The organism is Flavobacterium lacus (assembly GCF_003268815.1).
GTDB lineage: Bacteria > Bacteroidota > Bacteroidia > Flavobacteriales > Flavobacteriaceae > Flavobacterium > Flavobacterium lacus.
Genome location: NZ_QLSV01000010.1, coordinates 1 through 57,671 on the forward strand (window position 1 = coordinate 1; position 57,671 = coordinate 57,671).

The 57,671-nt window shown below is 35.0% G+C and carries 41 protein-coding genes (1 of these 41 running past the window's edge); all 41 read right to left on the reverse strand.

What is annotated here, in order from left to right:
- A partial coding sequence (locus B0I10_RS10565; RefSeq protein ID WP_220086204.1) for an Ig-like domain-containing protein occupies positions 1-1,772 on the reverse strand: 1,772 nt, incomplete at its 3' end.
- Between the two features lie 70 nt (positions 1,773-1,842).
- Positions 1,843-3,675: a transcriptional regulator gene (locus B0I10_RS10570; RefSeq protein WP_112086486.1), complete on the reverse strand. Its 1,833-nt coding sequence runs from the start codon at positions 3,673-3,675 to the stop codon at positions 1,843-1,845.
- Between the two features lie 613 nt (positions 3,676-4,288).
- Positions 4,289-4,873: a sugar transferase gene (locus tag B0I10_RS10575; RefSeq protein WP_112086487.1), complete on the reverse strand. Its 585-nt coding sequence runs from the start codon at positions 4,871-4,873 to the stop codon at positions 4,289-4,291.
- Positions 4,874-5,328: 455 nt separating this feature from the next.
- Positions 5,329-5,556, reverse strand: a complete 228-nt coding sequence (locus B0I10_RS10580) for a hypothetical protein (protein WP_112086488.1) — start codon at positions 5,554-5,556, stop codon at positions 5,329-5,331.
- Positions 5,557-5,572: 16 nt separating this feature from the next.
- Complete coding sequence (locus B0I10_RS10585) at positions 5,573-10,792, reverse strand: YDG domain-containing protein (RefSeq protein ID WP_112086489.1); 5,220 nt, start codon at positions 10,790-10,792, stop codon at positions 5,573-5,575.
- A 728-nt stretch (positions 10,793-11,520) separates the two neighbouring features.
- Positions 11,521-11,748, reverse strand: coding sequence for a hypothetical protein (locus B0I10_RS10590; protein ID WP_112086490.1), 228 nt, complete (start codon positions 11,746-11,748; stop codon positions 11,521-11,523).
- 16 nt (positions 11,749-11,764) lie between these two features.
- Positions 11,765-15,373: an ice-binding family protein gene (locus tag B0I10_RS10595; RefSeq protein ID WP_112086491.1), complete on the reverse strand. Its 3,609-nt coding sequence runs from the start codon at positions 15,371-15,373 to the stop codon at positions 11,765-11,767.
- 616 nt (positions 15,374-15,989) lie between these two features.
- The gene (locus B0I10_RS10600) at positions 15,990-16,217 is read right to left on the reverse strand and encodes a hypothetical protein (RefSeq protein ID WP_112086492.1); all 228 of its coding nucleotides are present in this window, start codon (positions 16,215-16,217) and stop codon (positions 15,990-15,992) included.
- Positions 16,218-16,233: 16 nt separating this feature from the next.
- Positions 16,234-20,751, reverse strand: a complete 4,518-nt coding sequence (locus tag B0I10_RS10605; protein ID WP_112086493.1) for a T9SS type A sorting domain-containing protein — start codon at positions 20,749-20,751, stop codon at positions 16,234-16,236.
- A 979-nt stretch (positions 20,752-21,730) separates the two neighbouring features.
- Entirely contained in the window at positions 21,731-23,704 is a 1,974-nt protein-coding gene (locus B0I10_RS10610) for a polysaccharide biosynthesis protein (protein WP_112086494.1), read from the reverse strand.
- Positions 23,705-23,746: 42 nt separating this feature from the next.
- Positions 23,747-24,886: a DegT/DnrJ/EryC1/StrS family aminotransferase gene (locus B0I10_RS10615; RefSeq protein ID WP_112086495.1), complete on the reverse strand. Its 1,140-nt coding sequence runs from the start codon at positions 24,884-24,886 to the stop codon at positions 23,747-23,749.
- Positions 24,887-25,008: 122 nt separating this feature from the next.
- On the reverse strand, positions 25,009-25,635 hold the full coding sequence (locus tag B0I10_RS10620) for a YdcF family protein (RefSeq protein ID WP_181456938.1): 627 nt from the start codon (positions 25,633-25,635) through the stop codon (positions 25,009-25,011).
- Positions 25,636-25,910: 275 nt separating this feature from the next.
- Positions 25,911-26,552 carry an MBL fold metallo-hydrolase gene (locus B0I10_RS10625; protein ID WP_112086497.1) on the reverse strand — a complete coding sequence of 214 codons (642 nt, stop codon included), beginning with the start codon at positions 26,550-26,552 and terminating at the stop codon, positions 25,911-25,913.
- Between the two features lie 4 nt (positions 26,553-26,556).
- Positions 26,557-27,216 carry an acetyltransferase gene (locus B0I10_RS10630; RefSeq protein ID WP_112086498.1) on the reverse strand — a complete coding sequence of 220 codons (660 nt, stop codon included), beginning with the start codon at positions 27,214-27,216 and terminating at the stop codon, positions 26,557-26,559.
- 6 nt (positions 27,217-27,222) lie between these two features.
- A complete protein-coding gene (locus tag B0I10_RS10635; RefSeq protein WP_112086499.1) occupies positions 27,223-27,984 on the reverse strand; it encodes an SDR family NAD(P)-dependent oxidoreductase in 762 nt (253 codons plus the stop codon).
- The gene (locus B0I10_RS10640; RefSeq protein ID WP_112086500.1) at positions 27,984-29,042 is read right to left on the reverse strand and encodes a 3-oxoacyl-ACP synthase III family protein; all 1,059 of its coding nucleotides are present in this window, start codon (positions 29,040-29,042) and stop codon (positions 27,984-27,986) included. The genes B0I10_RS10635 and B0I10_RS10640 overlap by 1 nt, the downstream gene beginning before the upstream one ends.
- Before the next feature lie 10 nt (positions 29,043-29,052).
- Entirely contained in the window at positions 29,053-29,289 is a 237-nt protein-coding gene (locus B0I10_RS10645) for an acyl carrier protein (RefSeq protein ID WP_112086501.1), read from the reverse strand.
- A gap of 605 nt (positions 29,290-29,894) precedes the next feature.
- Positions 29,895-30,506, reverse strand: coding sequence for a sugar transferase (locus B0I10_RS10650; protein ID WP_112086502.1), 612 nt, complete (start codon positions 30,504-30,506; stop codon positions 29,895-29,897).
- Entirely contained in the window at positions 30,506-31,639 is a 1,134-nt protein-coding gene (locus B0I10_RS10655) for a glycosyltransferase family 4 protein (protein ID WP_112086503.1), read from the reverse strand. The genes B0I10_RS10650 and B0I10_RS10655 overlap by 1 nt, the downstream gene beginning before the upstream one ends.
- Positions 31,640-32,665 carry an NAD-dependent epimerase/dehydratase family protein gene (locus tag B0I10_RS10660; protein WP_112086504.1) on the reverse strand — a complete coding sequence of 342 codons (1,026 nt, stop codon included), beginning with the start codon at positions 32,663-32,665 and terminating at the stop codon, positions 31,640-31,642.
- 25 nt (positions 32,666-32,690) lie between these two features.
- Positions 32,691-33,032, reverse strand: a complete 342-nt coding sequence (locus B0I10_RS10665) for a phosphomannose isomerase type II C-terminal cupin domain (protein WP_112086505.1) — start codon at positions 33,030-33,032, stop codon at positions 32,691-32,693.
- A 1-nt stretch (position 33,033) separates the two neighbouring features.
- On the reverse strand, positions 33,034-34,035 hold the full coding sequence (locus tag B0I10_RS10670) for a mannose-1-phosphate guanylyltransferase (RefSeq protein ID WP_181456939.1): 1,002 nt from the start codon (positions 34,033-34,035) through the stop codon (positions 33,034-33,036).
- A 173-nt stretch (positions 34,036-34,208) separates the two neighbouring features.
- Positions 34,209-35,162, reverse strand: a complete 954-nt coding sequence (locus B0I10_RS10675; protein ID WP_112086507.1) for a GDP-L-fucose synthase family protein — start codon at positions 35,160-35,162, stop codon at positions 34,209-34,211.
- A gap of 106 nt (positions 35,163-35,268) precedes the next feature.
- Entirely contained in the window at positions 35,269-36,204 is a 936-nt protein-coding gene (locus B0I10_RS10680) for a UDP-glucuronic acid decarboxylase family protein (RefSeq protein WP_112086508.1), read from the reverse strand.
- 13 nt (positions 36,205-36,217) lie between these two features.
- Positions 36,218-37,261: a UDP-glucose 4-epimerase GalE gene (galE, locus tag B0I10_RS10685; protein ID WP_112086509.1), complete on the reverse strand. Its 1,044-nt coding sequence runs from the start codon at positions 37,259-37,261 to the stop codon at positions 36,218-36,220.
- A 63-nt stretch (positions 37,262-37,324) separates the two neighbouring features.
- A complete protein-coding gene (locus tag B0I10_RS10690) occupies positions 37,325-38,536 on the reverse strand; it encodes a glycosyltransferase (protein WP_112086510.1) in 1,212 nt (403 codons plus the stop codon).
- Positions 38,537-38,750: 214 nt separating this feature from the next.
- Entirely contained in the window at positions 38,751-39,893 is a 1,143-nt protein-coding gene (locus tag B0I10_RS10695; protein ID WP_112086511.1) for a glycosyltransferase, read from the reverse strand.
- The gene (locus tag B0I10_RS10700) at positions 39,886-41,019 is read right to left on the reverse strand and encodes a hypothetical protein (protein ID WP_112086512.1); all 1,134 of its coding nucleotides are present in this window, start codon (positions 41,017-41,019) and stop codon (positions 39,886-39,888) included. The genes B0I10_RS10695 and B0I10_RS10700 overlap by 8 nt, the downstream gene beginning before the upstream one ends.
- The gene (locus B0I10_RS10705; RefSeq protein ID WP_112086513.1) at positions 41,016-42,131 is read right to left on the reverse strand and encodes a polysaccharide (de)acetylase; all 1,116 of its coding nucleotides are present in this window, start codon (positions 42,129-42,131) and stop codon (positions 41,016-41,018) included. The genes B0I10_RS10700 and B0I10_RS10705 overlap by 4 nt, the downstream gene beginning before the upstream one ends.
- A 5-nt stretch (positions 42,132-42,136) precedes the next feature.
- On the reverse strand, positions 42,137-43,318 hold the full coding sequence (locus tag B0I10_RS10710) for a glycosyltransferase (RefSeq protein ID WP_112086514.1): 1,182 nt from the start codon (positions 43,316-43,318) through the stop codon (positions 42,137-42,139).
- An 8-nt stretch (positions 43,319-43,326) separates the two neighbouring features.
- On the reverse strand, positions 43,327-44,601 hold the full coding sequence (locus B0I10_RS10715; protein WP_146740342.1) for a hypothetical protein: 1,275 nt from the start codon (positions 44,599-44,601) through the stop codon (positions 43,327-43,329).
- Between the two features lie 39 nt (positions 44,602-44,640).
- Entirely contained in the window at positions 44,641-45,528 is an 888-nt protein-coding gene (locus tag B0I10_RS10720; RefSeq protein WP_112086516.1) for a glycosyltransferase, read from the reverse strand.
- A gap of 1,024 nt (positions 45,529-46,552) precedes the next feature.
- Positions 46,553-48,349, reverse strand: coding sequence for an ABC transporter ATP-binding protein (locus B0I10_RS10725; protein ID WP_245942983.1), 1,797 nt, complete (start codon positions 48,347-48,349; stop codon positions 46,553-46,555).
- Positions 48,350-48,584: 235 nt separating this feature from the next.
- On the reverse strand, positions 48,585-49,625 hold the full coding sequence (locus B0I10_RS10730; protein ID WP_112086517.1) for an alpha-2,8-polysialyltransferase family protein: 1,041 nt from the start codon (positions 49,623-49,625) through the stop codon (positions 48,585-48,587).
- Between the two features lie 15 nt (positions 49,626-49,640).
- Complete coding sequence (locus B0I10_RS10735) at positions 49,641-50,243, reverse strand: HAD family hydrolase (protein ID WP_112086587.1); 603 nt, start codon at positions 50,241-50,243, stop codon at positions 49,641-49,643.
- Positions 50,244-50,253: 10 nt separating this feature from the next.
- On the reverse strand, positions 50,254-51,171 hold the full coding sequence (locus tag B0I10_RS10740) for an NAD-dependent epimerase/dehydratase family protein (protein WP_112086518.1): 918 nt from the start codon (positions 51,169-51,171) through the stop codon (positions 50,254-50,256).
- A complete protein-coding gene (locus tag B0I10_RS10745; RefSeq protein ID WP_112086519.1) occupies positions 51,168-51,878 on the reverse strand; it encodes an acylneuraminate cytidylyltransferase family protein in 711 nt (236 codons plus the stop codon). Before B0I10_RS10745 ends, B0I10_RS10740 begins: the two co-directional genes overlap by 4 nt.
- Positions 51,869-52,585 (reverse strand): HpcH/HpaI aldolase family protein, encoded by a 717-nt coding sequence (locus B0I10_RS10750; RefSeq protein ID WP_112086520.1) that lies wholly within the window; start codon positions 52,583-52,585, stop codon positions 51,869-51,871. The genes B0I10_RS10745 and B0I10_RS10750 overlap by 10 nt, the downstream gene beginning before the upstream one ends.
- Positions 52,586-54,124 carry an aldolase catalytic domain-containing protein gene (locus B0I10_RS10755; protein ID WP_112086521.1) on the reverse strand — a complete coding sequence of 513 codons (1,539 nt, stop codon included), beginning with the start codon at positions 54,122-54,124 and terminating at the stop codon, positions 52,586-52,588.
- Positions 54,125-54,255: 131 nt separating this feature from the next.
- The gene (locus B0I10_RS10760) at positions 54,256-55,536 is read right to left on the reverse strand and encodes a nucleotide sugar dehydrogenase (protein ID WP_112086522.1); all 1,281 of its coding nucleotides are present in this window, start codon (positions 55,534-55,536) and stop codon (positions 54,256-54,258) included.
- A gap of 1,145 nt (positions 55,537-56,681) precedes the next feature.
- Positions 56,682-57,671 carry the 3' portion of a nucleotide sugar dehydrogenase gene (locus B0I10_RS10765; RefSeq protein WP_112086523.1) on the reverse strand. 399 nt of this gene lie beyond the right edge of the window, so the window shows 990 of its 1,389 coding nt (coding positions 400-1,389); its start codon lies beyond the right edge, outside the window — the gene reads right to left on this strand; it ends in the stop codon at positions 56,682-56,684.

Below are 57,671 nucleotides of genomic sequence, written 5' to 3' on the forward strand. Positions count from 1 at the left end.
TAACTCGTAGCTCCACTTACAGCAGTAACCGAATAAGTAGCTACGGTAGATTCAGCCGATAATACAGAAGGACCCGAAATCCAACTGATGTTGCCAACAGTTGAAAGTACTGTTTGACTTACAATGTTACTATCCAATGTCGCACAATCACCAAATGTAATTCTAGCAAAATAATATACCGTGCCGGCATTACTATTAGGCAAAGTATAACTAGTCGAAGTAGCACCATTAATTAAAGTAGCACCAGTTATGCTGTCAGAACTGTTCTGGAACCATTGAAAAGCAGTAGCACCATTTGCAGTTATTGAAAGGGTCTGTGGTGTAGAATTTCTACATACAGTTTGATTTGTGACTGTAGGTTGAGAATTAATACTAGTCGAAAGAACTACACCATTGAGTGCTATGGAACGACCTAAGGCATTTGTTGCACTTAAAGTTAAAATACCATTCGAGGATGAATTACTGTTCAAAAATTTCACATAGACAGTAGTGGTATTTACTTGTCCTGAAACAGAATTAATTGTTAAAGTAGATGAAAAGTTATTGTTATCCAAGGAATATGAAAAACCATTTACTCCACTTAAACTTATATTTGAACCAATCCCGGTTGCCGAAACAGTAAACGTTTTAACTAATTCACTGCTATCTGGGCACAAGTTAAAGTCCAAATTTGAGGTAGTAGTAAAAATCTCACCCTCTTGTGTGGGAACAATCACAATGCGTTCTGTTCCATAACTTACACCATTTGCATTAATAGCATAAGCTCGTAAATAATAAGTACCGGGTGCTAAATTATTAATCGTTCCATTAAAAGAACCTAAACCGCTTCCGTAAGCTATTTTGTTATCCGAAACAGTCGGAGTGCCGCTTGTGTTCCAAACAAAACCTTTCTCGGTTACTGTAATTCCTCTATCATCAGTAACATTGCCTTCAATATCAATGGAGTTATTTAAAATTGGACTCAAAACGGCTGTACCATTAACAACTACCGGAGCTCCTGCGTCAATAACTGTAGAACCTTGAAGATTTAAAGCATAATTATCAAAATTAGAAACCCTGTAACCACCAAAACCAAAATAAGAATATAATACCGTTGAATTTCCAATATTGTTATTTTGATAAGTTCTGGTATGTATCGCAGATGCGGTTGAATGCAACAAAACGCCATTTGCATTGGAAGGCCATATTTCTACTTGTAAATGATAATTATTATTAGCTTGTGCCGTAATTTTTAGAATAATTTTGTACCATTTATCAGGTGACCCATTATTAAGTAAATCATTAACACTCGCATTTACAATACCCCCGGATGTCCAATTTCCGAAACTTGAGGTTGAGTTGTTATAGAAGATAAAACCACCACCATGTACCGATACACCTAAACAAATGGAGGGATTACCATTAGTGGCGTGCGGCTGATTAGGTAAAGAAGTGAAACCAATAGCGCTATAACCGGAATTAAATTCACTTTTAATAAAAGTACTAAACTCATAAACAGAACCAACTCCTCCGTTTGAATACCCTTGTTTGGTCGTATAAACTTCATTAGCTGCCTGATTTCCGATAAATACAGCACCGCTACCTCCGATACCGGTATTGGGTGACTGTGTAATTAGTGTAGGACTCGTATTTCCTCTTGTAAAATACGTTGTTAAATCCCCAGGGGTATTAAAATTATAAAAAGTAGTAGTTTGTGCAAATGCAGCAAAGCAACTGAAGAAGGCAAGAAAAAACAACATTTTCTTGAACTGAATTAAAATACTTTTTTTCATAGGTTTAATTATAAATTTTTGTAAAATTATATCAAAAGTTTAGTTGCGAGATATAGAAAAAATATAGAATTTATAATGCATCTAAAAACACAACCAACTCATTATCAGTAATAAAATCCATTTTCTTTCGGAGTAGGTATCTTTTACTAATCACACTTTCATACGATATACTAATCAATGTCGCTATTTCTTTGTTGCTTAAATTTAACTTAATTAGAATTAAAAAGTCAATATCTTTTTTTGTTAGTAGTGGGAAATTTGAGCGAATCAAACCGATGAAAGTTGGGTGCATACTGGTAAATCGTAATTCAAATTCGCGCCAGTAATCTTCGTTCTCAAAAAATGATTCTACCTTGCAAACTACTTTTGCGGCTACTTTAGTTTCCAATTTTAAATCATTTGATTGCAAAAAGGCTGTCACTTTCGATTTGATTTGAAAAACTTTTAATTGTAAAGCGGTTAATTCTCGCTCTTTTGCTTTTTTTAAATCTAGCTCTAAGTGTAATTGAATATCTTTAAGTTCATTGTTCCGTTGCATCAAATCCTTCTCTTGCGTTAATTGAAATACCGATAGCTCATGGATTTTGGTCTTCCTTTTATGCTTGTCGATTAAAAAAATAACAGCCAAAATCAAAAAAAGAGCGGAAATAATTACAATCGTATTTTGAAGTTTTAAAGTAAATAATTTTAATTCTAAATTTTTATTCTTCGCTATTTCATTAGCTACATTAAACTGATTTAACTTTTTCTGTAATTCTTCAAAGGTGTTGTCTTTCTCTCTTTCAGCGTAAAGGTTTTGTAAAATCTTTAAATAACGATATTCAGCTGTTTTGTCACGAACCTTTTCACTTAAAAGCACTAGCGTTTCATAATAAAAAATTTTCTCTTGTACGTTTGAATTAGATAACATCACATGCACGTCCAGTTGAAGCAATGCCTTGCTCTTATCCACTTCATTAAGTTGAAGTAATGTACGCATGTAAAAAGAAAAAATTTCTGTTGAAAAGTAAGATTGATTAGCATACATGAATTCAAACGAACTTCTTAAATAGGGCAATGCTTTTGAATAGTTTTTTTGTCGGTTATAAAATTTGCCAATCCTACTTAAGCATATGTTTTCATTCCTTGAATCGGCCATTTCTTTAAAACCAACCAAAGCCTGTTCAAAATTAGATAAGGCGGCAGCATTATTGAGTTCGCTGTAACATTCACCGATATTCATCAGAGCAACGTACCGATTTTGAATATTGTTTTCGATGTCCTTACTAAAATAAGGTAGTGTTTTTTTATATTCTAGGATAGCCTGATCAAAATCGCCTACATTAAATAAAATATTGGCATAGCGCAAACGTTGGATATTAATTAATCGCTCGTCACCAAAATCCTCCAATTTATCGATTAATTCAACGGAAATAGACAATGCATTTTGAAAATCATATTTACTGTAGTAAACTGAACTCAATTCGCTGTCAACTTTAAAAATATTTTTTTTATCTTCTAAAAGTGTATAGATTGTTTTGGCCTGGTTATAATTCTGCAGTGCAAAATCAAATTTACCTTGCATTTTTTGCGTATTGGCAATATTACAAAGGATGTTAGCCTGAACCACTTTCAAAATTTTTTTATCAAACGTGAGTGCCTTTTTAAAATACACAATAGCTTCAGGATAGTCACCTATTACCGCATGATAAATACCCAAATTGTTATACGTTTTGGCAGTTAAACTATCAGCAAGTTTTGGAAGTACTAAAATGGAATCTAAGTATTTTTTTGATCGATGGGGATCCGAAAATTGAACTTTTTCAAATTTTTGGTAATAAGTTTCATAAACCAAACTATTCTGACCGTATAAGGAGGCCAAATGAGAAAACAGAATAAGAAGGACACCTTTTTTAAACATCATACCTTAATTAAAAAACGCTTCCAGATGTAGAAACAAAATCATAAATTATACAATCTTTAGCATTATCACCCAATAACAATTATTGAGGTTACGTTATACCTTCCGAAATCGTTGTAAAAATCTCAAATCAACCCATAAAAAAAGGCCGTTACAAGTTAGCATGAACGAATGCCCCACATCCCTCAAAAACTGCAACGGCCGAAAAAAAATGTGCTAAAAAAAATTAAGTAAGATTTAATTTAAAATTATGACTAAAAAATTAAGCTTACTTAACAGTTTCTTTTTTGAGTCTAAATTGTTTTTAAAACCACCAGTAATCATGCATAAATAAACATTGATAAGCTGGTGGTAGTGTTAAAATCAAAAAACTGCCGACGGCAGAACAATAAAAAAAACCGATGCGAAACTAGTTTATATGCTTTTTTAACAGAAAAAGTTGCCTTATTGTAAAAAAAATCGATTACATAATTAAAATAAAAGCACTAATTGTGATAACAAGCTATTGATCAAGTAGATTTTTACTTTATGTAAAGTCAGAAATAAATGAATAAAAAAGAATATAAATTTTTAATGTACTTAAATTGCAGTCGAAAATGAGTGAAAAATAAATAAACTATATGCTTTTGCTATTCCTATACTTATCCACATCAAAATCAATCGGTAAAAGGGTATAAAAAATTATTTCTAAATCCATTTTTAACGTTTTGTTTTTTACATACCAGTTATTCAATTGCACTTTATCCGGCCATATAACCTCGTCATTATATTGTTTGGGGTCTGTTTGTTTGGCTAAAAGAGCTTCTTCATTTTTATACTTTAAAGAAGCTAATCCAGTCACACCGGGCCGCACAGACAATAGAAGGCAATCTGAACCCGTTAATTGATCCGCATAGCCCGCCACATCCGGCCTCGGCCCAACAAAAGACATGTCGCCTTTGATAATATTTATTAACTGTGGTAGCTCATCTATTTTAGTTTTGCGCAACCAAGTGCCAAAGATCGATTTATGACCGGTTTTTGCATGCATGGTCATTAGTTTATAAACCGTAAAAGGCTTTCCGTATCTCCCTATTCGTTTTTGAAAAAACAAACCGTTAGATTGCGTATCGACTGCAGCCAAGAGTAAGCATAGAAGCAATAAAAAAGAAAGCAGTAAAAGCAATAAAACGGCAAAAATAATGGCAAATAGTCTGTTCATTACGGCGATTTATAGTTGATAATAGGCAGATGAAAATGATAACTTACGTTCAGCAAGAGTAAGGTAACCCTATTGCTTATTCATAAAGAAGGATACTTTAAGTCATGGCTTTGCATGTGTTCTACCGTTGGATAAATTAAATTTTTTACTCTTCTATGTTAAAAATAATAACAGTAATCGTCAAAGCTAATACAAAGTATTTTGCAAAAAAGTAAGATGGTTAATTGTGTAAAAAATTGATTTTTAATTTAAAATGACAGCAATTTGGTAATCAAACAGATTTTGTACTGGATAGATTTTCTTTCAAGCACGCAAAAGTGGCTCCTCTCAAATAAAAAACACTGCCAAAGAATGCATCCTTAGCAGTGTTAAGTGTACGTTAAGTAATCACTATACTAACTTGTTGGTAACAGCTGTAAAATAATGTTCACAAAGGTATTAATCTATAGTTTAGATTAACTTTTTACTTCATTCTTTTTGTGGGTGTAATAAAACAAAAGCCCTAGTGCTATGACCAGCATAAAAGGCACCCAACCATCGATCGGCGTCGCTGGTGCTTCTTCACCGGGATCATTTCCAATAGGAAAACCCGGACCAAAATCATCGGCATAAAGACTTATCGTACTTAAACTAAATAAAAAGATATAAACGGTGGTGATTTGATTACTAATGTATTTTTTCATGTTAATCGGTTGTTTTTTATTGTATATATAATTTCTTGGTAATGACCTTATCGTCTTGGGTAACTTGCACCAAATAAATTCCTTTTTCAAGGTGTGTTAGGAAAACCGTGTTTTGCGTATCGGTTAAGGTTCCTCTTTGCACGTGTTGTCCTAATAGGGTACTAATCGAATACGATGCTGCACTCGGAAGTGTTTTAAAATCGATATGGACTTGTCCATTGTCCACCGGATTGGGATACACACTAAAGTTTGACGATGTAGGCTGATCGATATCTAAAACCGATTCATAAACAATTCGAAAACGATTATCCGGAGTGCTGGCATTCGAAACAACGCCTGTAAAAGAAACAATTACTTCTGAACCATCGGTAGGGATAGCCGTTAAGGTGCCGGTTTGCGTATCTTCTAAAAAGGGTTGCATAGCACTGTTACTGTAATGCTCTACATATAATCGGATTTGATAAGGGGTTGCTGTAGTAGCCGTTAAACGAATAGGTTGTACATCCTCCTCTTCTGGTAATGCTCTGTACTCAATCGACAAATTAGTAGTGCCATTGCGAAAGGATAAGCTTTCGTTAAAGTTCGCTATTTTTCCCGCATCAATATCGTCCACTTCATTATTACCATCACTTGAATTAACCGCTAATGCTCCATCTACATAGTGCCAATTGTTAGCCACTAGTTTATAAAGTAAAACACGAATTCTGTCGGTACTTTCTGAATTGGTTATGTTGTTTGCATCTCTTTCAAACCAGGTTGAACTATTTCCGGCAACTTTATGCACTTCGCGAATATTAAAGGTATTACCAACGTTTGTTCTAACAAAGAAGGCTTGACCACTTTGGATATATTTATCATTACCAACCGGTGTTGGTGTAGACCAATTCTGACCATCATACGTTACATACGCTCCCAAACCGATGGTGGGGTCTAACATCCAAACTTTAGAGCCGGTATTACTGCTAACCAATGCTTCTGTGTTTAATGGACTAGCGTAAGGATTTGGAATTAATCTAAACTGATTACCATTTATGGTATGAATAACATCACCTGTAATTAGAGATCCCGTTGCGTCAAAAGTTGTTGCTGTAGCACCGGATGTAATATTGTCACTTCCATAAGGTCCCGTAACATATACTAAATAAGCATTATTACTATCGAGTTCAAATAAATCCGTATTGGAAGAATTAACAATAGGAACCCAAGTTGTTCCGGCATGACGCCAAATGTTTGTTTGTGGCCCTGTTCCCAAACCACTTGATCCACCACCCTGGGGTCCCCATAATAGCAATCCAGTACCCGCAGCAACCACACCGTTATTTTGCCAATTTTCATAAATACTCGTGTTGGTTTCTCCTTTCAACGGTGAGGTTAACAGTCGCCATGCTCGTTTAGCAGGGATGTAGCGTTCTGCCGTTACGTTGGTTGCACCAGTCAATGTTCCTGTCACGTGGCCAATAGAGGCTGTGCCGGTAGCATTTGAGCGTATTGTAATAGGTCTATTATTAAAGTTTGCTTCACCCGCTATCGTCAAAGATGCATTTGAAGCAATAAGTAACGATGCTGTTCCTTCTAAAATTAACGACCCCGAAGAGCCAACTACAAAGTCAAGATCGAGAGTTGGAGTGCCATTGGATATAGTTAGGTTTGATGTAGCTAAAGGAATACTACCACATGACCAATTGGCACCATCGCTCCATAAACCGCTAGTACCAATCCAATTGTTGTTGTTTGAAACGGTTATAGCTGCAGAAACCTCACTACTAGCAATCTCTCCACAACCATTGGTGATAATACAACGATAATAATTTGTACCTGCAGTAACATTAGATGGTGTAAATGAATTTGTAGTACTTTCTGTTCCACCTACTGCAGCAATCCAACCTGTAACACCATCAGTACTTTGCTCCCATTGAAATACTAAATCAGTACCACTCGCTGTTACAGAAAGTGGACTAAAAGCAGTACCATTAATACAAGTGCTTTGAGCGGTTGCAGAAGGTTGAGAAGTTATGGAAGTTGTTCTACAAGGTTTGATTGATAAATTATCTATACCAATACCTTGACCATTACTTGATCCGCCATTTCCAGTAAAGGTCCACAGAAAATAATATCGCTGACCAGCCTCAATAGATAAGTTATTTAAAATAACCGTTTTTGATATTGCTGTTGGAGGATTAAAAACAGTTGTGTTATTTGCGTCAGCACTATATGATTGATTACCCTCCGTTGCGGCAATAGAAGGACTAACGTCATTTCCATGAAAGAAAGTCCAATCAAAAGCCCTACTTCCAGAACGATATTTTTCATAATCCCAGTCAATTTCTAAAGAGTTTATAGTATTCTCCGTAGTATTTAGAATAGAAACAACAATAAATCTTGGACTTGTAAAAGAACCTGTATTTAAAAATCCGATTGCTCGATCCAGAGCTGATGCTGTAACGCCATTCGCCCAATTTATTATTCCGCCAGAACTTGTCCCAGTTACACTATTCGTACCTGAAGTACCGTATGCAAGTGTTGTACTGCTTGTTGCCATAGTAAAATCATTACCTGAACGAATACCTATTGGAAGACTTGCAGTAGCAGAACTTTCCATGCTATCAAAATCTTCAACGACTGCAGAACCCATATTTGTTAACACTATAGAAGTGGTATTTTGAACTATTATATTTCCTGCAACATAAGTTATCGAATAATTAGAAGCCAAAAATGTACCACCTGTTGCAGCAGAAAGAAATACCTGATTGCTGTAAGTACCAACTGCAGCTCCGGCTTCGGCACCAGTTCCATAAGCAATAGTAACAGAGCCTATAGTTTGACCCGATATCAAACCAGTTGATGTGAACGCTGTTGAGCCAGAACCTCCAGTAAGAGTTGTTCCAACTTCTTTAGTTACATCGTTAGCTATTATAGAGAGTGCTTTTGGGGTAATATTGCCCGTTAAACCGCTAGGTTGTGTTACTATATAATTGCTTGCATCAGGTCCACTTAAGGTAAAACTGGTCGTAACCGAAATTCCGTTGGCAGCATTAGCACTTGCAAATGTTCCGTTGCCAGATAATGAAACAGTGTCTCCGCTCTCTACACCAACCAAAGTTGCACCTATAACTACTGCTGTTGTATTGGCATCATACATTTTATTTTGAACAGAGGCACCGCCAACAGTTAACTCTTTGGCGGTTATGTTTGCCGTTAAACTTGGTTGTGTTACCAAATAATTAGTTGACGGAGTCAAATAGGTTCCAGAGAGATTTAATACCTTGCCATTACCAATAGTTTTTGTTGCAAAAGACCATGTGGGTGAACCAGTGACAGTAAAAGATTCTCCATTAACCAAACCATCATAAATTGGCGTTCCCGTAACACTAACATCTAGTAATGCATTGTATGTTTTATTAGACGCTGTTAAACCAGAAATAGTTAGATTTTTTGCAGACACTGCACTCGCAATCGTTGCTACAATTTCAGAAGGAGACCCCGAACTTGTTAACGTAATATTTCCTGCGTAAGGTGAACCTACTACTGTTGCAACAGCTCTTAATCTCACGTAAATTGTTGTATTAGGAATAATTCCCGCACTTCCAATGATTAACGGGAAACTATTTGTGCCGATTGTAGTTGAAAAATTAGAGGAGGTTGCTACTTCAAAACCTACCGGTGGAGTGATTGTAATTCCCTCATTCATCGCAGCACCAGATACAGTAAAACTAGTTGCAGTACTAGGTGTGCCATAGATAGTAGATAGAGCAACAAGTTCTCCAGAAACTAACATGGTCGGTTCCGAAGGCGGCGCTTCAACAGTAATAGTCCCAGTTATATAAGTAATATTGTAATTGGCTACTGAAAATGTACCACCAACAGCGTTTGAAGGAGTAACTTGATTCAAATAAGTCCCTGGAGTTGCTCCATCACCTGTGGTTGCACCCGCACTTCCGTAGGCTATTGAAACACTCCCGATAGTTTGACTTCCTACCAAGCCATCGCTTGAAAAAGCCGTTGAACCTGAACCACCAGAAAGTAAGACTCCAGCTGTTTTGGTAACATTATTTGCTGTTATGGTTAATGCTTTTGGGGTAATGTTTGCGGTTAAACCAGTTGGTTGCGAAAGCGTATAACGAGCAGCATGTGTCCCAGATAGCGTGTAACCAGCAGTCGTAATTGATTTTCCGTTTCCAACACTTGCAGTTGTGAAACTAAAAATCGGCGTTCCTGCTAGCGAAACCACATCGCCTCCAACTATTCCGACCAATGAAGCGGTTCCTGTAGTAGTAGCGGTTGTATTTCCGTCGTAAACTTTATTAGCTCCAATAAGTCCTGAAATAGTCAAGTTTTTGGTGCTGACAGTGCTTGAAACCGTTGCAACATTGACGTTAGTGGCACCTGGACTGCTTAAAACAACATTACCAGAATACAATCCAGGAACCGTCGCTGCATCTAAACGCACATATATTGGTGTACTAGCAATAGTTCCAGCCGCACCAACTGTGATCGGAAAGCCGTTATTACCAACATTTGAAGAGAAATCTAACGTAGTTGACACTTGAAAACCAACTGGCGGATTAATTGCAATACCAGCGGTCATGTTAGCACCTGAAACATTAAAAATTGTATTGGAAGAAGCGGTTCCATAAGTCGTTGATATTGCGGAAAGCGTTCCTGTTGTGGAAATTGTTGGTGAAACCACAGTTTCCATTTTATAGAGAAGAAATCTTTGCTGAATAGAAGTATAGCAAGCGAATCTAGGCGATGACGCATTGTACTGCAATATTCTTGCTGTGACTTGTAAATTTGCAAAATTGAAAAGATTGTTAGAGTAAGTTATATTCCATCTTTGATTATTTGTTGCTACATTAGTAACAATTTGAACATTATTAGCTGTTCCGGTGTAGGAAACATACCTTTGAATTCCTTCATTATATATTGTCCTACCTCCACCGTTTGTTTCAATTTTCCAAACAATCGCTGAAGAGGGATTTGTAAGAGTATTAGCTGCAGGAGAAACAGAAACTCTGTCTAAATAAGTTGAAGCTACGTAGGAATTATTCATAGCAAAAGTATCTCCGCTATTGACAATTACGTAGTAGCCATCACTTAAAGCACCAATTGAGGTAATTTTAGTAAAAGTACCTGTGCCATTATATTGCCCCCATCCCATCTGCAAGGACATCAAAAAAACGCATAATGCAACATACCTTCGCAGTAGTAATGCATTTAAAAAAGTAAAATTCTTCATAATTGTCTTATAATTAATAAATTTAAAATCTACATTGTATGCTGTAATTCTTTTAGTTGTGTTTGTATTTTTGTTTTGAATATAGAAATGCTATCATTGCTGTGCGTTTTAAATACAAACTAAAACACTTTAAACGCTCGTTCATCAAAAAATTAAAAAACCACTTTTTTTCATATCCTAAATTACCATATCGTTAACAAAAAAATAAAAAAAAGTTAATCATGTTGTTTCAAAATAAATGTGAAATATTGCCATCAATAGGAAAAAATATTGTTACAATAGTTTGTATATGAATACTTAATTATTTCATTAACAGCTAAATTCTATGCCTTCAATTACAACATATTATCATGCTGTAATCGCCTCAGGTAAAACAATTGCTTTATCCTTAATTAAAAATCTTTTTATTTTTTTTGAGTGTAAACAAATAAACACATTTGTTAAAAAAAATGATTGATGTGTTGAAATGGAAAAAATTTTAGCAACTAAATTAGTTCGGAATGACAAAAAAAGTTCAACATTTGAAAGCAACAATCACTCGCTAAAAATAATTGTGTCATACAATTTGATTGTTACACTAGTTAAAAACAAATTTACCCATCAAAAAAAAACACTGCTAAAAATGTAATTTTTTAGTAGTGTTAATTCTATTTTAAGGGAATTGCTTAGTAACAATTTGTTAACATCAACAAAATAATAGTATAAAAATAAGCAAAGTCGTTTTTGTACTAATTTTTTATGGATTTCGTTTTGTGATTGTAATAAAACAAAAGTCCAATCGCTACAACTAGCATAAAAGGCACCCAACCATCTATCGGTGTCGCTGGTGCTTCTTGACCGGGGTCATTTCCAATCGGAAAACCTGGATCAAAATCATCGGCATAAAGACTTATCGTACTTAAACTAAATAAAAAGACATAAATGGTGGTGATTTGATTACTAATGTGTTTTTTCATGTTAATCGGTTGTTATTTATTGTATATATAATTTCTTGGTAATGACCTTATCGTCTTGGGTAACTTGTAGCAAATAAATACCTTTTTCAAGGTGAGTGAGGAGAACCGTGTTTTGCGTATCGGTTAAGGTTCCTTTTTGCACGTGTTGTCCTAATAGGGTACTAATCGAATACGTTGCTGTACTCGGTAGGGTTTTAAAATCAATGTGAAATTCTCCATTGTCCACCGGATTAGGATACACACTAAAGTTTGACGCTGTAGGCTGATCGATGTTTAACGTAGGTTGATAAACAATTCTAAAACGATTGTCCGGGTTGCTGGCATCAGAAACCACACCTATAAAAGGTACAATCACCTCTGAACCATCAAGCGGAATGGCATAGGTTGTGCCGGTTTGTGTATCTTCTAAAGACGGTTGCAAGGCACTGTTGCTGTAATGCTCTACATACAAACGCAATTGGTAAGGACTTGCTGTTGTAGCCGTTAAACGAATCGGTTGTGTGTCTCCTTCTTCTGGTAAAGCTCTATATTCTATAGACAAATTAGTAGTACCATTTCTAAAGGATAAGCTTTCGTTGAAATTCGAGATTTTTCCCGCATCGGTATCGTCCACTTCGTTATTACCATTACTTGAATTAACAGCTAACGCTCCATCGGAAAATTGCCAGTTATTAGCCACTTGTTTGTAAAGTAACACACGAATTTTATCGGAGCTTTCGGAATTGGTTATGTTGTTTGCATTTCTTGCAAACCAAGTATTGCTGTTTCCGGCAACTTTGTGCGTTTCTTTTACAGTGAAACTATCTGAATTTCTTCTGATAAAAAAGGCTTGACCGCTTTGGATAAATCTGTCATTTCCTGAAGTTGTGGAAGACCAATTTTGGCCGTCGTAGGTAACATAAGCACCTAAACCAGTTGTTGGATCTAATAACCAAATTTTAGAACCAGAATTAGCTATGTCTGCTAACATTGCCTCTGTATCAATCGGACTCGCATACGGATTACCAATTAATTTGAATTGATTAGCCGATAACGTATGAGTGACAACTCCCGTGATTAATTCACCCGTTGCCTTCACTGTCGCTACCGCAGCACCGGATGAAATGTTTTCGCTTCCGTGCGTTCCGGCAGCAAATACCAGAAAAGCATTACCATTGTTTGTTTCAAATAAATTGGTCGAATTGGTATTCGTAACAGCAGTCCAACTGCCGCCAGTGTAACTCCAAATGTTAGGTTGGGGCCCAACTGCCAAACCGGTTGCTCCACCACCTTGCGGATGCCAAAGCAATAAACCTTCCCCAACTATTCCCTGCCAATTGGCAAAAATACTGTTCTCAGAACTTCCTTTGAGCGGTGAAGTAAGTAATCGCCAAGCACGTTTAGCGGGAATGTAACGCTCAGCATTTACCCTCCCGTTTAACGCCCAACCGGTGGCATCTCCAATTCGTGCTGTGCCACTGCCATCGGATTTCAATTCAAAAATCAAATCATTTGAAGCTCCGTCAAAATCAACAGTGCCGGGCGTTCCCGTAAAAGTAACCGCAGCGGTAGAGCCTACTGCACCATGCGAAGTAAAGGTCTTTGCTCCTGCTCCGGAAAACGCGATGTCGTTGTAGGCCAAACCGGCAATGTTTTGCGGGAAAGAGCCGTTAAAAGTCATTAAGGTAGGCGTAGTCACAGTACCGTTGAGAACTGTTAAATCACCTGAGATTGAAATTGGTGTTCCTAAAATAACACCACCTGAAACTGTTCGATCGATGGTTAAATTATTTAAAACATTAGCGGTACCGGGTATGGAGTTGTCGATTTGCAAAGTTCCCATGGCACCGCTACCAAGCAAGAACAACGAAGAGTTGCCACCACCTCTTATAAATCCATCACCTGAAAAACCAGATGCCACACCTGCCTTACCAAACGTAGCGGTAAAACCATTTAAATCTAAAATAGCTGTTGCGTTGGTTAACGTAAGGGCATTCCCGCCGTTTGGACCGTCACAAAGTAAGTTGTTTAACAACCTAACGGTGCCATTCAATTTATCAACCGCCAGATAATCAATGGAAATTGCTCCACTTCCACTAATATCTTGTGTTCCTGAGCCGGTAAAAAAAACGGCTCTTGCATTAGCGTTAAAAGTACCATTATTTATGAAGTTACCTTTTAGTACTAAATCACCTCCCGAAGTTGCGGATAAAGTAGTAGTCGCCCCGCTATGGGTAGTAAAATTAACACATTGAACGCTATCGGCAGAAGTTGCAAGGGTAAATGTTCCGTTGTTAATGACATCACCTAAAATAATAATACCAATGGATTCATTTGCAACATCCAATGAACCGGCTGTAAAAGTAGAACCGGAATCGATTGTTAAATTGCCTGCTAGTTGTAGTGGTGTTTGAGCGTTGTTGTGTACATGTAAGGTGGTGTTACCTGAAATTTGCAGATGATTGGGATAGTCTGAACCAGCTGTTAAAGACCAATCAGAAGTTGTATCTGCGTTATATTGCAAAGTAGCACTTGAACCGTATGTGGGAGCGTTGCCATGGATAAAACCGCCTTGATTGATATTAACTAGTCCATGTATTGAGGAGGCCGCTCCAAAGTCGACTCCGCCTGCAATAAGTACATCATTTAAGGCGACCGTGCCGGAAACCGTTCCCGAACCGGAAAACGCAACCGTACCGTTACCGGCTGTAAAAGTGCCGTTATTGGTAATTGAACCACCATCAGAAATAGTCATTGTGCGCGGTGTGGCATCGGAAGCGGTTAACGTTTTACCACTATTAATTACGATGGAACGCAACGCAACAGCGGTATTTACAGTAACATTGTGCTTGATGATAACAGACCCACCTGCCGCTGGAATAGTGTTAGTACACCAAGTCGATACTTGATCCCAATCCCCATTGGCAATGGTAGCAACACCAAATCCATCTGTGTTGATTTGTGTAGAATCAATTGAAACAGCACCTGCAATCGAATAGAGTCTACCGTTTAAAATACCCCCCGCACCCATCGAAATGGCACCATTGGCAATAAATGTGCCTGAAATTGTCGTGGTAGCGGCCATCGAAATAGCTCCATCTGCGAGCCAAAACACATTGGAGGCTTTCGCTCCATTTGTTAAAATTAGGGTTGAAGTAGCACCTGTAGTAAAGGCACCGCCAAATTGAAAGAGAAAAAATGCATCCGGATTTCCACCACCATCTAAAGTAAGCGTCCCTCCCACTGATCCGGCTGCTCCAATGGAATAGACTCCGGCAAAAAGCGTTTCATTTCCCCCAAAAGCAGGTGCATGGGTACTGTTTGTAGTTGGTGTGTCGAATAACGCGTTGTAGGCCGTGATTAAATCCAACGAAGCTTGCTGGGTTAAATCGCCTGGACTATAAATTGTGCCATTAACTACGGTCGGATTTTCAAAGCCGGTGATAGCACCCACATGGGTGCCAATATCGCCAATGACAGACGATGTTGCCGTGTTTCCAATTGCTCCATCTGCTGTAAAGAGCGTAAAGTGAGAAGATGCACCTAAATTGACTGAACACTGAGCAGAAACGTTGAGGCTAAAACAAAAATAAAGAAACAAGGAAATACAAAACGTTCCTTTAGAACATAAAGTCATTTTTTTCATTAGGTAATTTTAAGGATTTGATGCAATTATTCTAAATAAAATAATTAGCTGGAGGAGTGATATAGAATTGTTTATCTACATTTTTGCAAACGTAATCATTTACAGTACCGAATAAATTTATTTTGTTGTTTATTTGGAATAGTATTGTTTTAAAGCAAAGCAGAGCTGTTATTGAATGAAATGTAGTAAATTACTCAGAATTAATCCGTTGGATGCAATTAAATTTTGAAATAATAGTGTGCCTGCTGCACGAATTTTTAGCATAATAAATCGATTTAATTCAAATTCTCAGTAAAAATGACAAATTAGCACGTTTACTCTTGATAAAATTCGAGTAATCGTGGCAAAAAACCTACTAAGCGAGAACGGAATAACGACACGCAACGGCTTTGTGTTAGAAAGTAATTGACCTTTGCAAACCTATTATCGCTCATTAAAAATAATTTTGAAACGTTATTTAATTGTAACGTCAATTAGACAAACGTTTTCCAAATAAAAAACACTGCTAAAGAATGCATCCTTAGCAGTGTTAAATGTACGTAAAGCAATCGCTGTGCTAACTTGTTGGTGACCGTTGTAAAATAATATTCACAAAGGTAGTAATCTGCAGTTTGGCTCAACTTTTTACTTCTTTCTTTTTGTGGGTGTAATAAAACACAATCCCTATTGCTATTATCAGCATAAAAGGCACCCAACCATCGATCGGTGTCGCTGGTGCTTCTTGACCGGGATCATTTCCAGTAGGAAAACCCGGGCCAAAATCATCGGCATAAAGACTTGCAGCACTTAAACTAAATAAAAAGATATAAACGGTAGTGATTAGATTGCTAATGTGTTTTTTCATGTTAATCGGTTGTTTTTTATTGTATATATAATTTCTTGGTAATGACCTTATCGTCTTGGGTAACTTGTAGCAGATAAATTCCTTTTTCAAGGTGCGTGAGGAAAACCGTGTTTCGCGTATCGGTAAGGGTTCCTTGTTGAACATGTTGTCCTAATAGGGTACTAATCGTATAAGATGCTGTACTCGGTAGAGTTCTAAAATCGATGTGAAATTGTCCATTGTCCACCGGATTGGGATACACACTAAAGTTTGACGCTGTAGGCTGATCGATGTTTAAAACCGATTCATAAACAATTCTAAAACGAGCATCAGGGTTACTGGCATTGGAAACAACGCCTGTAAAAGGAATTTCTATAGTAGAACCATCCGTAGGAATAATGTGGTTGGTGCCGGTTTGAGTATCTTGCAATACTGGTTGCAAATCGGACAATACATAACCTTCAGTTCTTACTCTTAATCGATAGCTAATAGCCGATGTTCCGGTTAAACGGATGGGCTGCATCGTTTCCAATATTGGCAAGTTTAAGTACTCAATAGCTAAATTAGAAGTACCGTTACGAAAAAGAATATTTTCATTAAAATTACTAACTTTTAATGCATCTTGCTGGTTTACTTCATTAGCATAATTACTACCACTTACACTTAAAATACCATCTGCTAGTTGCCATTGATTGTTTGTTTGCTTATCCAATAGCACTCTAATTTTATTGTCTGTTGTATTTTGAATAGAAGATCTTTCAAACCAAGTATCAGAGTTACCGTATTCTTTATGGCTTTCTTCAAATACAAAAGAGGACGAAGTACTTGAACGTACAAAAAAAGCTTGACCACTTTGTATAAATGTATTATCAGGCTCACCTGCAAAATCGTTTGGTGGAAGAGGTGTCCATTCAATACCATTAAATGTATAATAACCACCTAAAATTCCTAAACTAGGATCTAATAACCAAAAAGTAAAATCAGGATTTGACATACTCAAAGATTCGGTATTTAATGGACTTGCATAAGGATTTCCAATTAAATGATACCGATTGGCCGTTAAATTGTTGTAGGTGACATCACCTGTAATTAAATTTCCTCTTGGTTTAAGAGTAGTTTCAAAAGCATCATCAGTGTACGCTATATTACCAGAACCATGAGGTCCTACGGGAAAAACTAAAAAAGAATTGTTTTTTTCCTCATTATAAAAACTATTGGGTACCGTTGTATCCGTAACCGCATTCCAATTGGTGCCGTTATGACTCCAAATGTTCGGTTGTGGACCAACTGTTAAACCATTCGATGGAGTTCCCTGAGGATGCCAAAGTAAAACACCCTCTTGGTCAACACCTTGCCAGTTTTCAAAAATACTTGAATTAGATGCTCCTTTAAGTGGTGAGGTGAGCAAACGCCACGCTCGTTTAGAAGGCATAAAACGTTGAGCCACAACCTTACCGCTTAAAATCCAACCATTTGAATTAGAAACCTGAGTAGTACCTTGTATATCTGATTTGAGTTCGAAAATTAAATCGTCTGATGTACCATCGAAATCGACTGTACCAATGTTTTCTTCCGAAAAAGATAATACAGATTGTGAACTCACACTAGCATTTGAGGTGAACGTTTTCGTGCCTACTCCTGAAAATACAATATTGTTATAAGCTAATCCAGCTATGTTTTGTGTGGAAGATCCTGTAAACGATATATTTTGCCCAACCGAAGCAGTAGCAGGTGACGTAACAACCAAATCACCAGATATGTTAACGCTATTAACAATAGATTTAATACCACCTGTAGTTAAAGTTAGGTTAGAATAGGTTCCAACCGGCACTGTTTGGTTGCCATTACGATGTAGCTCTACTTCAAAATTCCAAGTACGATTTGTAGGAATTGGAGTCGAAGAACTATTTTGTGTTCGTAATTTACCAATTCCTGAAGTTACAGAGAAATTACCTCCGAGTGCGAAAGTTTGCATATTTAATATGCCGTCTACATTCAAAGTACTACTCACACTAATGGTTTGACTTGAAGTTACACCTGAGGTATTGGAAATAGTTAAAGTAGAAAAGGAATTAAATGAACCTGCAGGAATGGTTTGAGGTGAATCTCCACTAAAAATAATTGTACCTGTTGAAGGAGATACTATTCCTGGTGAGGTTCTAACAATTGGACCTCGCAATGTTAATTCACTGGAAGCAATAATGAATTGACCACTTTGCAATGTTAGTGTATTGTTAATTAGTAAAGGATTACCAAGTATAATACTAGCTGTACCGGTTCTATTTATGGTTAAATTATTTAGGCCATTAGTAGTGCCTGGTATAGTTTGATCGAAACGAAAAGTACCCATCACACCATCACCTAACAAAATTATTGAGGAATTTCCTCCTCCACGTATGAAACCGTTACCAGCAAAACCAGAATTCACCTGATTAGGTGAAGGTACTGTCTTGCCAAATGTAGCGGTAAAACCATTCAAATCAAGAATATCTGTTGTATTGGTTAAAGTGATTGCATTCCCTCCGTTAGGTCCTTCACACAATAAATTATTCAATAAACGTACAGTACCACTCGGCTTATTAAGCACCATATAATCAATAGCAAATGTACCACTACCACTAATGTCTTGTGTTCCGGAACCGGTGAAAAACACAGCTCTTGTGTTCGCATTAAAGGTTGCATTATCAATTAAATTACCGGTTAGTTCTAAATCACCCCCAACAGCCGTTGAAAGCGTGGCTGTCGCCCCGCTATTATTATTAAAATTTACACATCGAACTCTGTCAGCAGAAGTAGCCAGTGTAAATGTTCCGTCATTAATTATATTGCCTAAAATTATCACTCCAATAGGTTGATCAGCTACATTCATAGAACTTGTAGTAAAAGTAGAACCTGTATCTACAGTTAAATTACCAGCTATTTGTCGTTGCGTATCTTGGCCATTATGCACGTCTAAAGTAGTATTCCCGGAAATTTGAACATGATGGGGATAACCCCGTCCAGAAGTTGCAGACCATTCCGTGCCTCTGCCATATGGACCACCCGTATTATATCGCAAAGTAGCACTAGAATTATAAGTAGGAGCGTTGGTACTTACAAAACCACCTGGATTTATTGTTAAGTTACCACTAATTGTAGAGCCGATTCCAAAGTTGACACCGCCTGCTATTGTTGCATTATTAAATGTAAGCGTTCCGGAAACTGTTGCTGAACCTGCAAATGCAACCGTACCATCACCGGCTGTAAAAATGCCGTTATTGGTTATTAAGCCACCATTTGAAATGGTGATTGTTCGGGGGGTAGCGTCGGAAGCTGTAAATATTCCGCTACTATTGATTGTCAAATTTGCTATCGCAATATTTGTGTTAAGTGTAATTGGCGCACCTGAAGAAATGGTAGCAAGATTTGTTGATGCAGACGGTGCTGTTCCTCCCAGCCAACTAGCTCCAACATTCCAATTACCTCCAGAACCAGTAGAAATAAAACCAATATTTGAGATACTCGTTGCACTCGCGGTACTGCTTCCATTGGTTGGATGACTTACTGTTGCCGTGCCACTATAACCACTGGGAAGTGTAAAGGATAAAACGGTATTTGAAACATTAGAAGGAATTGTAATAGGATTTGCAGGGTTTGAAGAAAGAGTAACCAAGGTCACTCCTGCTAAGTTTGTACCGTTTAAAGTAATAGTGCTTCCGTTGTATGCGTTGGTTGAAATTCCGTTATTTGGAGCAGCTGACACTGCTGATATGGCGGGAGTAATTGATGTGACATTATAACTGTAATTACTGCCGTTATTGTTATTTAAGTTGATTGTTGCAAAATCTGCGTCAGCAGAGGATATCGCGGCAGTTCCACCAGACGTGAAAACATAATAAACAACAGTAGCACCTGCTGTATTTGTTGCAGCTGGAATTGTAGCTGCGTACGACGTACCAGAGCCTGTCATATTTACTACTGTAGATGTACTAAAATTATTTGTAGAATATCTCAAAAACACACCTTGCCCGGTTGGTAAATTGGCCGAAGTAGTCGCAGTAACGGTGACAGCATTGCCTGTTACGACATTTGCAGCAATAGGGGACTGACTAACAGTACTTACCGTAACCGGTGCAGCAGTTGTCTCAAATAAATAACCTCTAGTGTTTGTAAAACTAGCTGCATCTCTTATTATAAAAGTATAAAAACGGCCATTTACCTGATTGTAAGTTCCATCTCCTGTATTGTTATACCAATCCGTCTGTGCATTGATTGTAACGGCATCACCTCTAGACCATTTAGGAGAGAATGAGTTATTGTTTGCAAATAAAAAACCAGCATTTGAATTACTAGAAGTTGCTTGAATAGTTGTGATCCATGTTTGATTTAGTGAAGCTCTGTAAGTCATTGCACTATTACCAAAACCATTAATGGAACCTCTAACAACCATAGAAGGCTGTGTTTGTCCGTATGATAATCCACTTATAGCAACAGCAATTAATAATCCTAAAATTGCTATAAGTTTGCTTATTGAATTTCTACTTCTGGTAAAAATCGTGTGAGTAAAGTTATTCATAATGCCGACGATTAAGTGATTGATATATTTTTATTAAGGTTTTATGTTTGTTAAATTTGAAGATAATTACCTAGGAAGATAAAGTGTAATTTTTTCTAATATTTTTTAAACAATAAGAATTACTCATTCAAAATAATGAACAAATGCAATCCAAAAAAAGTTTTGAGAAATCGTAAAAGAGGGATACAAAAGAAGTGCTCCCCAAAAATAGAAATTTTTCATAACGGCTAAGTTTATTTTGTAAATACTATTTTGTTCTCTCTAATAGTGAAATTAGATAGAACTGTGGGGCGGTACAAATGTAATAAATTAATGGTTACTTAACGAAAAAATAACTTACGAAATCGATATCGTGTTAATAATTTAAGAAAAAAATAGTGTTATAATTGCGTACAACTCAATTGAATTTATTGACTTACCGCAAAAACAACGAACAAAGTTATTTTTGAATGAGGAATTACGCTTGGTTAGCGCTTCGTAAGATACTAAAAATGTCGCGTTAACGTTGTCTTCTTTTAATTCTTTTCATCAGATGCCCTATCTAAAACAAAAAAGCCATCAGATTTTAAATCTAACAAGTCTTTCGTCTAAATTAATGTTTTGAAAAAAATTACTATTTCTGATAGAATAAATTATATTTTACCAGCATACGCTTAAACTATAAACAACTGATTTAGGTTATTCGTTACTCAAGAGCTCAATAACTTTTATAATTGCTATAAAAGGATTTTATAATTATTTTTAATCGATGAATATAAACTTCTAATAATTCATAACTATTTTAAAAATAGTCTGGAAATTAAACTCGATTACCTTTTATTCTATACAAACTCATCCTCTTCAAATCCAACCGGTAAAACAGTAAAAAAAACATTTCCATATTCATTTGAAGCACTAAGAAAATAATTTCAGTGTTTACAGTAAAACCTAATGCACTAGAGGCGATTCAAGCGAAACCATAGTAGGGTAAATCATAGAGTTATGCGGTGATGTCTAAAACACCGTACTCAGAATTGTTACTAATAAATTCCGGTACAATTTCCTTCATACACTGCACCACTTGGACATTTGAACCGGTTTGAGCGAGCGTAATCAATTCGTCAACCATCATCGGAATTCTTTTGCAATCGCTTGTTGGTTCTTGAGCAATCGTAATTTTTTCATGATAGGTGGGCAATGTTTTAGAGGCATTGTGTAACAATTCCTCATATAACTTCTCTCCTGGACGCAATCCGGTAATGGCAATTTTAATATCAATATCAGGCTTGAAACCGGCCATCCGAATCATTTTCTTAGCTAAATCAATAATACGCACCGGTTTTCCCATATCAAATAAAAAAATCTCACCGCCTTTTCCCATCACACCTGCCTCTAAAACCAATTGACAGGCTTCAGGAATAGTCATGAAATAGCGAATAATTTCCGGATGAGTGATGGTCACGGGACCTCCTTCAGCAATTTGTTTACTGAATAAAGGAACCACGGAGCCATTTGACCCTAAAACATTGCCAAATCGAGTCGTGATAAATTTCGTAACACCGTCAGCAGAAAATGGCCGTTGTGCATGGAACAACGATTGAACGTATTTCTCAGCAATACGCTTGCTGGCGCCCATCACATTACTGGGGTTTACCGCTTTATCGGTGGAAACCATGACAAACTTTTCTACTTTATACTTGACGGATAAATCAGCTAAGTTCTTTGTTCCCATGACATTAACAAGGACCGCTTGATCCGGATTTTTCTCCATCAAAGGAACATGCTTATAAGCAGCGGCATGATACACTTTTTGAGGTAGATAAGTCTGAAAGACTTTTTCCATCGCCGCATAATTCCGAATATCTTTAATGACTAAATGGATTAAAACGGAAGGATTATGCTGTTCAATCTCTAAGCTTAAATGATGCAAAGGGGTTTCGGCTTGGTCTAACAAAATAATTTCATCAGGCTCAAAAGCTAATACTTGCCGCACTATTTCACTGCCAATTGAACCGGCAGCTCCTGTGACTAAAACGCGCTTCTTTTGTAACTGTTGCTCGATTTTACTTTTATCTAAAACAATAGGTTTACGCTCCAATAAATCCTCAATTTTTAAGGTCTGTACTTTTCTGGAAATTTCTTTTTGATCTTCCCAATCTGAAATTAACGGAAGGGTAAAAACTTTAAAACCGGCTTCCAAACAATCATCAACAATAAAACGTTTGTCTTCAATACCCATTTGATTATCCGCCAAAATAAGGGCTTGAGCCTGATAGGATCGTAACAAGACCGGAATTCGTTTGTTTTTTTGAATCAGTGGAACATCCAATATTGTTTTTGAAATGCCTTTATTACTCGGACTGATAAATCCAACAAGTTTAAAACGACTCGGTACCTCAGACTTTAACGCATTAGCAACAGCAATGGCATTGGCATCTGAACCATAAACCAAAGCCGTGATTAAATTGTATTTCTGAGACTTGGAAAAAAAACGTTCAAATACAGACTTAACTAAAATTCTAAACAACAAAAGTAACGAGAAGTTTAAAACAAAATTAAATAAGAGCTCAGCAAATAAATAGATTTTGTTGCTAGTAAAAAAATAACTGGTAGAACTAATCAACAATAAAGTACCAAATCCAAAAAAAGTAGAAACTAATAATTTAATTGCATCTATAAAAGTGGAATGCCTTATAATTCCTGCAAAAGTTCTAAATAGCAGAAAAAATAATGAATTAACAGCCACGAGTAGGCCATAACGAAAGGGAACACTAACATCTTCGTAGATATTAAGCGTCAAGCCTTTCAATAAAAAGAAAGTACAGACTGCTGAAATAAACAAAATGCAGATGTCGATGGAGAGGACTACCCAACGTGGTAAATAAGCCAATTTAGACAAGTCTAAACTAGTCGACAGCGTAGTTACTACTTTTTTGATTTGTTTTAACTGAGCTTGTTTGAATCTATTTTTCAATGGATATTGATTTAATTAGTTAACACGATACGCGGTGATGATTTAATTAAAATAATTGTTCAAGGCTGCACTAATTCTTGTTCTACAGTTGTCCGTTAAGTTGGACCCTGAAGGCAAACACAGCCCATTTGCAAACAAATCTTCACAAACCGTCGTACCGTAATAGGGATACTTTGCAAAAACGGGTTGAAGATGCATGGGTTTCCACAAAGGTCTACTTTCAATGCCTGCTACTTCAAGTGCTAAACGTAAACCTTCTCGGTTTTTACCCTGAGAAAGTGTTTCATTAATAGAAATGGCAGTCAACCAATGATTAGAAAAATAATCTTCCGTTGGTTCAGATAAAACAGTGACAAAATCAAAAGATTCAAAAAAATGGACATAAAAGGCATGCATATTTCTTCGTAAAGTGATGTGCGCGTCTAATACTTCCATTTGTCCTCTTCCAATGCCGGCACAAACATTACTCAAGCGATAGTTATAACCAATTTCACTATGTTCATAATGAGGAGTATTGTTCCTGGCTTGTGTAGCCAAAAAGACAGCTTTTTCTTTTGTTTCTCGCGAATTGGCCACTAAAGCTCCACCGCCGGAAGTGGTAATAATTTTATTTCCGTTAAAGGAAAGTACACTTAGCGAACCAAAAGTGCCGCATTTTTGACCCTTGTAGCTACTGCCAAGTGCCTCAGCACTATCTTCTAGGATGGGAATACTATATTTTTCTGAAATGGATTGTAAACGATCTACCTGATATGGCATACCGTATAAATGTACAGCAATGATTGCCTTGGGCTTTTTTCCTAATTTGATTCGATCAATAATTGCTTCTTCCAAAGCAGTTGGACAAATAGTCCAAGTTTCTTGCTCACTATCAACAAATATGGGAGTTGCTCCTAAATATAAGATGGGGTTAGCAGAGGCAGAAAAAGTCATCGATTGACAAATTACTTCATCGTCTTTAGATACACCCAACAAAAGTAAGCCTAAATGCAGTGCCGCAGTTCCTGAACTTAACGCGGCGATGTGTTTTTCCTGACCGAGATAATTTTCTAAATCATGTTCAAATCCATCAACATGCGGACCTAATGGAGCAATCCAATTGGTTGCAAAAGCCTCATTTACGAAATAGTGTTCATTGCCTCCCATGTGCGGAGAAGACAACCATATCTTTTCTAATTTCATTTGAATTGGGAAGTATAAAGGGTATTCAATTAATGATAATAGCTAATGTTAATAATATAAATTGACAGAAAATGGCTTTCAGAAAATCAGTGATTTTCTTTATAATTTTTCGCAGATATGCTTCACAAACTATCTTTCCAATATTTCAGTCGCTCCCGTAAATAAGCATTCATTAAAGACACTGATCTGTAAGATGGAAAAGTAAATCCATTATAGTCGTTGGGTTCTTTTTTTACTTGAAAAGTTGCGGGTGCTCCGATGGCAGTAATCCCGGCTTTCTGGTAAAGCATTATCGCTCTCGGCAGATGTAAAGCATCAGTAACAACAATAACTTTTTTTTGTGTACCAAATTGATCTACAAAAACGGCTACCTCTTCGGCAGTATTGGAAGGAGTTTCCAGTTGTTTAATCTGTTCAGATGGGATGCCTAATTCTATTGCTGCTCTCCTGGCAACGGATGCCTGCGATTCAAGACCGTAATTATAATAGCCGGAAGTTATAATCTTATAATTGGGCAACTGACGAGCAATTCTAATTCCTTCTACCAATCGAGCTAAGGTGGTCGGACTCAGTTGAGAGGTAGCCGGTAAATTAGGATCTAAACTATAACCAGCTCCTAGAACATGCAGGTAATGGGTCTTGTTTTTGTTTACTATATCTGGATTGTAATTGGCGATTTTCGATTCGTAGGCGGCCACGAGTTGCGAAGGGACGTAGTAAGTAGACGTAACTAAAAAAAAGACTGACAAAATAATCCAGAAATTTTTAATTTTTTTAAAAGTATAACAACGCGTCAGTACTATTAAAAATAATACAGAAACAATGAAAAAATTAGTAAGATGAAGGCTTTCGCTAAGGATGTTGAACATCTTATAAAATTAAAAACAGCATTTCTGATAATTTACAAAAATGTCTTGAATTCTTGTAGTGGTGAAAAATTGATCAAGTACTTTCGTACAAATTCCGTAATCAAGATTTTTTACGTTAAAAAATAGAATAACAGTTAACCTATTACAAATTAAATTCAACGCGTTGACCCCGTAAAATAAAAATCCCAATTAACCCGATGTGCAACAACAGCTTGCCCATGACCCGGATAAATTGTGTCGTCATAAAAAATACTGTCTCTTATTTTTAGAATACTTCGTTCAGCCAAGATTTTATTGCCACTTTTAAGCTTTGTAACTACTGTATATTCAGGTATTAAGGAGTCTCCTGTAAAGATGACATCTTCAATTTTAAATGAAAGACTACCCTCGTTATGCCCCGGTGTTTCAACTACTTCTATAGCAACATCATCAAATAAGGCGATACAATCATCTTGTTTAACCGGTAGGACATTAGCTCCCTCATAAGTAATGGGTGTCTGATGGTAAAAAGAAAGATTCATTTTGCTGTCTGCTAGTGCTCGCTTAGTGTAAGCAGAACAATAGACCTGAACCGTCGGAAACTTTTCTACAATCTTATGAATCCCACAAATATGATCGTAATGCGAATGGGTAACAAAAATAGCCTTAATATACTGATGGGTTTCCAAATTAGCGATAACTTCTTCCCAATTCCCAATATCTATCAAATAGCAAGCAGCATCGTTAAGTGTACTTTTTAACAAGTAGGTATTAGCATTATACTGTGTATTAATAAGCGTTTTGACAGTGACTTTCATATTCTTAGGAAGAGATTACAAGTACTTTTTCTTTAAAACGATGAAAAAAAGTAGAATCATCATGAATGCTTTTATCAACCACCATTCCTGCAGAAATAGTATTGTTGTTACCTACCGTTGTTCGAGGTAAAATAGCAACATTAGTACCAAAAAAATTATTGTTCCCAATTTCTGTTCCCCCACCTGTAACGGTTTGGGGTGATAGAAAGTTATAATTCTCAAGTTTTGTATCATGACCTAACGTACACCGCGAATTTATAAGGTTAAAATTCCCAATTTCTACTTTTGGCCCTATCGATACATTATGCGAAATCACATTGCCTAACCCAATTTTTGCCGTGGGAGAAACGATAGCGGTAGGATGAATTAAAGTACAAAATTTTGCTCCTTTCGCTAATAAGGATTCAACAATTAGTCTTCTAAATTTGATGTTGGCAACCGCAATTAAATAGTCTACTTCGTGGTTTACCTCATGAGCTTTTATATCACCCAAAAAAGGATAGTCGTAACTATAAAGATGAAAATTAGCAATATTATCATCAATTAAACCTAAAACTTCCCATTTTTGATTAGCATCAATACTGGGCATAGCATTGATAAAGTTTAAATAATCAACTACCTCTGCTGCATGCCCACCAGCTCCAACTATTATAATCTTTTTCATTTTTTTTTATTTTGCTGTATATCCGCCGTCTACAATTAAATTTGTTCCTGTAATCCACTCCCCTCCTCTACTTAATAGAAAGGCACATGCATTGGCAACATCTTCAGGCATCCCAAATCCTAATGGATGTAAGCTTTTTACGAGGTTATAAGCTTCCTCGTTTTGAGTATAAACCGCTTTAGTGGTCATCGGAGTAAGCACAACACCCGGAGAAATACAATTCACCCTAATTTTTTTAGAAGCCAATTCTAGTGCTAATGATTTGGTTCCTGATACTAAAGCTCCCTTGGTTAAACTGTAAATAGTTTTTCCTAATTCACCCACAACACCCATGACCGAAGCGATAAAAACGACACTCATACCTTCTGGATTAGCAAATTTTGTTTTGGTCAACAACTTTGTAATATTTATACCTGCATAGACATTTGTTTCAAAAAAAGAGTGTAACTTTTGTGGCGTAATATTTCGCAGTGGCAATGTAGTTGAAACCCCTGCTGCATGAATAAGACCATCAATTTTACTTTCTCCCAAAACCTTCTCTAATTGATCCGTAGTTCTATCATAATCGGTTATGTCTGCTTCGATAATCAAATAGCGATCATTATCCAACAAATTAGCTGTTTCTTGCAATCGCTCTAAATTTCTTCCAATCAAAAAAACAAATCCACCCAAAAAATTGATAGTGATGGCACACTGCCTACCCAATCCGGATGAAGCCCCCGTAATGACAATTTTTTTTCCTGTAAGGTCAAATGGATTGGTAATCATTAGATTTCAACAAGTGTGCTAACGTGACAATCCTCAACATTAACCTGCGCAGTAGCCCATGACATACCAACACCAAATCCACAAAGCATTAATTTTTTTCGTCCCATTAGCTTATCTTTTAATTGACTAACAATAGTGAGCGGTATCGAAACAGAAGAAGTATTGCCAAACTGTGCGATACAGGACGGAACTTTGCTAGTATCTAATTTTAATTTTTTAGCTAAATAACTATTCATATAATCATTTGCTTGATGAAATACAGCATAGTCAATAGTTTCATTGGTATTGTTAGAAAAAGCCAGCAACGATTTGTAAGAAGATGGTATTTCATTTAAAACAAAATTAAAAACTTCACTACCATTCATATACCCATGCTCATCGCTGCGAATAGTTCCGTGCTCATCTACTATTTTTTCAGTTAATGTGGCTACCGTAGATGGATTTCGATATCCCCCGGCATCCATTTTGATTAAGTCTGACAAAGAACCATCGGAGTGCAAGGAAAAATAACTTGGTCCAAATTTTTCGTGCTGTTCAAGTATTGCGGCAACACCACCGTCACCAAAAAGGAAGGCTGTTTTTCTATCCTTCGGGGAGTATATTCTGGAACGTGTTTCACCGTCTAATAATAACGCTTTTCTAAAACCACCAGTCTGTAATAACCCGTAAACAATCGATAGTCCATAAACAAATGCTGAACACCCCAAACTAATGTCAAATGCTGCCGTATGTTTTCCTAACCCTAATCGATGCTGCAGCAGTATTGCGGTAGCTGGCATTCGGTAATCAGGAGTTTGCGAAACAAAAACTAATAAATCAATCTCATCTTTGTCGAGCTGAAGGTCGCTGATTAATTTTTCTGCTGCTGCGAAACATAAATCCGAAGCACACATATCCGCTGGAGCAAAACGACGTTCTTTTATTCCTACCTTATCAACAATATCTTTAACATCGGTTGCTGAAAAATAATCAGTTTGGGCATAATTGTCTATGGTGTTCTTGGGAACAGCTGCAGACAGCCCAACGATTCCTACATTGTTAAAAATTAATTGTGCCATTTAAGTAAATTTAATTTACAGGGGTCATCCTTTGTTGTATCGCTTCATACAAATCACTCAAAGTGGTTAACTTCTTGAATGCTTCTCCATCAATCACAACATTATAGACATCGTCAATCTCAGCGATCAAAGACAATTGCGTTAATGAATCCCACATATCATAATCACGAAACGTATCTGACATTAGCATAACTTTGTCCTCCATCTCAAAAACCTCAGCCATCATTTCTAAGAACTTTGTTTCCATTTTTATTCGTATTAATCGGTTTTGTTTATTCTATTTTCAACTTATGCAAGTTGGAAAGTTTAAGTAAAAAAGAAAAAGTTGCAATGTGTTACCATCACAACTTTCCCATGGTTAAATTTGTTTGTGGTAAACAACATTACTACTAATAATGCAACATGGAAAATTTTAGCACTATTGTTAAAGAATATTCACGGTAAGTTAAAAAAAGTTTTTTTGAGTATAAAATTTTAGTTAGGTTTTAAATGGCAATATTTACTGAGGATGACAATACTAGGTGGATAAAAAAAATGTAACGAATTCGTTGGATACAGCAGTACAAAATCACTCGTTTTTTAAATAAAGACAAGGTAACCATAAAGGGAAAAATAAAATGAGTTAGACCAAAAAAGGAAAAAACCACCTTAAAATAATAATCACAACCAAAGTAGTGTTGAAGTATTTTAAATATTACATAGAGTAAACATCTTTGAATCCTTTGGATATAAACGAGTAGAATATTGATTTTTTTAAAAAAGAAAAAAACATCGCTAGAAAACATTGCCACTAGTAAAGAACACTTCTGCTATCACGATGGATGCAAACCATTTTTTCCAACTGTTTATAGATTAATTTTTCGAGCTGATTCCTTTAAAAGGTTCCATAGTAACACTGCTAGTGCTTGAAATGCCTTCTCGTACGATTACTTTTTTTAAAGTCAAGGCTATAATTTTTAAATCCAGCCAAAAGGTTACATGGTCCACATACCAAACATCATAGTCAAATTTTTGCTCCCAAGAAAGAGCATTCCTACCATTCACTTGCGCCCAACCTGTAATGCCGGGGCGAACTTCGTGACGACGGTTCTGCTTTGCAGAATATAAAGGCAAGTAACGAACCAAAAGTGGACGAGGACCGATAAGACTCATCTCGCCTCTCAGAACATTTATCAATTGGGGTAGCTCGTCAAGAGAAGTACTCCGGATAAATTTTCCAATAGAAGTTAAACGAACATGGTCTGCTAATGGTCTTCCATCAATACCTACCATATCGTTCATGGTTTTAAACTTAATGACTTTGAAAATTTTGCCATTTTTTCCTGGTCTGTCTTGGGTGAAAAATACTTCCTTTTGATTGCTCTTTAACAAGACATAAACTACTAGTACTACTGGTACTAAGATTATTAAAACCAGCAGTGCTATTGCTATATCTACAATTCTTTTTAGTTCGTTTTTATACATTACAAAAATAGATTTGCGTTTTCTTTCGTAAAGTTATGAGATGCAATTTTAGCATTTTTACTATAATTCTGGTAGATAAGATCATCTGAGTACAGTTCGTAAATAAAAGTTTTAATTCCTTCCACCTCCTGCGGTTCATATGCAATACCGCTTTTAGTACCTATTAACAGATTGGACAACGCGGATTGCTTTGAGCAAATTGCTAATATTGGTTTTCCAACTGATAATAAATTAAAGGTTTTACTGGGAATACTCAAATCTGCTGCTCCTTCATCGAGTGTAACTACATTAATATTTCCTACTTGAATATTGTGAGGTAATAATTCAACTGGTTGCCAAGGCAATAATTTGATATTGACTAACTTTTGTTCTTCAATCAACTTATTGATTAAATCATATTTATGTCCCCCACCAATAATTAGGAAATAAAAATTTGGCTCATTTTTAAATTCTTTTGCTAATTCAACCAATATTTCAACGGGATGTGTTTTACCTAAATTACCACTGTAACAAATCAGGAAAGCATTATCTGGAATGCCAAGTCTTTTAAAAATTAGATTTTCACTTCGTGCAATTAGGGGAAAAAATTCATTATTAGTCCAAATAGGGACTATCTTAATTTCTTTAGTTAAACAATATTTTGAAGTAGCTCTTGCTAATTCTGGAGTTAGCGTATAAATTGTTGTTGCTTTTTTAAATATTCTCTTAGTGAGATTTGTAAAAACCTGATCTACCAAACCATTTTTTCTAATATAATTAAAATTCACTAAGGCGTCCGGATACAAATCATATACTAAAACATCAAAATTAGTTTTCAACAAATAGGGAACTAAGGGGGCACTTGGTGGGTTGGTGATAGCAATGATTCTTGCATTTCTGTATCTAAAAAAAATAATAAAAAACATTTGTATACTCGAAACCACCCACGTATAAACCCTCCTAAATGAACTGGATTTATTGTATTTGATAATTTTGTGCCAGGTATAATTGTCGGATAACTTTGTTTCTCGTTCAACTATTGTACCGGCAATGATAACACATTTCTCGTATTTTGTAGATAATGCATCCAACATATCTATTTGCAGATAGCCGGATGCCTGATCTAAAATAACAACAGTACCAAGCTTCAACATTTATTTAGTTTGAAGTTTAACCTGCTCATTTATCCATGTAAAAGTTGTCTTCATTCCCTCTAGCAAAGGAATACTTACTTCCCAACCCATTTTGTCTTTGTAAAGTTTGTTGTCGCTATTACGTCCTTTTACCCCAACTGGACACGAGAAGCCATATTTGTCAACAAATTCTTGACCTCCAATATTATTTATTTTAATGTTTTTGCCCGACAATTGTATTGCCATTAGTGCTAATTGGTTAATTGTGACCATTTCTTCAGAACCGATATTCACCGGCCCCATAAACGAATCTTGTCGCATAAATCGTAATACTGCTTCTACACATTCTGTTACATGCAAAAAAGACCGCGTTTGATGTCCATCGCCCCACACTTCTATTGTCCCTCCCGCATCTGTTTCTGCTGCTTTTCTGCACATAGCTGCGGGAGCTTTTTCTTTGCCGCCAACCCAAGTCCCAAATTCGCCGAAAATATTGTGAAACCTTCCTACTCTCACACTTAATTTATAATTCCTATTAAATGCTAAGAAAAGACGCTCCGAAAATAATTTTTCCCACCCATATTCAGAATCAGGATTTGCCGGATATGCCGAACTTTCCTCACAATTTGGATTGTTGGGATCTTGTTGATTGTGTTCCGGATACATACAAGCAGAGGATGAATAGAATACTCTTCCTACCTTATTTTTCACACATTCATGAACCACATTTAAATTAATTAAGGCGGAATTGTGCATTACATTAGCATCATTTTCTCCCGTAAAAATATAACCAGCACCGCCCATGTCCGCTGCCAATTGATAAACCTCATGGTAATTGTTACTAAATTTATTTTCAAATGCTTGCTCGACTACACGTGGGTCCCTTAAATCACCCTGCAGATAATCGTCACAAATAACATCGTGACTCCAAAATTCATGGTTTGGTTTAATATCAACTATCTTGACATAAAAACCCTCTTCTTTTAATCTTTTAGCCAAGTGCCCTCCAATGAAACCACCTCCTCCTAAAACTAGTGCATTTTTCATAGTATTATTGTTTTATTTTAATTGATTAATTTCTATTGTAATCGTCTTCAATCCGAACAATATCATCCTCTTCAAAAGATTCACCCCACTGTACTTCTATGAAGACAAGATTTTGCTCACTTTTATTCTGAATGCGGTGTTTCGCTTTCAATGGGATAATAGCTACCTCACCAACCTTATAAGTTTGGTCAATCTCATCAATAGTAATAAGCGCCTCCCCTTCAACGATAGTCCAAACTTCCGCTCGATGGAAATGATATTGATAGGACAATCTACCACCAGGCTTTACAACAATTCTTTTTACTTTATGGGTGCTGCTATCGTCTAAAACAAAATACTCTCCCCATGGTCTTACTTCGTGTTCCATATTATTCAATTAAATTTTTATTTTCTATTGCTAATCGTTCATAAATTTTTTTAACCTCTTGTGACCGTTGGATTGGCAAAATCAGTATAGCATCACCGCTCTGGATTACCATCATATCCTCTATTCCATGTAATTCTACGTGGGCTGTCTCGGCAATAATCAAATTTGACTCTTTTACATAAACACCACCTTTTACTGAAAAATAATCATACAAAGCTTCAAAAGAACCCAAATCTGACCACTGAAATAAACCTCTGACAATTTTAATTTTTTTTGATTTTTCCATAATCGCATAATCAATACTTTCCGACGGAATTTGTTGGGAAGCAGCCGCATCTAAAAAATCAGATTGTTTAAGTTGCATTACATGGATGCAAGCCGCTAAAATATCCGGCCTGTATTTTCTTAACTCCTCTAGAAATATTTTACTCCTAAAACAAAAAATTCCACTATTCCATAAATAATTTTCATCAGTTAAAAACTGTAGGGCTTTCTCTTTAGATGGTTTTTCGTGAAAAGCAATAACATCTTCACCATTGCTTTGTATGTAACCATATCCTGTCTCAGCTTTGTTTGGCTTGATTCCAAAAGTTACGATACAATCATTTTCCGCCAATTCAAAAGCACATTCAACTGCATTCTGATAAGCTTCTTTGTTTTCTATGACATGGTCAGAAGGGGTTATTAATAATAGGTCTTCTTCTTGAGCAGTAAGTGCTGCAAAAGTGATGGCTGCAGCCGTGTTTTTAGGCAGAGCTTCTACAATAATTTCAAATGGAGTTGCTTCCTTTTTTCCAAGGATTTGTAGCGACAATTCATAATTATCTATATTCCCAACGACGATAACTTGATCACATAAATTTTTATTATTTTCTATGGTCATCTCAAACAAACTCTTGCCATCAAAAATGGGAATATACTGCTTGGTTCTTGATTTTTTTGAAAGTGGCCACAAACGACTACCGGAACCTCCGGATAAAACTACATGGATTTTTTTTGGCATTATTTATAAAATAAATGATGATACCTTTAAGTAGGTATAAGCTTTTTTTTAGAAGTAAAATTGTTTAATCTTATCATTTTCAAACAAGTATAAACGCTTGTGAGAAAATGAATTGATTATTTAATGCTGGAATTTTATTGAAATATTTTTTAAAATTAAATGTTAGACTTAATCTACATTTTGACCCCTTTTATTTGATTTACATTCTCTAAAAACCAATCATAGGTGATTTGAATACCTGTGGCTAAATCAATCTTTGGCTTCCAACCTAATGTTCTTAATTTAGTAACGTCCATCAATTTTCTGGGTGTGCCGTCAGGTTTAGTGCTATCCCAAATAATTTGTCCCTGATGACCAACTATTTTTTGAATCAACAATGCGAACTCTTTAATAGTTAAGTCTGTTCCTGAACCCACATTGTAAAGATGCTCGTCCAACTTGTTTTCCATCGCAAACAATACGGCTTCTGCCATGTCATCTACAAATAAAAACTCACGCATCGGTGTGCCGGAACCCCAAAGTAGTACTTCTGAATGGTTGTTCGATTTTGCTTCGTGAAATTTTCTTATCATAGCAGGTAACACATGAGAAGTTTGTAAATCGAAATTGTCATGCGTTCCATAAAGATTGGTGGGCATTAGACTCACAAAATCTTTGTTAAATTGCTTTCTAATGGCTTCGCAAGCTTTTACGCCCGAAATTTTTGCAATGGCATACCATTCGTTTGTGGGTTCCAGTGCGGCAGTTAAAAGATATGCTTCTTTTAAAGGTTGTGTAGCTAGCTTCGGATAAATGCAGGATGATCCTAAAAAAATAAACTTTTCAACCTGATGCTGATGGGCTGCTTCAATAAGGTTGTTTTGTATCTGCAAATTTTCCATTAAAAAAGTGTAGGGATAATTGTTATTGGCTAAAATGCCCCCTACTCTCGCTGCCGCATCGATTACAATTTCGGGTTTTTCTAACTCAAAAAAGGCATTGACCTCCGCCTGGTTTCGCAAGTCGAGTTCCTCGCTACTCCTGCCGATTATTGTGTTATATCCTTTGGCTTCTAAAACACGCTGGATTGCCCTGCCCACCATCCCACGGTGGCCAGCGATATATATTTTTTTTTTTAGTAGTGTCATTGATATTTTTGTAGCCTAGCAATTTAAAAGTCAATTTTTCTTTAAAACGTTTTTAATTTACAATTAACTTAAGGAGTTCCTGCATCAATTTTAACCATTTTACATTCTAGATTACTTTCGAAAAGTAATCAATCGTTTTTATCAATCCATCCCTTAATGCGATCCTTGGCTCCCATTGAAGTTCGCTTTTTGCCATTTCAATTACTGGCTTTCTTTGTAATGGGTCATCTTGCGGTAAGGACCTGAATGCAAGTTTACTTTTACTGTTAGTCAACTCAATTGCCAATTGCGCTAATTCAAGCATCGTGAACTCTTTAGGGTTGCCGATGTTTACGGGACCTGTAAAACCAGACCTGGAATTCATTAATCGGTACATTCCGTCAATTAAATCGTCCACATAGCAAAAACTTCTGGTTTGAGTACCGTCACCATAAATTGTGATGTCTTCGCCTTTCAGTGCTTGAACAATAAAATTGCTAACTACACGGCCATCATTTGGATGCATTCTAGGTCCATAAGTATTAAAAATTCGCATCACCTTAATATCTACATTATGCTGTCGGTGGTAGTCGAAAAATAAAGTTTCTGCACATCGCTTCCCTTCATCGTAGCAGGCCCTCGGTCCTATTGTATTTACATTACCCTTATAAGTTTCTGGTTGTGGATGAACTTCAGGATCACCATAAACCTCACTTGTACTCGCCTGTAAAATTTTAATCTTTAATCTTTTTGCTAAACCTAGCATATTTATAGCCCCAATCACACTTGTTTTAGTGGTTTGTACAGGGTCAAATTGATAATGTATAGGACTTGCGGGGCATGCTAGATTGTATATTTCATCTACTTCTAAATAAGTTGGGAAAGTTATATCATGACGTATTAATTCAAAATTTTTATTTTCCAATAAATGATGAATATTTTGACGACTTCCTGTAAAAAAATTATCCAAACACAACACTTCGTTACCCTCTTTTAACAGTCTATCCGACAGATGGCTTCCTAAAAAACCTGCTCCACCTGTTACTAAAATTCTTTTTTTCATTTATTTACTAAGTTTAAATTTTTGTTGTGTTAAATCCTAATTCTATCAACTTTTTTTGCCATTTCCAAGCTGAATCCATCATACTATCAACATCACGATTGGCTGTCCAGCCTAGAAGATCTTTTGCCTTTACTGGTAATGAATAAATAGCTTCAACATCTCCTTCTCGCCTTTCTCCCTCCTTAAAATTAACATTGACACCACTCATTTTTTCAAATGAATTGATGGCTTCAAAAACAGTTACCCCTAATCCACTTCCCAGATTTACTATTTCAAATTTATTTTTAAAATCATCTTGAAATAGTTTTTTTAAAGCTAATACGTGGGCTTCCGCAATATCAGAAACATGTATATAATCTCGAACACATGAACCGTCCCGTGTATTCCAATCTTTGCCAAAAACTGTCATGTGGTCTCGTAAGCCAATTGCCGTTTGAGTAATTATTGGCACTAAATTATTGCTGTGTTTTGATGGGAATTCTCCCAATTCTCCCGAGGCATGTGCACCAACTGGGTTAAAATAGCGTAGTGCAAAAACTTTAATATCACTTATTTCAGATATAGCTTTTAAATATACTTCACCATTTTGTTTACTGTACGCATATGGTGATTCTGCCTTTCTAATTATTGTATGTTCTTGTACGGGTAAATCCGAAGGCTCTACATTTCCATAAACAGAACAAGAGGAAGAAAACACTATATTTCTAACTCCGAATTTTACAGCACAATCTCCAATATTTAAGGTTGCATTATTATTGTTTTTAAAACAAAAAATCGGATTATCTACACTATCGGGAACGGACTTGAGTGCTGCAAAATGAATAATGCCGTCGATTTTATTTTCCTGAAAAATAATTTCTAAAGCATTTTCTTGTGCAATATCAATAGTATATTTGATAAAACTTTTTCCTGCTAATTTTTCTATTAAAGCATACGAAAGTTCTATTGAATTGTAATAATTATCAACAGATATTACCTTATATCCCGATTTTAATAGCTCAACTATTGTGTGGCTACCAATATACCCGGCACCACCTGTAACTAAAATTGTTTTCATTTATTTTTATTTATTTCATAATACATTTCAATTTGAAATACGCTCATGTTAGACTAACGGATTTCAAATAGAGTTATTTACTAAATTGTTGAACAAATCAAGATATTCCAGATACCTATCATTTTTATCAAAATATTTTTCGGCTCTTTCTCTACATTTCAAAGAAATTTCTTTATCGCTCGAAAAGATAAGTTCGATTGCATGTGATAAACCTTTAACATCACCTTTTTCAACTATAATTCCTGTATTTTTGTCTATAGCTTCTGGACTTCCTCCTGTGTTATAAGTCACCACAGGTGTCCCACAAGCCAAGGACTCTAGGTTCGTGGTAGGGAAATTGTCTTGATAAGTCGGGTTGACAAATACATCGGCTGCATTATACCATTTTACCAACTCAAGAACACTTTCAGTTCTTGGAATTCCAATAATTTCGGGTGGTAATAACGCTACTTGTTTTTTTGAAACACCAATTAATACAATTATAGTATTTTCATTTAAAAGTGCTCTTAAACTAATAAAATCTTTCAATCCTTTCCTTTCTGACCATTGACTGGCACAACCCAACACCACTTTTTTACCTTCAATATGAAATTTTTTCTTGATGTCGGAAATTAATGGTCGGAATAGTTCCAAGTCGATACCACTTGGCAGCCAATTCGCTTTAATAGACTTTAAAAAAGAATTTCCAACCATTTCTTTTAGCCACATTGAATGGACAACAAATTGTATTCTTTCTAAGCTTGTAAAAATTCTCTTCTTATCGCTGTAATTTTTCAAAGAATTATCAAAAACATAAGAAGCCGGGTATTTTTTTGTTTTGGGGCATTTTTCGCATTGTATGTGGTACTTTATACAGTTTATGTCATCAAAATAGGAACAATGACCTGTAAACGCCCAACAGTCAAAAAGAGTCCATAAAACAGGAATATTTTTAGCTTTCAAATAATCAAATAATACTTCAATATTAATGTAATAACCATGTAAATTGTGCAAAGCAACAATGTCTGGACCTATTTTATCTATTTCGCCAATAAGTTGGACCGTTGCATCCGTTGAACCAAAACCATGACGGTCGAAAATTGCCGTTTTTAATCCATGTAAAATAACATCATTTTGCTTTCCAATTTTTATCAAACTAGATCGACTTTCTTGATTACCACGACCATAAGCAATATAGCTTTCGTGCCCATTTGCTATGAGCACTTTCCCAATATCTTCTGCAATTCTACCAGTACTTCCTGAATTGACGGTAGTGTTGATTTGGAGGACTTTCATTTACTCTATAAAATTAAAATGTAACATATTGATGATAGTATTGTTTGATGAAATTCGTAGTAAAATGCTACTTTCTATTGGTTTTTTTAAATTGTTACTCAAGGTACCTGAATCTTATAACTCGGATTAAAAAAGGCTTTTAGTGTGTAAAAAAATGCTAATAATCATCTCTTAATAAACAACATTAAAAGAATGACAACTTTTACGTCAATGTTTATTCAAGCAAGATTTCATCATACTTCCGCAATACTGTAACATCATCAAAAAGTTTCGCTCGCTGCTTAGATTGACTTTCAAAATATTTTACGAGACTTGAGTCTGACAAATATTTAATCATATTTTCAGCTAGACTAGTATCATCTTGTTCGGCCATCAAACCATATTCTCCATTGGCAACAATTTCGTGACAGCCACTGCAATTTGTAACTAATGTAGCTTTCCCTAAAATCATTGCTTCGCATAAAACTGTTGGAAGGGCTTCAGACTGGGAACTCATTATAAAAACGTCTGCACTTTGCAAATAAGGATAAGGGTTTTTTACAAAACCTAAAAAACTCACAACAGTATTTAAATTATTTTGTTCAACTAAGGCTTCGAGCTTGTTTTTTTCGGGGCCAAATCCAAGTATGGAAACCCTGAAAACAAAGCCTTTTTCGTTAACAATTTTGGCAGCTCTAATCAATCGGTCAAATCCTTTTATAGGTAGTAGACTTCCAAGAGCAATAAAATGAAATATAGTATGCAGCGGTTTTTCTTCCATCTGCGCCTTTACTCTGACCGCCGTGCAATCAATAAAATTATAAAGAACTTCCATCTTTGGAAAATGACCAAAAACTTCGATAAATTCCCGCTTTGCATCGTTCGAAACAAAGTAAATACCATCTAGTAGACGATACCGTTCTTTTTTTAATTTCTCAACATAAGCCAGATTTTCATAATATTTACTAAAATTATGATTAGTCTTATACGAACCGTGTACCCAAGTATACTTTCTTTTTAAAGACTTAATAAAAAATAATAAATCTGTAAAGTTACCGTCTAAAAAAGAAATACCTACGTCATAATTATTGTGAACTTGTTTCTCTATTCTCGTTCTAAAGAAATAAGTAAATCCTATTTTCTTTTGCAACCACCCTAAAACTCTAACTAAAGTTTTATTATGGAATAAAAAAATTGTATTGACCTCAATCGGTACATCTTTCACATAAACACCATTTTTCAAAACAACGATTAAATCAACGGCAAATAAAGAATAATCTAATTTTCGAAGTAAGTTAATCAAAGTTCTTTCCGCTCCACCTCCTACTAGCGATGGAATTATGAAAACTACCCTTCTTTTCAATTTATCGTTACTCATTTTTTATGTAATTAATAACTTCATCGCTTGATTTGAATTCTACATCGGGCCATCTTTTCACAATTTCTTTAAGCAACATTCCGAACTGCTCAAGATTTTTGGTGCGGTTCTCTTCGTGAATGGAGCCTATAAAATTTAACCTGTGACACCCAATTATCGCTGGTTTATTCCATCTAAATGCAATATTTATTCTTTGCAAACACTCCGAAATCCAATTTATATCAGTATTTAAAGAAGGTTCGAAGAAAGCATTTCGAATTAAATAATGTTGCCCGAACTTGTTTTGCTCCCCAAAAAAATGCCTCTTGTATTGATGACTGTGGATTCCATCTTTTAAAACAGGTTGTATCTGATTTGTCATTCCCTGTAAATAAACTACACCTAACTCAGCTAAGGCCGATTCTACAGCAGAATCCCAAATGTAACAATTTGCTATATACGACTTAGATTCGTAACCAAAATACTGTTTGAAAAAAAGCAAAGCTTCCTTTAAAATAACTTTTTTATTTTCTTTCTCTGCTTCTGAAAAATAATCAAGACCCTCCATAAAATGAAATCGTAATCTATTTGGCTGGGAACTAATGCTTATCATCTGATGATCAAATGCTTTGCGCACAAGTTTGTCGCCTTGTTGCAAAGCTAACATCCATTGATCTACATTTATGTGCTCTCGGCCGTGACATTGGAATCTTAAAAACTTTTCTGTAATTCCGTAGTGCCATGCCGCCTCAACGCCTTCACAGTGTGAATGTTTCTTCCAAGTCGTGGTAAAAGATTCCCAAAAGTAAGATTCAAACTTATGTTCAGCGATTTTATCAAAGTCAGGGTTACCCATAACAGCGTTTGCAGTTACGATGGGATGATTACCTTTATGGTCTTTAACACTCCGAAGTATATCAAACATTGCATTAAAATCATTTACACTTGCCAAAGTATCATACCTAAGGTATGGATCTATTTCTGGATATAAATGTTCTTTGGCAAGCTTATCAAACACAACTTTAGACGGCATTCTAATACTTCCCCAATCATCAGATTCTAAAACAACAATTTTTTTGGAAGTTTTAATTCCGGGTATGTTCACCAAATTTCTTGCAAAATTTGATTTAAACTTATTAAAAATCATCCATTATTTTTACTAATTACATCACCTAACTCAGAGGATGATATAAATTCGACATTTGGCCATCTTTTTTGAACTTTTTTTAGTAATATTTCCAATTGTTGTAGGCCATCAGTACGATTTTTTTCAACTAAACCTCCTATGTAGTTTACTCTGTGCGAACTTATAACTGCTGGCTTACTCCACCTAAATGCATTTTCTATATCTACTAAACAGGAATCGACCCAATCTTTACTTTTGTTACTTGGCTCAAAAAAACAATTTCGGGTGATGTAACGCTGACCATATTTGTTTTTTTGTCCTAGCCAATGTAGTCTTAGCTTTTGAATACCCTCTCCTTGTGGCTCATTTTGAATTTTAGAGGCTGACATAAACTTAACTCCTCCATCTGCAGCTACTTTTTCTAAACTATTATTAAATGGCCCGTTAGGCGGCACAAAAAAATTAGTTTTATAACCATGAATTTGTTCAAAGAGTAACAATCCTTCTTTAATTACCATTTCTTGGTATACAATATCCGTTGCTAACTCAACATCAAATGCTGCCTGGTAGTCGATATTGTATTTATTCTTGTTGGCATAGCCCCAACATTTTTGCTCAAACGCTTTTAGCGTGTGAAAATCTTTGGCTTGCAAATGACGCATCCATACCTGAACATTTAAATGCTCACGTCCATGAAATTGAGGAATAAATAAAAGATTTTTTATTCCTTCTTGCCACATGGAGTATGCATTATCATATTTATATTTTTGTAATGTTGTTGTAAAAGGTTCATAAAAATAAGCCTCGAAATTAGATTCTTTAATTTTATCAAAATCCGGATTACCAACCACACTAACAGCAGTAAAAACCGGATTTTGATTCCTTATATCCTTGAATTTAAGTAATGTTTCAAAGAGAGCTGAAAAATCCGTCGCATTTGCAAGCGTGTCAAAACTAGTATAACGCTGCCTTTCTTCATTACCTAAATCTATACTGTTCAAAACAAGCTGATTTCTAACTGCAATCGAAGGCATACGAATACTGCCCCAATCATCGCTTTCAATAACTACGATTTTACGATTGGTTCGCCAGCCGGGCAGGTTGGAGAGGTTTTTAACGATACTTTTTAACATTGTTTTTATTGACTTAAATTTTCGTTCTTAACTTCATCTGCCAGCACAGATGCAAAAACCTCTTCCCACTTCTTGTAAGTTTCTTGGTAAGAAAAGCGTAATACATTATCAAAGCCATTTTTTGCGAACTCAGCGATTTTTTGCGGATTACGCATTAAATTAGCTGTCTGTTTAACATAATCATTTACATCAAAGGGTTTAATCAAAATTCCATTTTCTTGATGTGAAATAATATCGGAAGCAGCCGAATAAGAATCGAAAAGCATCGGTACACAGCCATAGCTTTGTGCTTCTATCAAAACATTACCAAAACCTTCAAATGCAGAAGTCATGTGGAACAGTTTTGCTTTCCTGTAATATTGATTAGGGTTCACTTTTCCAAAAAAAGATACCCTATCTAATCGATGTTCCAAGCAAAAATCTTCCATGTATTGTTGATCTTCCCCTTCCCCACATACCCAAAACTCCCAATCTCCATGCTCAATATGCAACTGCTTCCAAATTTCAAGCAATAAATCAACTCGTTTTTGAAGTATATTAAGCCTTCCAACAAATAAAACAATATTATCTTTCTCTAGAGTTGACAGAACTAAAGCAGGTCTTTGAAAGGGATTACCAATGCCATGAAGCTTTGATTGATATTTTTTGAGACCAGGTGCTAGAAAATATAACTCATCTATAAACCTTTCGGAAAGCATCACAAATGCATCAGTATTTTTAACGATATATCGCAACTCTGTTTTTTGTTTCAAAATATGATAACCTAAAATGAACTTTCGTAGAAGATAGTTGTTTATAAAACTAATTTTTTTATTCTCTAAAAATGTAGTTATAAAAAGGTAATGATTTTGATAAAAATTGAGAGGGTTAATATGTAAATTATTAATTATTCGTGTAGTTGGACTTTTAACTCTCAAAATAATTTTTGTAAACTTCGGAGAATACCCCTCTTGATTTATTATAACATCAATAACTTCCTTCGCAAGAACTTCTTTCAATTCTTGATCAGTTGAGACCTGAAAAAAAAACCTTTTAGATTGTAAGTAATTACAATCTTTTGAAGTAAAAGAAATAATGCTTACATGATGATTATAATTTGTGAAAATCTTTGAAATACTCTCGGTAACACGTTGCACGCCCCCCGCGTTTGGATCAAATGGATGCGAAATGATGATAGCTATATTCATTTGTAAATTTAATCTATCAATAATCCGATGACACCACGTATAGAATAATCGCCATCACCCAAAAGCCATGAAAATTGTGGTAATAAAAACACGAAAAAGCTAAAATTTTGAAGGATATCCGACAATTGAAATAAGACCATAGGAATTGAGGAAATTAAAAAAGCAATAAATCCAATATTTATAAAGCACAAAGTTTTCGTACCGATTCGATAATTTTTCAAAACAAATTGAAGATGAATAGCGGCAGCAAGTAAAAATGTGGCGGCAATCATTTTAGTTCTCCCTTGCAAAGCAGGCGAAAAAGCCACAAAGTTAGAAAACGAATACAATCCCAAACCAACAGCTACTAAAAAAGTTAAACTAGAATCCGTATTTTTTTTCAAAAAAATAAAGATTAATAAAAAAGATAAGCCAACAATACTATAATTTAAATAGCTTGTCTCTCCAGAAGCCTTATAAAAATTCATGTCAGCTTTCGCTTTATTTTTTTCTGAACTTACTTGTTTAAACAACTTTGCTTTGTCAGCTGAATCAATAACGGTAAATTTTTGTTTCTGCTCAAGTAATTCAGACTTCGGAATATAAGACTGAAAAACCGAAAAACTCGTCGTCGTAAAAAATGAGAGGACATATAGACCAACCAATATATTTTTTCTTTTTTGTAATAGATAAGCACAGATAACCGGTAATAGAATAATTGAGTAAGAGAAATGAACAAAAACTGAAAGCAAAATAACAAACAAATATTTTTTTTCTTTTGTTGTAGCATAACTAAATGTGCCATAAAAAAATACCCACATAGCCGTCCACATTCTAATGGAGTTAAGTGCACCTATACTTTTAATCAATAAAAATAAAATTATTAATCCGATTAATGGTAGACTTTTTTTTGTGATTATATTATTTTTTAGAACAAGAAGAATTGATTTCGAAAAAAAATAACCCAATACAAGTCCGGTAAAAAAGTGAATTAATTCAGGTGTTTGAAATAACGAAGCAGATATAAAAGAAATAATATGTAAATAAATATCAGAGACAATTTCAGTTGAATTAAAAGTTAGTATCTCATACGATTTTTGAAAAAAATCAATAAAAGTCATGTCTAAATAATAATTCTCTGCATTTTTTAAATGTGTATGACCGTCCGTACCTTCTACATATATGAATATACTTCCTAACAAACCAAAAAACAATGTGCCAAAAAATGTCAAAGTTTTTTCATCTTTTAACTTAAATAAGTTTAAAGCCCCTAAGAAAGGAGAAAATAAAAAAAGTAACAACAAATATCCCCTTTGCTTTTTACTTGTTAGTAGCATAATATATCAGAAAAAATATTCGTGATTAGGCAAATTAGCAATTAATTGTTCTCTAATACCAAAGTAATCAATAGCCATTTGAAAACGTTCATCCATGACATTTTTACCAGGAGTTTCTTTAGGCTTGGTTTGATTAGTTTCAGGAATAGCAAAATACAAGGTTCTGTCTGTTTTACTTCCCAAACAGATTTGCTTGGTACCATTTGCAACTGCTGCGGCCCAAAACCAAATATCGGAACCTCTACCAGGTACAATTTTATGAATAGCTTCATTATTTGTAACTTTAACATGTAATGATCCTGATGGGTAATAAGTACCCGAACCCCCCAAAAAATATACCTGTGGGCTTGGTGTTGCATAGCTTGCTACTTTTTTTAATCTGTAAAACATCTTTAATTCACCATTTTTTTTGACTAATTGTTTTGCAACGTGCCCAATAATAGCACCTTGATTAACTTTTGAACAATTTATCAATTTTTCTATTACATGTTTACCGTAAATCAATTCATCGTCGAATGTTATTACGGCTTTCTCGGGATATTTTTCAACAACCGGTACTAATTTTTTAACCGCAAATGTATTGTTCTTAACCCACAAAATCTCTAGACCTCTTTTTACTAGTTTATTTAAATACGTAGGTACTATCAAATCTGGCCATTCCTCTTCAGACAAAACTAAAATCCACTTCTGAGGTACTTCAGTTTGCGTATTTAATGCTTCAAAAACGGCAGGCAACAAATGTGCCCGCTTAGGATAACTGGCTATAGAAACTACAAATTGAGCTTTTGGGTTCGTACGGAATTTAGAATTATAAAATAGTGCTAGCAAATGCCATTTTCTATAAATCAATAGATTTCTTAGTGCCACTAATTGCTGTATTAACTTAACATTCATTCTTTTTATTTCTAATTATTAGTCTAAATTTAAAAGTAGTATTACCTAAATAAATGATTTCGGTATAAAGAGCTTCTTGATTCTTTATTGATAATAATGTACAAAATATACCTGCTATAAATCCATCAAAAAAATTTCTTAGAAATTGTCTAAAAACTTTGAGTGGTAAGAAAATTAGTCCTTTTCAGAATTATAAAAATCGTAGTAAGGTAAATGATTTTTTAATTAGATAGCATCCAACAAGGTACTCGTACAACCATATTCAATAAATTCAAAATGTTTCTTATAATAATGAACATAATACTTCTCTGTTTTTACCCACACCCGCAAGCCTTAGATATTTAACAGCTTCATTTCTCCAAACGTACTGCCTTGTTTGGCATATTTTTATTAAAAAGACCTCGAAATTACTTGTTCTCAATTTCTTTTATTAACAAATAAAAAGTTGGTAGCATCTCACTATTGAGAGCGGGAGGCAAGAGCAATTTTTTACGAGTTCAACTTGTTTGCTAAATAAAATTTTATCGGATAAATTCTTTAAAAATACCATTACCAATAATACATATATTTACTTTTTTTAAAATAATATTGTTGAAATACTGTTGTAAAATAGGATCCGAAATAAAAAAAATTTAACATCTTGTACTCTAAGTGGGAACATCTCTCACAACACCTTAAACATATGCACCGTGTTGAACCAAAATACAAATATTGTTCTGCTAAATTGATGACCAAACGTTGCACGAACCTCATCGCGTAGATTACTAATTCATGCTAAGTATAATTTTGGGTTGCAGTATATCTAGAATGATATAAATTATATATTTTTTAGCACAGTTAAAAAGAACTAACTTCCATCATATGACAATAAAAAAACTAATATTTTTTCTTGCTTAATAACTTTAAAGCAATAAATGATTTTTGACCATGTTTATCATAAAAAACATTTATTTTACCCGTTACTGCTTTTAAAAGTGAGGTAATCAGTTATTGTCAGGTTTAATTAAAATATAAAACTAGTTTCTTACAACCCTTGTAATTGTATCATTTTACCAAACAAAGTGGACGAATGTATCAACTCCTCATAAGTACCAATCTGCTCTATCCGTCCCTTATTCATCACTACAATCCTATCAGCATTGCGTATTGTGGACAGACGATGAGCAACAAGAAGTATTGTGTATTTTCCTTTCAATGCATCGATACTTTCCTGAATTTCTTTTTCTGTCTCGGTATCAAGGGCAGAGGTAGCTTCGTCCATAATTAAAACATCAATATTTTTGTATAGCTCACGTGCTATCGAGATACGCTGCTTTTGACCTCCACTCAAATTGATGCCGTCATTTCCCAAAATGGTCTTTGATTGGTCAGGCTGCTCATCGATATAATTCTTTATTGATGCTTTCGATATAGCCTCATCATATCGTCCTAGACTATTGATGTTAGGTTCGTCCCATAGTGTTACATTATTGAAAATTGTGTCGCTAAAAATTACGGGATCTTGAGTGATATAGCCTAACTTTCGCTGATACGTTGCCAAATCAATTTCATTTCGATTCACGCCATCTATGTGCATTAATCCGCTGTCAACAGGCATTAAACCAGCTAAAACGTTAACCAAAGTTGTTTTTCCACTCCCACTTTCTCCTACAAAAGCTACAGTTTCGTTTTTACTAATCTTTAAATTGATGCGGTCTAGCACAGTTACTGAATTGTAATATAAACTAATATCTTGCAGCACTATTGTACTCTTTAATCCATCAACCGTTTGATTACCTTTAAGTTCTTTCTCAACTTTAATTTCTTGCTGGAAGTCTATTAAATTTTCAAGTGAACCGTATTGCTCCAGAAAACGATTGTAGGAATTTTGTAAATTTAATAACGAAGAAAGGGCTCTGTAAAAAAATAATAAACTAATTAAAATAGGTCCAAGTGAAGCCCCCAAAATTTGAGTTTGTATGATAATAACTACAGCAACTACAGATATCAAAATTGGTTCTCGTGATGATTCAAGCAGTGCACTCAACTTACCTATCTTAAACCTGCTATTTTCAATCGCATGTATACTGGCACGCAATCGATTCGAATATAGATCTAATAAGGCAGTGGCTTTTAAATATTTAAAATTTGCTACATACTGTATAATTTGCCCCTGATAGAGATGGGAATCGTTTGTAAAAGCGACAGAAGCTCCCTTAGTTTTTTTATAAATCGACTTATATAAGATATTGGTAACACCACCACCAATAGACACAAGCAAAGCAAAACGGGTATCAACATAAAAAGCAAAACCCACATAAACCAAAACCATTAGGCCTTGTTGAATCGCATTGGCATAATTATAGAAGGCTCCCGATGCCCTTTCTACCTCAACAGACATTGTGTTTTGAATACGACCAACATCAGAAGTGACAAAATATTTGTAGCGTATTTCATTAAAATCATTCAAAATTTTATTCCGTAAATTATCAATAAATAACCGACGTAATAAGGCATTATAAGTGTTCGAAAAATATTTCACGATTCCTTTGACAGTAAAAAAGAAAATCATAATTACCAAAACTGTAATTAGCGTTAATTCCAGACCAACATTTTTAATTCCTTCCACCAAAAAGCTAAGATTTCCTAGGGAGGAACCTGCTGATTGTTCCGTCTGATTGACCATCTCTAGTAAAGGCATAAACATAGCCAAACCAAAACCATCCATAATCCCAACCAGAATACCAAGAAGAATCATAATAAACATGCGGTAACGCAATTGTATATAAAAATACAAGAAATTACGCAGGTAATTTTTAATTAGTTTATTGAATGCTGTCATTTATACTTAATGTATTTTATTCTTGTTTTTTGAACTTTTTATTCAAGGAATGGGCGAACTAAATAAGGGTTTTAAAGAGCTTTCGTGTTGTTGTTTTTTTAAAATACCTTGATTGAACTTTAATTAAATAAAAAATTTCAAACTATTAAATTTTACGTAATTTATTTATTTGTTGACGCTTTTTTGATATTTTATTCAAAAAAAAACTTACAAATGTGTTAAATGAAGAGTAATATTATAACTGCTGAACTAATTCATTAAATCCATTTATGGAATCAAATCTCGATTTTGGTCTATCCTTTAATAAATACAATAGAGAATATGATTGATGTCCGAAAATAGAGGCATAAAAAAGTAGTGATGACACAAATCCGATTACTTTTAAATTTTTAGAGCTTAAAAATAGCCCTTCAGCCACAATTTCACTTGGTAATATCTCAAAGTGAATAGACAAATCTTTTAATAGGCGCACCAACCTCGAATTCTGCTCTCTGCTGGATGGCCTTAACTTTATAAAGACACAATTATCATGTCTGTAATTTAGTTTGTGTAAGGTTGCTAATACTATATTTTTATACTCAATATCATCAATTAAATAAACATCGGGGTAAGTCTCATCTATCAATAATATGCTTTCATTCAACCTATAATCCGCACATAATATCGTAATCTCTTCATTACTAAAGTTTGGACTAATTTTTGTTTTTTGAGTTTCTAGAACACCTGGAAAACAGTAATTGCTTAGTGAATAATATTTGCGTAGCAGATTATATTGATAGGATTGAGAGTGGTAGGGCAAAGAATGAACCTGAGATGTAAATCCCCGTAAGCATCTAATTATTTCATTTGCTAAGCTTTTAAACTTATAATCTCTAAATGAGGACGAGATAGCAGTTCTGGTAAAATCCTCCAAATGTAACGGTTTCATATAGCTATCAGTACCTTCCTCAAAAAAATGAAATAATTTACATCTTTTATTTGTAACTAATAACTTTTGATAATTGTGCATAATATCAATAAATGCGGTAAAATCATCACCCTCAGTGATTTGGTAAACATACTTATCAAAAGATTTCACAGCATTAACGGATTTAATTTTCTTAAATAAAGATTTATTTTGTTCAGCAAATCCAGACACTACCTTACCAACTTGAATAGGTAATTTGTAGTCCGATGTGATAATAATTACGTCATTTAAAAGTAGTTTTTCATGACGAACTATAGAAATACACATTAAAAATGTAATGGGAGAATGAACAGTAAATATATATTTCATAGGTAATTAATGAGATTAAAAAATAAAACTATAATTAGTTTTACTTTTTACAATTTCGTCCGAATTATAGGCCATAAATAAAATTCCGTTCGCATCGGCGGCCTCCCAATCATTTATGCTGTCCCCAATAAGAACGCATTTGCTATGATCATATTTATGAAGATCAATAAGATCTTTAATCAAAAAAATTTTAGCTGTCGGTGAACCGTGGACAGAATCAAACAGATACGAAATTTTTAGGGATTCACAGAGATATCTCAATTCTTCTTGATCTGAACCTGATGTTATGTGCATTTTATAATTACCCTGATTGCGTTTTACAAAATCTAATGTTTCTGAAAACAATAAATCTTCATTTAATAATAAATCTTTCATAATAACCGAAAAACGCGTTGCCAAAATTGTAATTTGTTCCTCCATTACAGATTCATTTCTAATTTTTTCAAAAAAATAACGAAATTTAACATAACGTGACAACCCTCCATTTGCTTTGTGAAAAGAAAGTAATTGTTCAACTTGTTCAGGTGGATAATCCGCCAAAACTTTTTCAAAACCGGTATTTCTGATGGCATTTGAATCCATTAGTACACCGTCAAAATCCCAAAAAATAACATTCATAAACACTTTTTTATTTTGATAGTCCCCACTCAATCATACTCTGTAATCCATCCTCAAAGTTAACTTTTGGAATCCAACCTAAATTGGTCATAATTTTTTCGTTTGAACCATATATTCCATTCTGATCACCTAGTGTATTATTCGAAAAAGTTACAGGTTTTGTATAATTTAAGTTTTTAAATATTTTAGCAATCATTGAATCAACCGTGATAGGATACCCATTACATACATTAAAAATATCAAATCCTTGGTATGAATTAAAATAAGCAATTTTAAATGCTTCAACTACATCATCAATATACACAAAATCTCTAAATCGGTCTCCTGAACCTTTTACAATGATTTCATCATTGTGTAATGCTTGAGCAAGATAAATACTCAACATGCCCTGCTTTAAATTTTCAAGATTTTGCCCTGGCCCGTAAACATTAAACAATCTTAATGAATAAGTCTCAATACCCAGTCCTGCATATACCCTCAAATAACTTTCACTTGCTAATTTTCCGCACGCATAAAAAGACTTAGGCTCAGGAATAGTACTCTCCTCTACAGGTAATTTTGAAACATCCCCATAAACCGACATGGTACTGGCAAACACAAATCTCTTAATGTTTCTTTTTTTTGCAAAATCAAGTAAAAGCAGCGTGGATAATGTATTAGATTCTAAATCATATTGTGGATCTTCAAAACTTACCTCTCCTGAGCTCTGACCAGCAATATGAATGATACCTGCAATTGGATAATCATTTAATTTTTCAATCGTAGATTTATTACCACAGCTTCCCTCGATAAAAATGGTGTCCTTAGGAATATTCTCCAGTAGACCTGTAGATAAATTATCAATGGTTATTGTTTTGTATCCAGCTGCGATGAATTGTTTCGTCACTTTGGAACCAATAAAACCGGCAGCCCCCGTTACTAATATCATACTATCTTATTATTTATTAACCATTCTTCAGATTTTTCTATATCTTCTAAATTGTGTACATCAAAAGCCTCGTCCACCAGAAAATGCCTTATTTTATCACCCATAAAATTCCATGGTTGTTGACCAATGTTACGGTCAATTGTTTCTAAGTTTAATACCCAAAAATTATGTGATAAAAAGTAGGAAGGAACTAAATCTTGTCGATTTGTACTGATGAAGTGGTTGGAAAAATCAAAAAAAGGCTCTAAATAACCTTCATCATTAAGTTTTTTACACCTATAAGGGTGATGATCCATTTCCCTGTAAACTGGTACGGCTGCAGTAGCTTTCTCATCTTGGAGCAGAAGCGCTATGCAAGAGTCAATCCACTCCGTCTTGATAGTGACAGAATTTGCCAACATTACAACAAGAATATCTGGTTTATATGCGAGACTTTTCATTACATCGAGGGCGTGCTCTATTGCATCGATATGTTGTGATGTTGGCAAGGCTAATTCTGGCGGTCTAACGATTCCTTTGTAACCCATCTCCAATGCACTTGCTAATATCTTATCACAGTCACTAGATGCCCAAAAACTATTAATGAATTTGGATTGCTTTGCAGCATTGCATGGATAAAAAAGCAAAGGTCTTCCAAGAACCGGTAGAATATTTTTATCGGCTAAAGTATTATTGCCTCTCCCAGTTAAAAGCGCTGCTACTTGCATAATTTAGTTTTTATATATTTTAGACCTTCAATAAACAAACTCACATCTACAGAGTAAGCAATGTATTCAAAGTCGTTTTCAATCAAAAAATTGTAAGTTTCAACGTTGTCTGCGAAAGAACCAAGTTTAACTTTGTTTTCTTTTGCACGCGCTCGTATTTTAAGAATTTCTTCTCTAACCTTAGTATGAGTAATTTGCCCTGGTACTCCAAGTGACTGCGATAAGTCATATGGTCCCACAAACAAAATATCAAAACCATCCAATTCCAAAATTTCATTTAAATTGCTAATTGCTTCTGTACCCTCTATCTGTAAAATTAGTAACTTTTTGTTTTCATCAGAAAAATAATCACTTTTAGCTTTTTCTCCATAAGATGCTGCAGCTACAAATCTACATACACCTCTATTGCCAAAAGGAAAAAAACGAGCAGCTTTAATTGCATTCTTAGCATCTAAAACAGTTGAAATATTAGGTACTTGCACTCCAAAAGCTCCAGTGTCTAGCGCAGAACCGATTAAATTATGATTATTTTCACTTACTCTTACGATGGACTTTAGTTGGCCTAATTTAGCAGCTCTTACATGATCGTACAACTTATCTCTTTGCACTGGACCATGCTCTTGATCAATGATTACAAAATCATAACCTGCATGTCCCATTGCCTCTATAAATGAACTGTCTGTTGTTTTTGAGAATATACCTAACATTTATTTTATAATTGAGTAAATTGAAATTTGCGGAATCTTGTAAACTGTATCAAATAAAGACTCAAATCTTATATTTTCGTTTTGTATAAAATCATCGAAAAGTTGATTATTCTCGACTAAAAGTTCCTGTGCCTTCTGATCAATTAATCCCTCTTTGTAACCATCGTAACCCGCAACAAAGACATTGGTCGGTTTCATTTCTTTTATTACTTGTAAAGCGATGGAGGTATGTGAATCAATTTTCAATTCAGTAAAATTATATTCTTGTAATTCAAATGCATTATTGCCAACGTTACCTGGTATATAAGTCCCCATTAATCTTGGATATGGTGGCAAAATACATATGGGATTTACTATAAAATCGCCGTCAAATATATCTTCCATTCTATGACCTTCATTACCTACAAGGCAGAAGTACTGCTTATTTTGAACAGTAGTAAATAATTTCGCATGCTTTGAACTTGCAAAGACGATGACAATATCTTTATTGGTATATAGTAAATTGATTATACTTTCCAAATGTTGGATTACAGTCGGTCCACCGCCTATTAAAAGCACTGGATAACTAATATTGTTAAAGCGAACTGTATCAAGCGATTTATTATCTTTTACACCCTTCGCTTGGTTTTGAAGGGCTCTAATTATAGAATTAAAAGAATAAAACCTTTTGCCTACCCAATCCATAACATCTTTTTGCGGAAGAGAGTGTGCCCCAGAAACCATGTACGGTAAATTAGTGCCCCACTCGTATGACTTTTGCAGGGAAGTAAAAGAATCAACCAATTTAGAAAGTGGATTAAAATCCACCTCTAATTTACCTTTAGCATTTAATGCCGTAAATAATAATTCGGTTTTCACATTTCCTGCCCCTCTACCCATTCCTGTAATCGTCGCATCAACAATTTCGCAACCTTCTTCTATTGCGACCAAAGTATTAACCAATGCTAATTCCATATTATTATGCCCATGAAAACCAAGGGGCACCGCTGGAATATAACTTTTAACCAGCTGAATAGTCTCTTTTACATCCTCAGGATACACCCCGCCATAAGAATCTACCATGTAAAAATAATCAGCAAGGCCCTGAACCTTGGGAAGTAATTCTAAAAAGTTTTTTTGATTTTTCCAGGTAGACATGTACATAACATTGAAACCTACTTCAAAACCCATAATTTTAACAGCCTCTGCTAAAGCCAAAGCCCTCCCAAATTGTTCAGGATCTATAGCCAATCGAACCATATCAATTAAACCCACGCATGGTGTTAACAAATCATAAACATGCTCGGGTCGAATATCCTTTTCGTTAAGTATAACTACTAATTTTTTGGTGGTTTGTGATTTTAATCGCTGCATTACATAAAGCGGAAGATAAAAATACTCACCATAGTAGCCTTCAAGGGGTATCGAACGATAACCAACTTCTAAATAATCTACTGGTAAATCATTACATGCTTTAATATAAGTATCGACAAGGGCTCTGTTAAAATCCCAATTAGTATAGTAGCCACCATCACGAAGGGTGCAGTCTAGTATTTTCATAAATTTATAATATTATTTGTAATTTGTAGTTAAAAAAAACTTTTATGATGTCTCAAATTGACTTTTTTCTCTTCTGATTAATTATACATGCTTGCGAATTTTTTTTGATATTTATTAAGAAATTATCAACTTTATAATCTCCCATCGCTTTTTACCAAAACTCCCTTAACATCATAAATTATCCCATTTTTGCGTATCAATCGAGTACAGTCTAAGTCCAGAAATTCTCTATGCGCAACGCCCATAAGTACGGCATCGTAAGTAATACCTGCAATAAGTCCTGTACAACAAAGTAAACCGTATTCAGTCATTACTTCATCAGGATTAGCCCAAGGATCATAAATAGTCACCTGGATACCATAATCCGTTAAAGCACGAACCACATCCACAATTTTGGTATTACGTACATCTGGACAATTCTCTTTAAACGTTATTCCGAGAAGAAGCAGACTTGCTCTATTTACTGTAATCCCTTTTTTGATCATGAGTTTCACTACTTGAGAAGCCACATATTCCGCCATACTATCATTTAAACGACGGCCAGCTAATATTATCTCCGGATGGTAACCCGATTCCTGTGCTTTTTGAGCTAAATAATAAGGATCAACACCAATGCAATGCCCTCCAACTAATCCGGGTTTAAAGGGTAAAAAATTCCATTTGGTTCCGGCAGCCTCTAAAACGGCATGGGTATCAATATGTAATAAATTGAAAATTTTAGCTAGTTCATTCACAAAAGCAATATTGATATCGCGTTGCGAATTCTCAATCACTTTAGCGGCCTCTGCTACTTTGATGGAGGGTGCCAAATGGGTACCGGCTGTAATGACTGATTTATATAAATCGTTAACTTTTTGGCCAATCTCAGGTGTGGAACCAGAAGTTACTTTGAGAATTTTTTCTACCGTATGTTCTTTATCACCAGGATTGATGCGTTCAGGTGAGTACCCCGCAAAAAAGTCAACATTGAATTGCAATCCGGATACTTTTTCTAAAACAGGAATACATTCTTCCTCCGTGGCCCCGGGATACACAGTGGATTCGTAAATCACGATGTCGCCTTTTTTCAACACCTTCCCTACCGTTTCACTGGCTTTATAAAGTGGAATCAGGTCAGGACGGTTATTTTTATCTATCGGTGTAGGTACCGTAATAATATAATAATTGGCTTCCTGAATATCCATCAAATCAGATGAACAGAATAATCCTCTAGAATTAATATTATTATTGCCAACCAACGTTTTTTGCAGAATTTCGTCGGAAACTTCGCGGGTGCTGTCTATACCCGAGGTAAGTTCGGCAACACGTTTTTTATTAATGTCGAAGCCTACAACAGGATATTTTGTGGCAAATAAACAAGACAATGGTAGTCCGACGTAGCCTAATCCAATTACTGCTATTTTAATGCTCATTTTTAATTTTGATTATTTAATTTTATCAACAACTATCGGCTGCATGTGTGAAGGTCTAAATGTAGATGATTGCTTGTTTTTATCTTTTAACTTACTTGTTGTGTCAAAACTTTCAAAAGCATGGAGTACTTTTTTCCCTGTTTGTTTAATAATACAATGTAACCCTTAATGGTTAGAACACTTAGGTGATGAAAAAATCTAATGACCGTACCAACAAATTATTAATGGTTTTTTAGTCAACAAAAGCAGTATTATGTGCGGTCTTAACGTCTATCATTTTTTTATGAACGGAACCAACTTTTTTATACATTAAACCACCAACGTAACTACATCTGCCAACGTTTTAACAGGACCAGAGAAAATGAAACTATTTAAAACTACTAATCTGTTAACGCATAGAGGAATGACGATACAACATGGATTATTAAGATCATACCGCCTACTGAACCAAGTTAAAATAACATCGATTATTAGCCTTCACTCCTCTGGTATTAATGAATACTTCTTAATACAGTTTATTAAAACAGAATGTAATTCTGTACTGAAAAAGCGATTTTCCTAAACTTTTGAATACCTTCTAAATTGCTTGATTATCAACATATTTTGAAAACCTTATTCAAAAAATAAATGAGATGAGACTACCAGTGGACAGGAAAGTAAAAATGTCAGGAAAATAATCAACATTTATTCGAGTGATAGCCAACAGATGTGCTATCAACTAGGGTGCCGAATCCAAATTCACTTATTACAAAACATAATCTACTAAGAGAACCTTTATGACTATAATGCAAATTACTGGTAGATACTTCAGTAATGACAAATTTTTTATTTTTAAAATAACCAGCTTAAAAATTTACAAACGTAAAAGATTACAGAATACCCTTAAAAATAGTAGCAAAGGTTGGCGGCAATAAATCTGACTTTTTCGACGCTCAATATTTAGAATATATTAAGACTATCTCTACGTGCAACCGAGCTTAACGCGCAATCAACTTGAACTCTATCATATAACAATATAACACCAAAAGAACTTAGACACAAAGTCACAGCTAATTTAAAACGAAAACAGATCTGGCTCATACAATTAAATAAATTACCTTCAACATGAAAATGACTGCCGTTTGATTTCGACTAAAAATCTTGTTTTACGAACCAATGGAGTAATAAACAAAACCAATATTTTCTAATTCTTTTTTGTTTAATATATTTCTACCGTCAAAAATAAATGCAGGTTTATACATGTGATGATATATCCTTTCCCAATCGTAGTGTTTAAATTCATCCCACTCCGTTAATATTGCTACCGCATGGGCTTCCCGACAAACGTCGTAAGGATCTTGCAGAACCGTCAACCCATTTTGATTGGCCATTTCTGCTCGTGTGCCCAAATAATTTAAATCGGTATAAATTTGATTCTCGTTAACTTTTGGATCATAAACAACAACCTTTCCTTGTTCTGCCAACAAAGCGTCAGCTACAAAAATTGCGGAGGATTCTCTTGTGTCGTTCGTGTCTTTTTTAAAAGCCCAACCTAAAAATGCTATTTTTTTTCCAGAAACTGTATTGTAGAGTGTTTTAACAATTTTTTGCCCAAATCTTCTTTTTTGGTGGTCATTCATTAAAATTACTTGTTCCCAGTAAGTAGCTACTTCATCTAAACCATATGACTTCGCGATGTACACTAAATTGAGTATATCCTTCTGAAAACAAGACCCACCGAAACCCACTGATGCTTTTAAAAATTTCGAGCCTATGCGACTATCCAAACCGATAGCCATCGCAACCTCAGTTATATCTGCACCCGTTTTCTCACACAATTCAGAAATAGAATTTATGGAGGATACACGCTGAGCTAAGAATGCATTAGCAACTAACTTTGATAATTCAGAGGACCAAATATTTGTTGTCAATATTTTTTCTATAGGAACCCAATTGGAATAAATTGCAACTAGTTCCTGTATTGCTCTTCGACCATCTTCATCAGTACCTCCTCCAATCAAAACCCTGTCCGGATAGAGCAAATCATTCACGGCCGTTCCCTCCGCTAAAAACTCAGGATTAGAAAGAATTTGAAATTTAACACCATTACCGGAATTCTCCATTATACTTTTAATAGTACTAGCAGTTCTGACTGG

Excerpts from the sequence above, each read along its gene's own strand:
- B0I10_RS10570 (WP_112086486.1), bottom strand. The coding sequence starts at position 3,675 with ATGATGTTTAAAAAAGGTGTCCTTCTTATTCTGTTTTCTCATTTGGCC.
- B0I10_RS10575 (WP_112086487.1), bottom strand. The coding sequence starts at position 4,873 with ATGAACAGACTATTTGCCATTATTTTTGCCGTTTTATTGCTTTTACTG.
- B0I10_RS10580 (WP_112086488.1), bottom strand. The coding sequence starts at position 5,556 with ATGAAAAAATACATTAGTAATCAAATCACCACCGTTTATATCTTTTTA.
- B0I10_RS10585 (WP_112086489.1), bottom strand. The coding sequence starts at position 10,792 with ATGAAGAATTTTACTTTTTTAAATGCATTACTACTGCGAAGGTATGTT.
- B0I10_RS10590 (WP_112086490.1), bottom strand. The coding sequence starts at position 11,748 with ATGAAAAAACACATTAGTAATCAAATCACCACCATTTATGTCTTTTTA.
- B0I10_RS10595 (WP_112086491.1), bottom strand. The coding sequence starts at position 15,373 with ATGAAAAAAATGACTTTATGTTCTAAAGGAACGTTTTGTATTTCCTTG.
- B0I10_RS10600 (WP_112086492.1), bottom strand. The coding sequence starts at position 16,217 with ATGAAAAAACACATTAGCAATCTAATCACTACCGTTTATATCTTTTTA.
- B0I10_RS10605 (WP_112086493.1), bottom strand. The coding sequence starts at position 20,751 with ATGAATAACTTTACTCACACGATTTTTACCAGAAGTAGAAATTCAATA.
- B0I10_RS10615 (WP_112086495.1), bottom strand. The coding sequence starts at position 24,886 with ATGAAATTAGAAAAGATATGGTTGTCTTCTCCGCACATGGGAGGCAAT.
- B0I10_RS10625 (WP_112086497.1), bottom strand. The coding sequence starts at position 26,552 with ATGAAAGTCACTGTCAAAACGCTTATTAATACACAGTATAATGCTAAT.
- B0I10_RS10630 (WP_112086498.1), bottom strand. The coding sequence starts at position 27,216 with ATGAAAAAGATTATAATAGTTGGAGCTGGTGGGCATGCAGCAGAGGTA.
- B0I10_RS10635 (WP_112086499.1), bottom strand. The coding sequence starts at position 27,984 with ATGATTACCAATCCATTTGACCTTACAGGAAAAAAAATTGTCATTACG.
- B0I10_RS10640 (WP_112086500.1), bottom strand. The coding sequence starts at position 29,042 with ATGGCACAATTAATTTTTAACAATGTAGGAATCGTTGGGCTGTCTGCA.
- B0I10_RS10645 (WP_112086501.1), bottom strand. The coding sequence starts at position 29,289 with ATGGAAACAAAGTTCTTAGAAATGATGGCTGAGGTTTTTGAGATGGAG.
- B0I10_RS10650 (WP_112086502.1), bottom strand. The coding sequence starts at position 30,506 with ATGTATAAAAACGAACTAAAAAGAATTGTAGATATAGCAATAGCACTG.
- B0I10_RS10655 (WP_112086503.1), bottom strand. The coding sequence starts at position 31,639 with ATGTTGAAGCTTGGTACTGTTGTTATTTTAGATCAGGCATCCGGCTAT.
- B0I10_RS10660 (WP_112086504.1), bottom strand. The coding sequence starts at position 32,665 with ATGAAAAATGCACTAGTTTTAGGAGGAGGTGGTTTCATTGGAGGGCAC.
- B0I10_RS10665 (WP_112086505.1), bottom strand. The coding sequence starts at position 33,032 with ATGGAACACGAAGTAAGACCATGGGGAGAGTATTTTGTTTTAGACGAT.
- B0I10_RS10670 (WP_181456939.1), bottom strand. The coding sequence starts at position 34,035 with ATGCCAAAAAAAATCCATGTAGTTTTATCCGGAGGTTCCGGTAGTCGT.
- B0I10_RS10675 (WP_112086507.1), bottom strand. The coding sequence starts at position 35,162 with ATGACACTACTAAAAAAAAAAATATATATCGCTGGCCACCGTGGGATG.
- B0I10_RS10680 (WP_112086508.1), bottom strand. The coding sequence starts at position 36,204 with ATGAAAAAAAGAATTTTAGTAACAGGTGGAGCAGGTTTTTTAGGAAGC.
- galE (WP_112086509.1), bottom strand. The coding sequence starts at position 37,261 with ATGAAAACAATTTTAGTTACAGGTGGTGCCGGGTATATTGGTAGCCAC.
- B0I10_RS10690 (WP_112086510.1), bottom strand. The coding sequence starts at position 38,536 with ATGAAAGTCCTCCAAATCAACACTACCGTCAATTCAGGAAGTACTGGT.
- B0I10_RS10695 (WP_112086511.1), bottom strand. The coding sequence starts at position 39,893 with ATGAGTAACGATAAATTGAAAAGAAGGGTAGTTTTCATAATTCCATCG.
- B0I10_RS10700 (WP_112086512.1), bottom strand. The coding sequence starts at position 41,019 with ATGATTTTTAATAAGTTTAAATCAAATTTTGCAAGAAATTTGGTGAAC.
- B0I10_RS10705 (WP_112086513.1), bottom strand. The coding sequence starts at position 42,131 with ATGTTAAAAAGTATCGTTAAAAACCTCTCCAACCTGCCCGGCTGGCGA.
- B0I10_RS10710 (WP_112086514.1), bottom strand. The coding sequence starts at position 43,318 with ATGAATATAGCTATCATCATTTCGCATCCATTTGATCCAAACGCGGGG.
- B0I10_RS10720 (WP_112086516.1), bottom strand. The coding sequence starts at position 45,528 with ATGAATGTTAAGTTAATACAGCAATTAGTGGCACTAAGAAATCTATTG.
- B0I10_RS10725 (WP_245942983.1), bottom strand. The coding sequence starts at position 48,349 with ATGACAGCATTCAATAAACTAATTAAAAATTACCTGCGTAATTTCTTG.
- B0I10_RS10730 (WP_112086517.1), bottom strand. The coding sequence starts at position 49,625 with ATGAAATATATATTTACTGTTCATTCTCCCATTACATTTTTAATGTGT.
- B0I10_RS10735 (WP_112086587.1), bottom strand. The coding sequence starts at position 50,243 with ATGAATGTTATTTTTTGGGATTTTGACGGTGTACTAATGGATTCAAAT.
- B0I10_RS10740 (WP_112086518.1), bottom strand. The coding sequence starts at position 51,171 with ATGATATTAGTAACGGGGGCTGCCGGTTTTATTGGTTCCAAAGTGACG.
- B0I10_RS10745 (WP_112086519.1), bottom strand. The coding sequence starts at position 51,878 with ATGCAAGTAGCAGCGCTTTTAACTGGGAGAGGCAATAATACTTTAGCC.
- B0I10_RS10750 (WP_112086520.1), bottom strand. The coding sequence starts at position 52,585 with ATGTTAGGTATATTCTCAAAAACAACAGACAGTTCATTTATAGAGGCA.
- B0I10_RS10755 (WP_112086521.1), bottom strand. The coding sequence starts at position 54,124 with ATGAAAATACTAGACTGCACCCTTCGTGATGGTGGCTACTATACTAAT.
- B0I10_RS10760 (WP_112086522.1), bottom strand. The coding sequence starts at position 55,536 with ATGAGCATTAAAATAGCAGTAATTGGATTAGGCTACGTCGGACTACCA.